47 protein-coding genes are annotated in these 57671 nt (G+C 29.5%); 24 read left to right on the top strand and 23 right to left on the bottom strand.

Annotation, left to right across the window (positions count from 1 at the left end):
* Positions 1-54 precede the first annotated feature (54 nt).
* The 14 genes from FIA58_RS18780 (at position 55) to FIA58_RS18715 (ending at position 16232) form a co-directional block, all read left to right on the top strand.
* The gene (locus tag FIA58_RS18780) at positions 55-471 is read left to right on the top strand and encodes a hypothetical protein (RefSeq protein ID WP_140964242.1); all 417 of its coding nucleotides are present in this window, start codon (positions 55-57) and stop codon (positions 469-471) included.
* A 229-nt stretch (positions 472-700) separates the two neighbouring features.
* On the top strand, positions 701-1879 hold the full coding sequence (locus FIA58_RS18775; protein WP_140964241.1) for an IPT/TIG domain-containing protein: 1179 nt from the start codon (positions 701-703) through the stop codon (positions 1877-1879).
* A 338-nt stretch (positions 1880-2217) separates the two neighbouring features.
* Complete coding sequence (locus tag FIA58_RS18770) at positions 2218-2505, top strand: hypothetical protein (RefSeq protein ID WP_140964240.1); 288 nt, start codon at positions 2218-2220, stop codon at positions 2503-2505.
* Positions 2506-3321: 816 nt separating this feature from the next.
* Positions 3322-3852, top strand: coding sequence for a DUF1003 domain-containing protein (locus FIA58_RS18765; RefSeq protein WP_140964239.1), 531 nt, complete (start codon positions 3322-3324; stop codon positions 3850-3852).
* A complete protein-coding gene (locus FIA58_RS18760) occupies positions 3849-4697 on the top strand; it encodes a mechanosensitive ion channel family protein (protein WP_140964238.1) in 849 nt (282 codons plus the stop codon). The genes FIA58_RS18765 and FIA58_RS18760 overlap by 4 nt, the downstream gene beginning before the upstream one ends.
* Before the next feature lie 689 nt (positions 4698-5386).
* Positions 5387-7162, top strand: coding sequence for a DUF6119 family protein (locus FIA58_RS18755; RefSeq protein WP_140964237.1), 1776 nt, complete (start codon positions 5387-5389; stop codon positions 7160-7162).
* A gap of 159 nt (positions 7163-7321) precedes the next feature.
* On the top strand, positions 7322-9349 hold the full coding sequence (locus tag FIA58_RS18750; RefSeq protein WP_140964236.1) for a hypothetical protein: 2028 nt from the start codon (positions 7322-7324) through the stop codon (positions 9347-9349).
* A gap of 523 nt (positions 9350-9872) precedes the next feature.
* Entirely contained in the window at positions 9873-10367 is a 495-nt protein-coding gene (locus FIA58_RS18745; RefSeq protein WP_140964235.1) for a hypothetical protein, read from the top strand.
* Between the two features lie 377 nt (positions 10368-10744).
* The gene (locus tag FIA58_RS18740) at positions 10745-11074 is read left to right on the top strand and encodes a hypothetical protein (RefSeq protein WP_140964234.1); all 330 of its coding nucleotides are present in this window, start codon (positions 10745-10747) and stop codon (positions 11072-11074) included.
* 214 nt (positions 11075-11288) lie between these two features.
* Positions 11289-11717 carry an META domain-containing protein gene (locus FIA58_RS18735; protein ID WP_140964233.1) on the top strand — a complete coding sequence of 143 codons (429 nt, stop codon included), beginning with the start codon at positions 11289-11291 and terminating at the stop codon, positions 11715-11717.
* Positions 11717-12529, top strand: coding sequence for an META domain-containing protein (locus FIA58_RS18730; RefSeq protein WP_140964232.1), 813 nt, complete (start codon positions 11717-11719; stop codon positions 12527-12529). The genes FIA58_RS18735 and FIA58_RS18730 overlap by 1 nt, the downstream gene beginning before the upstream one ends.
* 371 nt (positions 12530-12900) lie before the next feature.
* Positions 12901-14424 (top strand): hypothetical protein, encoded by a 1524-nt coding sequence (locus FIA58_RS18725; protein WP_140964231.1) that lies wholly within the window; start codon positions 12901-12903, stop codon positions 14422-14424.
* 192 nt (positions 14425-14616) lie between these two features.
* On the top strand, positions 14617-15396 hold the full coding sequence (locus FIA58_RS18720) for an ABC transporter ATP-binding protein (RefSeq protein WP_140964230.1): 780 nt from the start codon (positions 14617-14619) through the stop codon (positions 15394-15396).
* Positions 15397-15470: 74 nt separating this feature from the next.
* The gene (locus FIA58_RS18715) at positions 15471-16232 is read left to right on the top strand and encodes a dienelactone hydrolase family protein (RefSeq protein WP_140964229.1); all 762 of its coding nucleotides are present in this window, start codon (positions 15471-15473) and stop codon (positions 16230-16232) included.
* 76 nt (positions 16233-16308) lie between these two features.
* Here the strand turns inward: FIA58_RS18715 and FIA58_RS18710 are convergent, their stop codons facing one another.
* The 3 genes from FIA58_RS18710 to FIA58_RS18700 all read right to left on the bottom strand — a co-directional run bounded on the left by FIA58_RS18710 (position 16309) and on the right by FIA58_RS18700 (position 18828).
* Positions 16309-17553 (bottom strand): T9SS-dependent choice-of-anchor J family protein, encoded by a 1245-nt coding sequence (locus tag FIA58_RS18710; RefSeq protein ID WP_140964228.1) that lies wholly within the window; start codon positions 17551-17553, stop codon positions 16309-16311.
* 191 nt (positions 17554-17744) lie between these two features.
* Complete coding sequence (locus FIA58_RS18705; protein WP_140964227.1) at positions 17745-18191, bottom strand: hypothetical protein; 447 nt, start codon at positions 18189-18191, stop codon at positions 17745-17747.
* A 61-nt stretch (positions 18192-18252) separates the two neighbouring features.
* Entirely contained in the window at positions 18253-18828 is a 576-nt protein-coding gene (locus tag FIA58_RS18700) for a pseudouridine synthase (protein WP_140964226.1), read from the bottom strand.
* Between the two features lie 102 nt (positions 18829-18930).
* Between FIA58_RS18700 and rmuC the strand changes: the two genes are divergently transcribed.
* From rmuC to FIA58_RS18675, 5 genes are all read left to right on the top strand, one after another.
* Positions 18931-20310: a DNA recombination protein RmuC gene (gene rmuC, locus FIA58_RS18695; protein WP_140964225.1), complete on the top strand. Its 1380-nt coding sequence runs from the start codon at positions 18931-18933 to the stop codon at positions 20308-20310.
* 3 nt (positions 20311-20313) lie between these two features.
* On the top strand, positions 20314-20694 hold the full coding sequence (locus FIA58_RS18690) for a 6-phosphogluconate dehydrogenase (protein ID WP_243754705.1): 381 nt from the start codon (positions 20314-20316) through the stop codon (positions 20692-20694).
* A complete protein-coding gene (locus tag FIA58_RS18685; RefSeq protein WP_140964224.1) occupies positions 20694-21254 on the top strand; it encodes an acyl-CoA thioesterase in 561 nt (186 codons plus the stop codon). The genes FIA58_RS18690 and FIA58_RS18685 overlap by 1 nt, the downstream gene beginning before the upstream one ends.
* Before the next feature lie 60 nt (positions 21255-21314).
* A complete protein-coding gene (locus tag FIA58_RS18680; protein WP_140964223.1) occupies positions 21315-22454 on the top strand; it encodes a hypothetical protein in 1140 nt (379 codons plus the stop codon).
* Positions 22455-22542: 88 nt separating this feature from the next.
* Complete coding sequence (locus FIA58_RS18675) at positions 22543-24966, top strand: FG-GAP-like repeat-containing protein (RefSeq protein WP_165928955.1); 2424 nt, start codon at positions 22543-22545, stop codon at positions 24964-24966.
* On the opposite strand, the gene FIA58_RS18670 is transcribed toward FIA58_RS18675, so the two are convergent.
* From FIA58_RS18670 to FIA58_RS18630, 9 genes are all read right to left on the bottom strand, one after another.
* Entirely contained in the window at positions 24963-25628 is a 666-nt protein-coding gene (locus FIA58_RS18670) for a Crp/Fnr family transcriptional regulator (RefSeq protein WP_140964221.1), read from the bottom strand. The genes FIA58_RS18675 and FIA58_RS18670 overlap by 4 nt on opposite strands.
* Before the next feature lie 280 nt (positions 25629-25908).
* Entirely contained in the window at positions 25909-26349 is a 441-nt protein-coding gene (locus tag FIA58_RS18665; RefSeq protein ID WP_140964220.1) for a DUF1761 domain-containing protein, read from the bottom strand.
* A 108-nt stretch (positions 26350-26457) separates the two neighbouring features.
* Positions 26458-27432 carry a hypothetical protein gene (locus tag FIA58_RS18660; protein WP_140964219.1) on the bottom strand — a complete coding sequence of 325 codons (975 nt, stop codon included), beginning with the start codon at positions 27430-27432 and terminating at the stop codon, positions 26458-26460.
* A gap of 50 nt (positions 27433-27482) precedes the next feature.
* On the bottom strand, positions 27483-28178 hold the full coding sequence (locus tag FIA58_RS18655; RefSeq protein ID WP_140964218.1) for a cyclase family protein: 696 nt from the start codon (positions 28176-28178) through the stop codon (positions 27483-27485).
* 159 nt (positions 28179-28337) lie between these two features.
* Complete coding sequence (locus tag FIA58_RS18650) at positions 28338-29123, bottom strand: heparin lyase I family protein (RefSeq protein ID WP_140964217.1); 786 nt, start codon at positions 29121-29123, stop codon at positions 28338-28340.
* 535 nt (positions 29124-29658) lie between these two features.
* Positions 29659-32091, bottom strand: a complete 2433-nt coding sequence (locus FIA58_RS18645) for a glycoside hydrolase family 31 protein (protein WP_140964216.1) — start codon at positions 32089-32091, stop codon at positions 29659-29661.
* A gap of 47 nt (positions 32092-32138) precedes the next feature.
* A complete protein-coding gene (gene glgB, locus FIA58_RS18640) occupies positions 32139-34046 on the bottom strand; it encodes a 1,4-alpha-glucan branching protein GlgB (protein WP_140964215.1) in 1908 nt (635 codons plus the stop codon).
* Position 34047: 1 nt separating this feature from the next.
* Complete coding sequence (locus FIA58_RS18635; protein ID WP_140964214.1) at positions 34048-35310, bottom strand: glucose-1-phosphate adenylyltransferase; 1263 nt, start codon at positions 35308-35310, stop codon at positions 34048-34050.
* Between the two features lie 3 nt (positions 35311-35313).
* On the bottom strand, positions 35314-36720 hold the full coding sequence (locus tag FIA58_RS18630; RefSeq protein WP_140964213.1) for a glycogen synthase: 1407 nt from the start codon (positions 36718-36720) through the stop codon (positions 35314-35316).
* A gap of 279 nt (positions 36721-36999) precedes the next feature.
* Here FIA58_RS18630 and FIA58_RS18625 point away from each other — a divergent pair, with 279 nt between their 5' ends.
* A complete protein-coding gene (locus FIA58_RS18625) occupies positions 37000-37665 on the top strand; it encodes a C1q-like domain-containing protein (protein ID WP_140964212.1) in 666 nt (221 codons plus the stop codon).
* A 58-nt stretch (positions 37666-37723) separates the two neighbouring features.
* On the opposite strand, the gene FIA58_RS18620 is transcribed toward FIA58_RS18625, so the two are convergent.
* Positions 37724-39988, bottom strand: coding sequence for an aconitate hydratase (locus FIA58_RS18620; protein WP_140964211.1), 2265 nt, complete (start codon positions 39986-39988; stop codon positions 37724-37726).
* Positions 39989-40344: 356 nt separating this feature from the next.
* Complete coding sequence (locus tag FIA58_RS18615; protein WP_140964210.1) at positions 40345-41454, bottom strand: acyltransferase family protein; 1110 nt, start codon at positions 41452-41454, stop codon at positions 40345-40347.
* Between the two features lie 31 nt (positions 41455-41485).
* Here FIA58_RS18615 and FIA58_RS18610 point away from each other — a divergent pair, with 31 nt between their 5' ends.
* Positions 41486-42628: a hypothetical protein gene (locus FIA58_RS18610; protein WP_140964209.1), complete on the top strand. Its 1143-nt coding sequence runs from the start codon at positions 41486-41488 to the stop codon at positions 42626-42628.
* 171 nt (positions 42629-42799) lie between these two features.
* Here the strand turns inward: FIA58_RS18610 and FIA58_RS18605 are convergent, their stop codons facing one another.
* The 3 genes from FIA58_RS18605 to FIA58_RS18595 form a co-directional block, all read right to left on the bottom strand.
* Positions 42800-43150, bottom strand: coding sequence for a hypothetical protein (locus FIA58_RS18605; protein ID WP_140964208.1), 351 nt, complete (start codon positions 43148-43150; stop codon positions 42800-42802).
* Positions 43151-43168: 18 nt separating this feature from the next.
* On the bottom strand, positions 43169-44122 hold the full coding sequence (locus tag FIA58_RS18600; RefSeq protein ID WP_140964207.1) for an AAA family ATPase: 954 nt from the start codon (positions 44120-44122) through the stop codon (positions 43169-43171).
* A 179-nt stretch (positions 44123-44301) separates the two neighbouring features.
* The gene (locus FIA58_RS18595) at positions 44302-44520 is read right to left on the bottom strand and encodes a hypothetical protein (RefSeq protein WP_140964206.1); all 219 of its coding nucleotides are present in this window, start codon (positions 44518-44520) and stop codon (positions 44302-44304) included.
* Between the two features lie 67 nt (positions 44521-44587).
* Here FIA58_RS18595 and FIA58_RS18590 point away from each other — a divergent pair, with 67 nt between their 5' ends.
* The 3 genes from FIA58_RS18590 to FIA58_RS18580 are packed head-to-tail and all read left to right on the top strand — an operon-like array spanning position 44588 to position 48866.
* On the top strand, positions 44588-45793 hold the full coding sequence (locus tag FIA58_RS18590; RefSeq protein WP_140964205.1) for a lanthionine synthetase C family protein: 1206 nt from the start codon (positions 44588-44590) through the stop codon (positions 45791-45793).
* A gap of 6 nt (positions 45794-45799) precedes the next feature.
* Positions 45800-48001 carry a lantibiotic dehydratase family protein gene (locus FIA58_RS18585; RefSeq protein ID WP_140964204.1) on the top strand — a complete coding sequence of 734 codons (2202 nt, stop codon included), beginning with the start codon at positions 45800-45802 and terminating at the stop codon, positions 47999-48001.
* The gene (locus FIA58_RS18580) at positions 47982-48866 is read left to right on the top strand and encodes a thiopeptide-type bacteriocin biosynthesis protein (protein ID WP_140964203.1); all 885 of its coding nucleotides are present in this window, start codon (positions 47982-47984) and stop codon (positions 48864-48866) included. The genes FIA58_RS18585 and FIA58_RS18580 overlap by 20 nt, the downstream gene beginning before the upstream one ends.
* Before the next feature lie 85 nt (positions 48867-48951).
* On the opposite strand, the gene FIA58_RS18575 is transcribed toward FIA58_RS18580, so the two are convergent.
* The 6 genes from FIA58_RS18575 to FIA58_RS18550 all read right to left on the bottom strand — a co-directional run.
* Positions 48952-50307 carry a peptidylprolyl isomerase gene (locus FIA58_RS18575; protein ID WP_140964202.1) on the bottom strand — a complete coding sequence of 452 codons (1356 nt, stop codon included), beginning with the start codon at positions 50305-50307 and terminating at the stop codon, positions 48952-48954.
* Complete coding sequence (locus FIA58_RS18570; RefSeq protein WP_140964201.1) at positions 50291-51139, bottom strand: hypothetical protein; 849 nt, start codon at positions 51137-51139, stop codon at positions 50291-50293. The genes FIA58_RS18575 and FIA58_RS18570 overlap by 17 nt, the downstream gene beginning before the upstream one ends.
* Positions 51139-53103, bottom strand: coding sequence for a peptidylprolyl isomerase (locus FIA58_RS18565; RefSeq protein ID WP_140964200.1), 1965 nt, complete (start codon positions 53101-53103; stop codon positions 51139-51141). The genes FIA58_RS18570 and FIA58_RS18565 overlap by 1 nt, the downstream gene beginning before the upstream one ends.
* A gap of 144 nt (positions 53104-53247) precedes the next feature.
* On the bottom strand, positions 53248-55191 hold the full coding sequence (locus tag FIA58_RS18560) for an OmpA family protein (RefSeq protein WP_140964199.1): 1944 nt from the start codon (positions 55189-55191) through the stop codon (positions 53248-53250).
* A 106-nt stretch (positions 55192-55297) separates the two neighbouring features.
* The gene (locus tag FIA58_RS18555) at positions 55298-56218 is read right to left on the bottom strand and encodes a PorP/SprF family type IX secretion system membrane protein (protein ID WP_140964198.1); all 921 of its coding nucleotides are present in this window, start codon (positions 56216-56218) and stop codon (positions 55298-55300) included.
* 51 nt (positions 56219-56269) lie between these two features.
* Positions 56270-57671 (bottom strand): gliding motility-associated C-terminal domain-containing protein (locus FIA58_RS18550; protein WP_140964197.1); only part of this gene is annotated, 1402 nt, incomplete at its 5' end.

The following is a 57671-nucleotide window of genomic DNA, read 5'->3' as shown; positions in this document are numbered from 1 at the left end:
ATTTAGCAAGTATTCGCTTAGATTTGTAAATAAGTCGTGTATAAAAAATAATTAATGCTAAAAAATTTAATCCTTAAACTATTGTTTTGGAGAGCCTCTATTATGCATAAAGGTAAATTGCCTACAAAATCGGAAAACAGTGCTCCAAAAATGAAATATGATGTCATGTCTGGAGCCATATTTTGGGAAGATGAGGGATTATGGGAGATTAATCACCTTTTAGCCGATGCTTTTAAACATGTACTTCATCATAGAATGACATTAGTTGTGGGGTCAAAAAACGATGTTGGGGTTATGCGTTCCAAAGAATTTGACAAACAAATTTTTGAAATGGCTAAAAAATATTTCCCTAATTGGATTGGGTTTGATGCCTCAAGATGCTCCTACAACCCTGAGGTAGCTGACAGAATAATGAGAATTAGAAAAGTTGCCGATTGGAGGTTTCAAAAACTATTGAATGAGGAAAATTAAAAAAACTTTCTCTACTTACGGTTTCCTGTAAAAAAACAACAATAACTTCTTTTTACATTTACAAAATAACAACAAAAACAGGTAGAAATACCTGTATGGAGTTGTAGGTAATTATTTAGATTTGCATAAAAATGCAATAAAAAAATTGTAGATATACATCCAAATATGGTGAAATATGTGCACCTTTATGACACATATATACAAGTTGTAAAATATTAAAAACAAAAAAATGAGAAAAATTTTAGGACTATTACTTTTATTTAGTTTAGTTATTTCTTGTTCTGAAGACGGCTCTCCAACTGAACAAAATAATACGAAATTACCAACGAATATTACTCTTTCAACTCAATCAATTGAAAAAGGGAGCATATTAACAATTAACGGTAACGGATTTTTAGTTAATGAAAATTACATAGTTACGTTTTCTGAAAATGTAATCGGAAATATCACCGAAATAAATACAAATAATTTAAAGGTGGAAGTCCCACAAAATGCAGTAAGTGGAAATATTACTTTAACATTCAATAATGAAACAAGTATAATAGGGAATATTACAATAGAAGATAATGATTTTTCTACAACTTACATATACCATGAGAATGTAGGTAAATTGGCTACATTGAACACACAAACTGGCGAATTGAATTATATAGCAGATTTTATTTTTAATGGTACTACTGTTGGTGCTATTTATAACTCACAAAATAATGAGTACATAAGCTTTAGAAACAATACTGATCCTAATTTTGTTAAAGTAAATTTGTCAACAGGCAATGTCGATTATCAAGTAGCAACATCGACACTTTTAACTGGTAACGATACGTTTAGTGGGTTAACTATTGACCCAAACGGAGTAGTCTACATATACCATGAGAATGTCGGTAAATTGGCTACATTGAACACACAAACTGGCGAATTGAATTATATAGCAGATTTTATTTCTAATGGTACTACTGTTAGTGCTATTTATAGCTCACAAAATAATGAGTACATAAGCTTTAGAAACAATACTGATCCTAATTTTGTTAAAGTAAATTTGTCAACAGGCAATGTCGATTATCAAGTAGCAACATCGACACTTTTAACTGGTAACGATACGTTTAGTGGGTTAACTATTGATCCAAACGGAGTAGTCTACATATACCATGAGAATGTAGGTAAATTAGCTACATTGAACACACAAACTGGCGAATTGAATTATATAGCAGATTTTATTTCTAATGGTACTACTGTTGGTGCTATTTATAACTCACAAAATAATGAGTACATAAGCTTTAGAAACAATACTGATCCTAATTTTGTTAAAGTAAATTTGTCAACAAGCAATGTCGATTATCAAGTAGCAACATCGACACTTTTAACTGGTAACGATACGTTTAGTGGCTTAGTAGTAAATAATGAAAATTAACGTTTTTACAACATTGCATAAAAATAATAGCGGTTTAATTACTTAAACGAAAAATAGCCCGCTTTAATCCGCAACTATTATTATACGAGACAAGTTAAAATAACTAAAAAAAATGATATAGTAAGACTTATTCAGAGTCACAAAGCTTTAGAGCCTTTTGATTATAACTTGGCTATTGATTGAGCAGTCGAATTAATTAGAGAAGGAAAGGAAACTGACAATGTGCTGATGCTTGCCTCTTTTTCAGAACCAATTGAAAAATATGAAATCAGTCCATACGTAAAAATCTAAAATTATTAAGTCAAGTTTGCCTTAATAATGACTATGACAAACGAGTTATGGACTTTTATCTGCTTTATCACGGATGGTGGGAATTAGAAAATATTGGAGCGAATTATTATTATGAAGGTGCAAACTTGAATAATATTGAATCTGTATTAAAATTGGAAGCTAAAATATGGATTGACAAATACATATATGGAAAGGTAAATCTTGAGCTACAAGAAAAATTAAAAAGGAAAAAACATAAAATACTACCCACAACATTTTCTCAACGCTTGATAAGTGACTACCCTTTTAAAATAGTAAATCAACTAAAAGTTGTAGTTTTTAGACCTCAAAGTTAGGAGACTTTGAGGAGCGAAAGTTTTATGTGAGCCACTAATGCGATGCTTACAACATGACAACATTGTGGGGAGCCTATTTTGTGGATACTTTTTATAGCGTAATAAACAACCTTACACACCACACTCTCACACAAACTTGTCACTCTGTAAGGGTCGCATTTGCTTGGTTTTGCTGTTTTGAGTTTCTAGTTTATACATTCCCTGCTAAACCAAGTTTTATGTGAGCCACTAATGCGATGCTTACAGTATGACAACTTTGTGCAAAGAACCATTTTGTGGATAGCTCCTGCTAGCGCAAACATAACGCTCGTACCAACAAACAATAGCAAAAATTCTGCAAAATAAATAATAAAGATTAATCTAATTGCAGACACGAGCAAAATACTCTTGCTAGCTTTAGGAGTCTTGCTCCTACATTATGGTTTTACTGAAGCACTACAAAAAAACTACACCCAACAAATGGAGCAGATTTGGCATCACTACTTAAAACACAAAAGTATTTTTTACCAAGCGGAAACGAGGTGGAAAGAGCGTGTTTTTTGGAAGAGAAGGTTGTGATGGTAACTGTCACATTTTCTTTAGATTCGCAAAAAATAAAAAACATTTAAATTTGTTTTTATCTTTACCAAACAGCAATAAAAACAGATAGAAATACTTGTATGATTTATAGGTAATTGATTAGATTTGTGAGATATTTAAAATTTAAAAAAACACATCTATCTACCCAATAACGAATAACTTAGTGTAATTTTGCCACATTTACAAGTAAGTTTTGGTGTATTTAAAAGCTGGACATTCTAACAAAAAAAACAATATATGGACAAGGATTTAGACAATTTAATGAATGCTAAAACTGCTCAGATCAAGAAGCTTCAAGAAATAGTTAAAAAAGCAATAGAAGATGAAAATTTGATAACAAATAATCTTTTAAACCCACCAAAGGAACTACTTACCAGAGGGCAAAGTATATCTGATAAGGTAGCTAAATTTGGAGGCAGTTGGGCCTTCATTATCTCCTTCTTTATAATACTGGTTTTTTGGATACTTTTTAATACTTTGACACCTATAAAGGACAACTTTGATCCTTATCCTTTCATCTTAATGAATCTTATTCTTTCTTGTATTGCAGCATTGCAGGCACCTGTTATCATGATGAGTCAAAATAGGCAAGAAGAAAAAGACAGAAAACGCGGTGAGAATGATTATCTCATCAATCTAAAAGCTGAATTGGAAATAAATGCTTTAAACCAAAAAATTGACTTAATCATTGAAGAACAAATACAATCTTTATTTGAAAGTCAGGCAGCACAATTAGAAATCTTAAAAAAGCTGGAACAAAAATTATGATAAAAACAATTTTTACAGATTTTAGAACGGTACTCATTGTAGGCATTATAATGGTTATAACAATTGTTATCGCCTTTTCTTTCAAGCACTTGTCTGAAAAATACATAAAAAAACTTGTTCTAACTAAGCATATCGACCCAACTAGCTATGTTTTTGCCAAGAAAGTCTTTACAGCCATTATTTATTTAATTGGTATTTCCTTTTCATTGGTACAAATACCTGAAATGAAAATTATAGGTCATTCTTTATTGGCAGGTGCAGGTATTTTATCACTTGTTGCAGGGTTAGCTTCGCAACAAGCCCTAAGCAATATTATGAGTGGATTTTTAATTGTAATGTTCAAACCCTTTAAAATTAATGACAAAATAACGTTCAATCAAACCTACACTGGAATTGTAGAAGAAATTAACCTACGACAAGTAGTACTTAGAGACTTTGAAAACAATCGTGTTATTGTGCCCAACTCAGTAATAAGCACACAAGTAATTGTGAATGCAAATCTAATCGAAACTAAAATCTGTAAAATGATAGAAATTGGAGTTAGTTATGATTCCGATTTAGGTAAAGCCCTCAAAATAATGGAAGAGGAAATAATAAAACACCCTCTTCATATAGATAATAGAACAGCAGAAGACATACAAAACAATTTACCTGAAGTTGTTTCTAGAGTGGTGGCACTAAACAACTCTTCAGTAACATTAAAAGCTTGGGCTTATTCTGATACTTCCTCGAATGGATTTATTATGTATTGCGATTTATTGCGATCCATTAAAGAACGATTTGATGCAGAAAAAATAGAGATACCGTATAGTTATCAAAACGTCATTATAAAAAAGACAGAATAAAAGCCAGAGCTAAAAGCGAAAAATAAATAAAAATAATCGACATCAAAAGTTGGAACAGAAAAGAACATTTTGAATGCTTTTCTAAATTCACCAAAATTTATTAAAACAAATCTAAAGGAGTAACGCAGATTGTTTTTACTTATCCATACGCTGACGTGAATGGTGTAAAGAAAACCAAACCACCTCCTCACCGTCAGTTCGAGTGCTGTTTATAAAATGCTACAGCAATTTTACAAACAGTGTATCGAGAACTCGTCTATTGAAAACAAAACCTTCTCGATACTTTTTCAATTCCATTACATTCCATTGAAAAGACTCGAAGTGACGTGGTTTGTGTAAAGAACATGCTTCTAACTAGCACTTTGGCAGTTATAATGGTGATTATAAAATGCGAACAACGATTTTAACTACCTTGTAACGAGAACCTTTTGTACAAAAAACAAAAAAACGTTTCTTAGTTATGGTTTCCCGTAAAAAACAAAAAAAGGTTCTTTATATCTTTACAAAAAGGAATCAAAAACAGGTAGAAATACCTGTGAGGGGTTGTAGGTAATTATTTAGTTTTGTGAGATATAGAAAATAAAAAACATATATATACCCACAAAAGTAAAACTTTATGTGGCTTTAGTAAACTTATAAAAAAGTAGCTGTTATTTCAACTCAGAATCAACAACATAATCAATTTCAAAATGTCAGATAAAATTCAAAACAACTTCTATTTGCTAAAAGAATCAGTTAAAGTCCTCAAGAAGTCGAAAGTTATAGAAGAAGAAATTAATTTTAAATTTCTTAAAAATTTGCTTAAAAACAAAGGATTTAAAGAACAGTCTGTTCTACCAAATCTAAGTTCAAAATATGAAATACAAGTATATTATAAAAAGACTCGTAACCCAATAAAATGGAAAGGGTTTATAAGTACAATTGTAGAGCAAAATGAAGAAATTATCAAAAATATTGATTCAACATCAGAAAGTTATGTGATTATTTTGTTTAACCTTTCAACTAAAAAATATTTTGCTTCAACTGGTGGTTATGCTCATGTTACAATCCAAGAAATCGCAACAAATGATTTTGGACTCGAAATTCTTTCTCGTATAATTAAATTTGACGATAAAGCATTAAGATCTTCAAAAGAAAGAAATCTTACTGGTGGAGTTCAAGGAGCAATAAAATTTTTTAGAAATGATTATAATTTATTTGAAAATGAAAGTTTTGGAAATATATATAACGAATTAAATGCATCAATTAGTAAAGACCAATTAATCAATTTTTTTGGATTTGCTAAAAATGATTTAAAGTTAGGTAGTTTATGCATAGCCAAAAATTCATTTTCACTTAAAAAGTCAATTTCATTTATAGAGCTACTTACTTTAATTGATAAATGTGAAAAGCTAATTAAAAAAGCTCCTATAGTTGAAATCAATAGCATAGAAAAGATAAGTAAATCAAATGTTGTTTTATTAAATGATTTATGGGAAGGAGTGCAAAATAGAATCTTTGATAATTACCTTAATTCTAACAATTTTTTTAGTGTTGAAATTGCAAATAAAGATTTTGAAAAATATTATTATGCAAATTCAACTGTTCTAACATTAACTATTAATAGAAGAAAACAAGAAATAAAATTTGATTATGCAATTAGAAATATTCAGACTGTCTTAGATGAAATTAAAAATATAGATAGCAATCTTTCTGACTTAAAATTCCAAACATGTATAACAACTGCAACTATTGAAACATTTGATGAAAATGGAAATGTTTTAACAAGTGATAATTTAAAAAATCATTTTTGCACTGAAGTTTCACATGCTAATAAGAGCTACTTTTTAATTGAAAGAGATTGGTTCGAAATACGTAAGACTTTCATCGATAAAATAAATGAACAAGCAGACCATTTCATAAATTCAAATAAATATAATGGTCCACAAATGGACAAATGGATTACTGGCAGTGAAAATGATTATAATTCTTCATATTTCACAAAACCTGACTCTCTAGTATTCGACAAATTCACACCTGAAAACATTGAAGTTTGTGATATAATGAGATGGGATGCTAATAATATATATTTCTACCACGTTAAAAAAGGATTTGACAATTCAATGAGAGATTTATGTAGTCAAATACTAATTGCAGGAAGAAAAGTAATTGAAGATTCAAAAAATAGTTATAAATTTTTAGAAAAATTATATGATACTGTCACAAAAAATAATGGTAAAAGTCAATATTCAATAGACGCAAAAAAACACTTATTAAAAGTAAAAAAAACTGACTTCATTACTTTCATACAAAATCGAAAAATTGTTTTTGTTCTAGCAGTATTAGATACTTCAACATCTGTTCGTAGTTTAGAAAATGATATAGAGAAATTTGATTCTAATATTGCAAAATTTTCTTTAAATGAATTATCAAAGAATATGAGAAATCTAGAAATTGATTTTAAAATTTTACAGGTAGAAAAGTAAAAATACTAATAAAACATTTCTTTTGCAATTTGTGAATTTGTTATAATTACCGTTTTAATTCGTATTTTCGTTTAGCTGAAAATACTCGTCTTCGTAAGTAGCAAATAGCTATAGGAACTTAAACGTTTGTTAGAATGCTATATAAACTATATTAAAAAAATGATTGTACCAGTTAAAAATATTGTAGAACAAGTTGATTTAACTTCTGATGATGTATTGCTTCCATTATTAGAATGTATCATAAATTCAATTATAAGCCTACAACAATCAAATATTCCTTTTGGAGAAAGAAAAATTCAAATACAAATTGAAAGAGGTGATTATCCAAATAACCCTAGTTTTGAAAACCAAAAAACTATATCAACTATTAAAATAATAGATAATGGAATTGGTTTTAATCAAAATAATTACAAATCATTCGAAACTCCGTTCTCACAAGTTAATAAAAATTTTGGTTGCAAGGGAGTCGGAAGATTTACAGTTTTAGCAGCTTATGAAGAATATTTAGTTAATAGTAATTTCAGTGAAAACGACAAATGGTATAATCGAGTTTTTAGATTTACAACTGAAAAAGAAATAGAGACTATTTCTTTTGAAGAAAGTAATATGAAAGAGCCAAAAACAATTATTGAAATTAAGAATTGTAATAATTCAATAGTTAAAGAAAAATCTGCACTTTCTATAGATCAAATATCTGAATTAATAATGCAACACTGCTTAATTTACTATTTAAATAATGCTTTACCAATAATTGAAATAATTGATAAAGAATATGATAGAGGTGAAGTTATAAATCAATTATTTGAAAAAGTTTCTAAAGACAAAGAGCGTGAGTTTAAAATCTATGGTGAAAATTTTAAAATATACATTACTAAAACATTAAAAGAAGGGAATAGAAAGAACAATTATTTATATTATTGTGCAAATTCAAGAACAGTTGGTAATGGTAAAAATCTTAAAAATATAAATAGTATTTTTTCATATCCAGTTTTATTAAATGGAAATAATTACTTTTTTGATATTTATTTAGTTTCAGATTTTTTAAACACAAAAGTTTTCAAAACTAGAAATGGATTTAACATTCAAAAAGAAAGAGAAAATCTTTTATTCAATTCATCTGAGACAATTACTATTCAAGACATTGAAGAGAAAGTTTCAGAAATAATAGAAAAAGAATATGAAACTTTTGTAAAAGAAGCAAAAGAAAAAAGTTTAAATGAAGTCGTTACTTATATTACGGAAAAAGCACCAAGATATAATAGTTTTTTAAGAAACCCAAGTATTCTAAAATCAATTCCTCCAAACTTAACAGAAGATAAATTAGAAGAACATTTATATAAAGTTTCATTTAATGCAAGGAAAAACGTTGAACAAAGCATTGAAAAATTTATTAAAAATAAAACAGTAAGTGAAGATGCAATCAATCAAATTATTGAAGATATAAAAGAAAAAACAGCTTATGATGTTGACAGTCTTGCAGATTATATGACAAGAAGAAAAGCTATTATTGACTTATTTGACAAATTTCTTGATGCAGATGAAAATGGAGATTATAAACTTGAGGAAGATGTTCATAATTTAATTTTCCCATTAGGACTAACTAACAATGATTTAGACTATGAAAATCATAATTTATGGTTATTAGATGAACGATTTATAACTTATAAATTTATTGCCTCAGATAAATCAATAACTTCTTACTCACAGGTTAAAAGTAGAAAAGAGTTAGACTTAATAATGGTTGAAAGTCCACAAATGTTTGACAATCCAATTAGTTTTGGTGATAAAAGTAGTGGTGAAGTCAATTCTATGGTAATATTTGAATTTAAAAGACCTGGTGATACAGCACATCAAAAAAGATTAACTGATTATCGCTGGGAATTTTCAGAACTTATCGAACCATATTTTGATGAATTTTTATATACACCAATTAAAAAAAATTATAAAGGAAATCAAGTAATTATTAAAGAAACAACTCCAAAATTTGGTTTTGTAATTTTAGATTTTATTCCAGAGCCATTGGCTAAATACAATAAAAACAAAGGTTGGAAAATGACACCATTTGGCACATTTTTTAAAATTGAAGCAGAAACAAATCTACATATAGAAGTTATGACATTTAGAAAATTGTTAGAGTTTTCTAAAAATAGACACAATCCTTTTTTTGACAAATTATTTGTAAAATAAAGTACTAATTCCTGCCAATTCAAACATCGCTCTTACCAACAAGCTATAAGAAAAGTCATGAGCAAAAATTAATACAATTGTGCAAACCAATAATAAGCTACTTCCAGCATGACAACTTTGTGGTGATCCCTTTTGTGGAGAGCTTTTTTTTGTGAATCCCCCTTTTCAAAATACAACAAACAACCTCACCCAAACTTGTCACCCCACAAAAAAAACCATCACCATTCTTTATTTGTTTTATAAATACTCTCTCCTACTTTCCCAAAACACTGTCTACCACTACAAAACCCCAATCATAGCCCCGATAGGAACGGCATCCTTTTCTTTTTTCTCAAAAAAAGAAAAGATACAGTGGATAGCGGGACCAGATTGCTACCGAAGGACAATTTTTGTGCTTCGTATACCAAAAAACAATATTCACTATACAATAAACTAAAAAAAATGTTAAAATGGACTCAAATACATATTTCAAATAAAAAAAATAATAGTAAAATTGCCGCATAAATCTTAAAACTATAAATTTATGTCAAACCTGTCTGAAAACAGAATTAATCTAGTGCTTACACCTGCAGATGTAGCCACTATTAAACAAAACATCGATGCTATTGTAGCACTAATGCCTGAAAACACTACGCTTACTGATACCCAGCGTGCTAGCTATATGGCTATCAATGTGAACAACAAGGTGTATGCAGAAAATGTGCTTACGGAGGCTCGCTCTACTGGAGCTGGGATTTTGGCTCCTTATGTTAATTTGGATTTCCTAGAGAATGACCTGACTGTTTTCAAACAATTAGACGAAATCGAATCGAAAGTGAACAATTTACTACAACGTGTAAAAGATGCAAAACGCATTGCGGGTCATGAAGCGTATGGTATGGCAAACAAAGCGTACAAGAATTATCAGGATGCTTCGGATGCTGGAGTTGCCAATGCAAAATCGAGCTACGACAAGTTGAAAGTGCGTTTTGATTCTAACGGAAATTCGGGGAGAATACCAGCTGCTGACTTACAGTAAAAACATTTCATGGAGCTGTTAACTTTTAGGGTTAACAGTTTTTTTATGCCTATATCCTATACAATTACCAAACTAAATAGCACAAATACTAAATTAAATAGTGCAAATACTAAATAAAATAGTACAAATACTAAATAAAATAGCATATTGGCTAAACTAAATAATACAAAGACTAAATAAAATAGCATATTCGCTAAACTAAATAATACAAAGACTAAATAAAATAGTGTATTTGCTAAACTAAATAATACAAAGACTAAATAAAATAGCGCATTCGCTAAACTAAATAGTACAAAGACTAAATAAAATAGTGTATTGACCAAATTTAAGTACTGAAGCATTATTATTTAAAAATATATTGACTAAAAAAGACCACTATGGAAACCCTTCATGTAGGAAAGTTACTAAAAGACTATATCGATAGCAAAAAGATAGCGAAGAGTGCTTTGGCAAGAAAAATAAACAAAGACGATTCGACTATTGCCTATTATCAAAAAAAGGCTTCTTTGCCAGTGAGTGTTCTTCTTACGCTCTGCCATGCTCTTAAACATAACTTTTTTCAGGACCTTGCGAATACTTTACCCAGCTCCTACTCTGGCAGTGTTTCAGAAAGTGATACAAAAGACACTACTATAAAACAATTACAAGAGGAAATTAAAATTTTAAAGGCCGAAAAAGAGGTGTTGTTGCAGGTTTTGAAGAAATAAGTTTGTATAAAAAACTAGTAAGTAATGTAGATAAGATTACTAATTCAAATTTATAAAAAAACAATCATACTCTATTTTGACTATTCTAGAAATTGGAATCGGAAAAATTCTACTTAAATGCTTCCTTTTTTATGGGTATTATTATTTATTATGGCTATTTTAGTTGCTCTAAAAATAGACTTACAAAAAACACATAACGCTTAAATTTGCAATCATGAAAACAATAAAAATCGTTTCACTATTAATTTTAACAATGAGTATAGGTTCTTGTTCTTCTACAAAAAAAATGACGAATGACGGTCTTTATAATACGCTATGGGAGCTTGATTATCTTTCTGGACCTAGAATTGCATTTGATGGTCTCTATCCTGATAAAAAACCAAAAATTACATTCAATAAAACTACTAATAAAGTAGAAGGTAATAATAGTTGTAATGGCTATTCTGCTGACTATATTTTGAACGGTAATGAGATTTCTTTTGGAGAACCTGGACCAACAACAATGATGTTCTGCGGTGAAGGTGAAAAATTCTTTTTAACTACTATAAAGAAAGTAAATACGTATACAATTGATAGTGATGGTAAACTCAATTTAATGATTGGTGATGTTCCTATGATGCGTTTTAAAAAAATTACCCAATAATGAAAGTTACATTAAGAATTCTATTGTTTTTTATAGCTATCCTAATACTATCTTGTACTAATAAAATAAGTAAAAATAAAGACACATTAAAGACGCGTTTACCTGATTCTGTAAATACTGAAACAAACGTAATCACAAAAAAAGATAATCAAATTAAACGTGATACCTATTTTAAAGCTACTGGAAATGAGCCTTTTTGGAGTTTGGAAATGTCGGATAGTCTTGTAAAACTGACCACTATTGAAGATTCTATAATAACTCCTCATACTGCTCCAATTCGTGCTATGGATGCCAATATTAAACTATACAAAATACAAACAGAGACTTGTGAAATGACTATTAAAATTACACAATCTGAATGTACTAATAGTATGTCGGGAGAAGTATCGTTATATTCGGTTGCTGTAAATTACAAAAAAAATAGCGATAAAAAATCAATACAATTACAAGGGTGCGGATTTTATATAACTGACTACAGATTGCACGATATTTGGGTTTTGGAAAAAATGAATGGTTCCAAAATAACAAAAATAGATTTTAGTAACGGATTCCCTACTATGGAGATCAATAGTACAACCCATAAATTTTTAGGATTTGCAGGTTGTAATCGTATGAATGGTTCTTTGTTCTTTGAAAAAGGATTGCTTCGGTTTACAAAAATTGTTACTACAGAAATGATGTGTGAACCTTCTAATAAAGAACCCGATTTTTTAAACACATTACAAAACAGTACCTCTTTTAAAATTGAAAACAACCGTTTAATACTTTCTAATCCTGATGGTGAATTATTAACTTTCAAAAAAATTGATTAACTAAAGTTCAAAAAGTAATAAATCAACTAAAAGTTGTAGTACTTAGACCTCATAGTTAGGAATTCGAATCTTCTGTGACTTTGAGGAGTCAAATTCTGATTGTGTTCCCTCAGTTCAACGTTGTTTTTCCCACAAACTTATCAAGCCTCAAGTGAAGCACTAGTGAGATGCTTATAGCATGACAACTTTGGGCAGAGAGCCATTTGTGGGTAATTTTTTAAAACATAATTAGCCCTTTTAAAAGCAATGCACTCAAAATACTAGGAGTTATTATAAATCATCACTGTAAATCATTCTCTAATAAAAATCACCCTTTTCGGGTGAAAACCCTCGTCTCTTTAAAATCTACATTTGCCGTAAAATATAAGATAATGAAAAAATTAATTGTAATAGTATTGTGCTTTTACGGAATACAAATGCAAGCACAAAAAACGCTACCACAAGGTTCAGTTTGGTATTCATATGGAGTAAGTGATCCTTCTAAAATCATCGAAATTACCATAACACATCAAGACGAAACGTATATGAAAGTACAACGTAAGTTAGTTACTACCAATTCTGATGCTACTAAGGAAAAAAAGAAAAAAGGTGGTTTTTTAAAGAATATAAAAAATGCTCTAGAAGATAAACCTAATTCTAGTACTACTAACATTTCTCCGTTAGAAGGTGAGTTTAACTATAAATTAGTTGCTGACAATACTGACGACGGTATTTACACAGAAGGCTATAAATATGATGAATCTGTTTATGGATTTGTATATCCAATAGGTAATGGTCTCTATAAAGAAGTTGTTTTTACAAAAGATACCTCAGTTCCTAATTTCTTAAAAAATGAAGATCCAGCAACTGCTAGTATTTATATTATGGGAGCAGATAAAGAAGCTGTAAAGGCAAAAGCTGCTAGTCTTACTGCTACAGAAGAACTTAAAAAATATTATACTCCAGATTACAGTACTGGGAGATTAAAAGATCCAGCAGTAAGCTTCGATTCTTATAATGGTGCTAATTTTAGTTTAGATCCTGAAAATGGTACTATCAGTCTACTACAAACTACTTTGTATTACCTTCCTAGTAAGACCATTGAAGGTAGAAATATTCAATACAATTGGTCTGCATTTAAACTTAAAGTACTTAAAGAAGGAAAACTTGTACATGCCGTTGAAGGACAAAAGGGACATAGAAATGGACGCTGGTTAGAAAAGGTAAAAAATACTTTCGACATGTATGGTCTTTTTGAAAGACTATTGCCTGGAAAATATCAATTGGCTTATTCTATCTATGATAATGATCCGTTTTTTGTTTCAGATTTTGAAATCTATACCCATCAAAATCCAGATATAAATCATGAAATCGGTACTATATACAATATGAAAGGTCCTTGGGATGAAACAATGCAGCTAAATTTAAGACCAGACGATCAAGGGAACCCAACAACATTTGCAGTAGAATTTCCTTTATATCGTTTATTAACTGTAGGAAATGAGAAAAACCAAGTCCATCTTCAAGGACGTTTATATAAAGATGGAAAATTAATTGGTCTTACTGACTCGGAAGAACATCCAGATGGAAGTGCTAATTTAACGCAAGCACTTGAACGCAGAGGAAACACATTAGATTTATTATATCGTAAGAAATTCAAGGATAATATAAATACGCAATTTCATAGTATTAACAACACTACTAAACCTTCTCGATGGGATCTTATAGAGTCTTTTCAAGATGGAAAATACAAAATCGAATATTTAGTTAATGGAAAACCTTTTGCTTATGGAGAATTTATTGTAAAAGGAAAAAAAATTCAATTACAAGGGAAACAAGTAAAGGAAAGTACAAATCCAAAAACTTATATTATGGATGAAAATCTTATTCATGTTCCTATTACATACAAACAATAATATAAACCAACTCTATTACATACTTTTTTACAAAGTTTAGAAGAGAACAAAAGAAGTATTTCATACAACCCGATTTAAAACACCGCTTTTCAGTGGTGTTTTTTTTGCGTAAATTAAAAAAAAAAGACCTATTAAATCAGTTCCTATTTCTAAATATTCTAGCTTTGCTAAAAGTGTTTAAGAACATTTAAAATGACAAAAAAAGTAATCCATACCGAAAACCTTTCCATAGGATATACCAGTAAAAAAAGCAAAAGAACTATTATCGAAAATTGCGATATTAGTTTAGAATCGGGTAAACTGATAGCACTTGTGGGTGCAAATGGTATTGGTAAATCTACTTTGTTAAAAACGATAACAGGAATCATTCCTCCTGTGAAAGGGAAAATATTCCTTCAAGGAAAACTCCTTCAAGAATACCAACAAAGCGAATTGGCACAAGAGTTAAGTATTGTGTTAACCGAAAGCCTTCCTCCAAGTAACTTAACGGTTTATGAAATAGTAGCTTTGGGCAGACAACCTTATACCAATTGGCTAGGAAAACTAACAAATGATGATAAAAACAAAGTCACTGAAGCTATTACATTAACTGGAATTACTGATTTTATGCATAAAAAGCATTATGAAATTAGTGATGGCCAATTACAAAAAACTTTAATAGCAAGAGCTTTGGCACAAGACACTGCTATCATTATTTTAGACGAACCAACCACGCATTTAGATTTGGTACACAAAGTATCCTTAATTAAATTATTGCAAAAACTAACTCATGAAACTGGAAAAACTATCTTATACTCCACTCATGATATTGATTTAGCTATTCAATTATGTGACGAAATGATTGTTTTAACCGAAAATAAATTGGTAAAAGACCAACCTTGTAATTTAATTGAACAAAACATTTTTAATGAATTGTTTCAAAATGAGTCGGTTATTTTTGATAAAATGATAGGTAAATTTAAAGTGGTTTAAAAATTAAAATTATTTTGCCTATTGTTTAACCAAAGTACATTACTATTTCACTAATTTTATACAAAATTTATAAAATGAAAAAGATTTTAATATTCATTACTCTTATTAGTTTTTCTATGAATGCCCAATTAAAAACAGTTACTTATACTGATGGAACTCAAAAACTGGAAGGTTTCTTTGCTAAAGCAACAGCACAAAATCCAAAAAATATTGGAATTATAGTATTACCTGCTTGGATGGGAATTGATGACCATTCCAAAGAATCAGCAGAAGCATTAGCTGCTTTAGGCTATCATGCTTTTGTGGCTGATATTTATGGTGTAGGTAATAAACCAAACAATACTACCGAAGCGGGAAAACTATCCGGTTATTTTAAAAATAGTTACAAAGATTACCAAAGAAGAATACAGTTGGCTATTGACCAATTGGTTAAACAAGGTGCCAATCCAGATGAAATTGCAGTTATTGGCTATTGTTTTGGAGGAACTGGTGCTATTGAAACCGCTAGAGGTAATATGAAAGTAAAAGGTGTAGTTTCTTTTCATGGAGGTTTAGGAAAAGATCCTATGCGTCAAACAGATGTTATTACTTCAAAAGTTTTAGTACTTCATGGTGCAGATGATCCTTATGTACCTCAAAAAGAAGTATTGGCTTTTCAAGATGAGATGAAAATTGGAAAAGCCGTTTGGCAAATGAATTTTTATTCGAATGCTGTACATGCTTTTACTCACAAAGAATTAGATACCGATACTAGTAAAGGAGCTGCCTATAATGAATTAGCAGACAAAAGAAGTTGGCAAGCTATGAAAGATTTCTTTATTGAGATTTTTAATTAGTAACTCTTTTTGAATAGCATAAAAAAAGCAGTATCGAAATTTCGATACTGCTTTTTTTATTAAAATTATTATTCGATTATTGCTTAACAAATTTCTGAACCGTTGCACCATTATCAGATTCAATAGTAATCATATAAATTCCAGCATTTAAGTCTGACACGTTAATTTTAGTATTTGTATCATTACCTGCTACTTGTTTAACAGTTCTACCATTAATATCAGCTATTTTTACTGTATTTATTACAGCTGAATCCGAAGAAACAGTTAAAACATCCAATACTGGATTTGGAAAAATAGTCAACTCATTTGTAGCAAAACTTGTTGCACTCAAAGCTGTAGTAACGGCTACATCATCAATATTTAGTTCGTATTCATCATAAGAATTATAATGTCTAAAAGCTACATAAATTGTTTGTCCATAAAAAGAAGAAATATCTAGTGTTCTAGGTACAAATACACCATCTCCACCATTTTGACCTATTATTTCTGTAAATGAAGTAGGAGAAGCTAGTAAATCTGTAGTAGTATTTGAAGTAGCTACATAAACAGAATAATTTTCATCTGCATAATCAGCATCAATACCTCTAGCTAACCATGATAACTCTATTGCAGTACCACTTGAAATTGCAGTTAAATCTATTGGATAAGAAATAATCCAATTGTCAGGATTTAAAGCATTACTAGAATCATTATCATAAGATGCTGATTTTATACAAGGGTTACCGTCAGGAATATTATCATCATCAAGATCATAATCAGCTTCTTCCCAATTATAACCATCACCGTCTTCATCTAATGATTCCCAACAAACATAAGCAATCCCTGTAGTAGTAAAATCTTCTGTAAAAGGAGGTGTTACTGTTCCAGGACAGGTTACAGGTGTTTCAATTATTTCAAAATCAAAACCTAAATCATAATACTCATTTGTCCATTCTATATAATAGGTTTCTCCAGGCTGCACAACAAAAGTTAGGGATGATAAATAATTAGAACTTATATCATCATTATAAGCTACACATGTTAAAGCTCCACAAGTACCCGTATATAAGTTTATCCAAGTATCATCATTATTTGTAATACCATCATTTTGAGGTAAATTAGAAGTTATTGTTACAAGTCCAGATATAGTTGGGCTGTAAACATACCATTCAGCTGCATCGGAATCAGATGTATCTCCACAAACATCTACTAAAGTTCCATTAATAGTTCCAACGGTAGTTATACCTGCTGATGCAGTAAGTGCAGACGCACAATCATTTTGAGAATTTGCTAAAAATAAATTTCCAAAAGCTAAGGCAATAAGTAGTAATTTTTTATTCATTATGTAAGTTTTTTAATTCGTTTAAAAATAACAAACATTGTTAATAACATCATTATTTTAGCTGCATTTAACAGAATTTTAATACAAAAATGATTTTAAACGAGTTTTTCTACATTTTTACAAAAAAAACACAATGATTTTATGAATTTATTTTATAGTGTATGTTTTTTATTTCACTAGCTTTCTTATTATTAACAATCATTAGCATAATAATACTCTAAATCTAATTTTTCTTCTAATTTTTCAATCTCATTCGTAGTTATTTTAACTTTGATTAGATTTACTTCAAATTGTTTTTTACCATCTGGTGATATCCAAATTCCTTGAAATGTTTCTTCTTTTCTAGTAAGAATCAAAATCCCTGTATTAAAATGCTCCACCATAGTGAACTGATTTTTAGTTTCCGAAAAAACTATTTCAAGTAGCAACCAATTATTAGTTTTGTTCTGTTTGTATTTATACATTCCAGTAGCATAAACTGTTGGACAGCCATCTTCTGCAATTTTTAAATACAATGAGATACTTTTATCTCCTAATTTACCTTCATATAATTCTTGTGAAAGAATAGTGTCTTGACCAAAACTTACTGAAGTAATTAACAGTAAAAAAGCAATTAAATTTGTTTTAATAGTTGTCATATATGCTGTTGCCTTTTTTATTTGTGTTTGTATAAGTAAACATTATCCGTGGTAATTTATTTTATTCATTTGTAATAATTCTTTCAATTTCTTTAACTTCTCCTGTATTCAAACCTTCTAATTGCATCTCACCTACTCTTACACGAACCAATCGCAATGTAGGAAACCCGACAGCAGCAGTCATTTTTCTAACTTGACGAAATTTACCTTCGGTAACAGTAATGGAAACCCATGAAGTAGGTCCGTGACGTTCATCTCGAATTCTCTTTCCAGGACCAATGTAGTCTGGTAAAACAGAAATTAATTTAGAAGTACAATTTCTAGTTAAGTACTTGGTTCCATTTACACCTATCTCTACTCCTTTTTGTAATTGATCCACAGCTTCTTGTGTAATAATTCCATCTACTTGAGCGTAATACTCTTTTTCTACAGTTTTTCTTCTTACTTGTTCGCTTACTTTTCCATCAGTAGTAAGCAACAATAAACCTTCTGAATCTTCGTCCAAACGACCAATTGCCATAGTGCCTTCTGGAAAAGGATATAATTCTCCTAGTAGTTTTTTCTTTCGCTTTAATTCATACACAAACTGACTCAAATAGCCATGTGGTTTGTGGAGCATAAAATGACGGTGATTCATTATTTTTAATTTATTACAAAAATACATTTTTCAAATTATAGAAATTCCTATTTTTAAGTTGAATTAATTCCTTAAATTTACATTTGAAATCCATTATTCTTTATGTCACAGATAATTTTAGTATTAGCCGCATTTATCATCGCTCTTGCCATTGGTTTTTACCTTGGTAAATTACTTTCTAAAACACAATCACAAGCTGAAAAATCAGGTTTAGAAGAACGTGTTACTGGTTTGGTTGCCCAAATAGACCAATTAAAAAATCAATTTCAGGAAGATAAAGTACAATTTGAAAAAAATCTTGCACAACTTGCTTTCGAAAAAGAAAACGTTCAGAAAGAGAAAGAAGCTTTAGCCATTCATTTAGCCAAAAAAGAAAACGATTTTGATAATTTATTGGAACGCAATAAAGAACAAAAACAAGAGGTTAATGAATTGCAAGAAAAATTTACCAAAGAGTTTGAAAATTTGGCTAACAAAATACTAGAAGAAAAAACAACCAAATTTACAGAGCAAAATAAAGAAAACATGAAGATTATCTTGAATCCTTTGCAAGAGAAAATTCAGTTGTTTGAAAAGAAAGTAGAAGATACGCATAAAGAAAGTATTGATTATCATGCCGCGTTACGTCAGCAAATTCTTGGACTTCGTGAAATGAATGATAAGATGAGTAAGGAAACTATTAACCTTACTAAAGCTTTGAAAGGGGATAGTAAAATGCAAGGAAATTGGGGGGAATTAGTTTTAGAACGTGTTTTAGAAAAATCAGGATTAGAAAAAGGTCGTGAATATGAAGTCCAACAAAGTTTCGCAACTGAAGAAGGTGGTCGTGTAATGCCTGATGTTATAATTAACCTTCCAGACGGCAAGAAAATGGTTGTCGACTCGAAAGTATCTTTGACTGCTTATGAACGATTTGTCAATGAAGAAGATGATACAGTAAAAGCCATTATTTTAAAAGAACATGTTACTTCGGTAAAACGTCATGTAGATCAATTGAGTGATAAAAACTATCAAGACATTTATCAAATGGAAAGTCCAGATTTTGTCTTACTTTTTATTCCAATAGAACCCGCATTCGCCTTGGCACTAAATGAAGATAGTACTTTATACAACAAAGCTTTTGAAAAAAACATTGTAATTGTGACTCCTTCTACGCTATTAGCTACCTTACGAACGATAGATAGTATGTGGACCAATCAAAAGCAACAAGAAAATGCCATTGAAATAGCGAGACAAGCTGGAGCATTGTATGATAAATTTGAAGGTTTTGTTACCGATTTGATTAAAATTGGTAAAAAAATGGATGAAGCTAAAGGAGAATATGGTAATGCTATGAATAAACTAGTTGAAGGAAAAGGAAATTTGGTTACTAGTGTGGAAAAATTAAAAAAAATGGGTGCCAAAGCAAAAAAAGCACTTCCTGAAAACGTTTTAAAAAGAGCTGTGGAAAACGAAATAAATGCAACCCTTGAAAATGAATAAATTATGACAGTCTTTAAAAAAATAGTGTTTTTTGGTACCTTACTAACGATATTAGTTATTACAGGGTATATGGCTTATGTCTTTTATGTTCCTTATAGTACTGGTACACGATCTGGTGAACTAATCAAGATTAGTTATAAAGGTTATTTTGCAAAAACATGGGAAGGAGAAATAAGTCAAGGTATTTCGGGAGCTCAAATTTTTGAATTTTCTGTTCTAGATAAGGATACAGAAGTTATAGATAGTTTAAAAAGTTTACAAGGCAAATTTGTAAAAGTAGAATATGTGGAAAGGCTTCGTACTTTCTTTTGGTGGGGAGATACTCGTTATTTCATAACCAAAGTAGAAAAAGAAACATCACCTTATTTTAATAATGGCGAATAATGAATAAAAAAGAATCCAATACAGTAGAAGCTTCCAAAATCACTCTAACTGAACTTATGCTTCCATCGCATTCTAATTTTAGCGGTAAAATTCATGGTGGCTACTTATTACAATTAATGGATCAAATTGCTTTTGCTAGTGCTTCAAAATATTCTGGATGCTATTGTGTAACTGCTTCTGTTGATACGGTTGATTTTTTAAACCCAATAGAGATTGGTGAATTAGTGACTTTAAAAGCATCGGTAAATTATATAGGTAACACCTCAATGGTTGTTGGCATACGAGTAGTAGCTGAAAATATTCAAACTGGTAAAATTAAACATTGTAACTCTAGTTATTTCACAATGGTAGCCAAAGATGATAATGGAAATTCTACAAAGGTTCCTAAATTAATTTTATCTAATCCAGAAGAAGTGAGACGTTTTTTTGATTCTTTAAGAAGAATTAATCAAAAGAAAAAGTTAGTTTCCTTAGAAGAAAAATTTGATCATCAATCTAGAGAATCATTGGAACTTTTAAAAAAATACAACGTTATAGTAAACTACAGCTTAGGTATTTAAGTTAAAAAATTATCGAAAATTAGTAAAAAAAGTTATATTTGCTAAATAACAGCAATAAATATGACTAAAAACTACATTTTACTTACCTTAAGCTTAATTTCTCTGTCATTCTTATTTTTTTCTTGTAATGATGATGACAGCTATGAAGAAATTCCTACTACGACTGAAGTTGTAACAGTAGATTTATCTCAAGTTCCTTATTCCAAATTATCCGATTATCATTTTTTTGAAGGACAGTTAAAAGATTTAACTCCATCGGTAAATGTCCTACCTTACGCTCCTGCAAGTCCTTTATTTTCAGATTATGCACATAAAAAGAGATTCGTTTGGATGCCTTCAAATAAAAAAGCAACTTATAATGAAGATTATAATATTTTAGAACTACCCGTTGGAGCTGTTTTAATCAAAAGTTTTTACTATGATAACGTTCAACCAAGCAACAATACAAAACTCATTGAAACTAGATTAATGATTCGAAAAGAATCGGGATGGATTTTTGCTGATTATATATGGAATGAAGAGCAAACAGAAGCTTTTCATGATTTAAATGGAAGTTATAAAAATATTCAATGGAAAGACGAAAACAACAATCTTAAATCTGTAAATTATAGGGTTCCAAACGAAGTGCAATGCATCACTTGTCATAAATCTAGAGAGACTATCAATGGACAATCTGTAGATATTCCTAAACCTATAGGGATCAAACCACAAAACCTTAATTTTGAATATTCTTATGGCAATACAACTAAAAATCAACTTTCAAAATGGATTGAACAAGGGTATTTAGAAAATAATTTCAGCCTTCCTTCTCAAGACAAAACCACAATTGATTATAATGATACTTCTAAACCAATAGATTTAAGAGCTAGATCTTATGTTGATATAAACTGTGCACATTGCCATCGAAACAACAGTCATTGCGACTATAGACCCATGCGATTTGCTTTTCATGAAACTGGAGATGTTACAAACGGTTTAACCAATATGGGAGTTTGTGTTAATACAAGTGACATGCAAAATTTTCCAAATGAATTAAACAAGGTTGTCACACCAGAAAATATTGATGCGTCTATGCTTTATTACCGAATTAACACCACTGATGAAAGCTACAGAATGCCTTTACATGGAAGAACATTGATACATACTGAGGGTGTTTTACTCATGAAGGACTGGATAAATACTTTACGTGAATGCAATTAAAAAAAACCAAACTAAACAAATAAATATGAAATCTAAAATTACTAATTTCAAAAAAAAACACAATAATAGTCTGTTAAAAATCAGTCTGATGTGTGCAATACTAAGTTGGCAAATCAACTTTTCTCAAAATACTTGTGCAACTGCTGCTCCAGTTACGGCAGGATTAATAACTGTTGACGCTATTGATGGTACTAATATTTCAACTAACTGTTCGCAAACACCTACATTAGCAGAATGGTATGCTTATACACCTACACAAAACTACAGCGTTACCATTACTTCTGACTTATCTCAAAACATTTGCAAAGACACTGATTTCGAGGTTTATACTGGAAGTTGTGGAAATTTATTCTGTTTCAGTGGTGACGATGATGGTGGAATTATTTCTTGTAATGCAGGAAATACAAATTCCTATTTATCTATAAAAACATTTAATGTCACAGCAGGAACAACGTACTACATTTGCTGGACAAATAGATATAACACAAATGGGTTTGATTTTCAATTAATTGAAACCCCAATTGGCTCTAACCCATGTCTTTCATCAACCCCTATAACTGCTGGAATCACAACTGTTAATGCTATTGATGAAGCGAATATTACAACTGCATGCTCTACAGCACCTATGGCAAAATGGTATTCGTATACACCTACACAAGATTATGAAGTTACTATTACTTCTGATCTAATAGAAAATATATGTAAAGACACCAATTTTAGTGTATACACAGGTAACTGTTCTTCATTAACTTGTTTTACTAGTGACGATAATGCCGGAATTATTCAATGTAACTCTGGAAACACAAACTCTAATCTTTCTACAAGAACTTTTATTGCAACTGCTGGAACCACTTATTACATTGCTTGGGACAATAGATGGAGTGCAACTGGCTTTAATTTTGAATTAACTGAAGTAGTAATACCACCACCTCCTGTATCCTATACTACACAAACAATAAACACAATAAATAGTAGTTATAACATTTGTGTTGTAGATATGAATGGTGATTATAAAGATGACATTGTAGGTGTAAGTACTAACAATTTAAAAATCCACTATCAAGGCGTTTCTGGAGCATTTTCTATCACTGATTTCCCAGTTACTGGAATAAGTAAAATGCCTAATTGGAGCTTAGCTGCTGGAGATTATAACAGAGATAACTATAATGATTTAATTTTAGGAAGCGGATATGGTCTTTCAGTATGGACTTCTAATAGTACTGGCACAGCATACTCTAGCTATACTCCGGGTGAGGATATATTTTGTCAAAGAACTAATTTTGCCGACTTAAATAATGACGGAAATCTTGATGTCTTTTCTTGTCATGATATTGCTCCAAATGTTTATTATTTAAATGATGGTAATGGAAATTTAACTTACTATCAAACTAGCGTTACACCAGGAGCTATGAATTTAGGAAGCATTAGAGGTAATTATGCTACCCTTTTTACTGATTTTGATAACGATGGTGATACAGATTTATTCGTCTCAAAATGTTCAGGACCTACATGTGAACTTCACAGAAATGATGGCAATGGTGTTTACACTGATATTTCTGCTATAGCGCAAATAAATATAACTCCAATACAATCATGGTCTTCAGCAATTGCAGATTTTGATAATGATGGTGATATGGACATATTAATAGGTTCAAATGGTAATACTGGTCATGTTTTTTTTAGAAACAATCTTGATACATCTAATAATGTAGAAGAAGCATACACAAATATAACAGACGGATCGGGTTGGGATAACGATAATTCTATAAACAGAGATTATGTAGCCTATGATTTTGACAATGACGGTTATGTTGATGTTTTGGGTAGTGGGAATAAAATAATGTTTAATCAAGGTAATAATACTTTTTCACCTGTGAGTTATAATCAAGGAATAAGTGTTGGTGCAATTGGTGATTTAAATGATGATGGATTTTTAGATATTTTAAATGGTAACACTGTTAGATATGCTATTCCAAATGGCAACAACTGGATTAAAGTTACACTAAAAGGTGTTCAAAGTAATAGTAATGGAATTGGAGCAAGAGTTGAGATATATGGAGCTTGGGGGAAACAAATTAGAGATATTAGAAGTGGTGAAGGTTTTGAATACATGAGTTCTCTAAATGCTCACTTTGGAATTGGACAAGAAACAGAAATTTCTCAAGTTGTTATTAATTGGCCTTCAGGAACAGTAGATGTAATTGACAATCCTTTGTCTAACCAAGTGTTACATGTAATTGAAGGATCTTTTCCTTTAAGCTCAGACAATTTTGCTTCAAATAAAGTTACTATTTATCCAAATCCTAGCAATCATTTTCTAACCATTAGGAATATTGATAAAATTGAAGTAGCTGGAATAGATATCTTTACTACTACTGGACAACTAGTTAAAACCATCAAAGATGATTATTCAACGATTTCAATATCTGACTTAACTAATGGAGTATATATATTAACTATTAAAACTTTAAATGGAGAGAAGTTTTCTAAAAGTTTTATTAAAAAGGATTAACTATTTTTTAATATTATTTCTTTACGATCAAAATTAAGATAACCTTCTTCTTGCAACTCATTAATTAAAATATTAAGAGTAGGTCTTGATGTTCCAATCAAAGAAGCAATTTCTTTTTGGGTAAAAGGATGTCTAATAACAGTATCTCCTGAAATAGTATTTTTATAACCATAATCTAATGCTAACTCGTTTAAATATTCTTTTAAACGAGTTTTTGTATCTTTAAACAACAGTAGTTTTAATCTTCTTTCTAATCGTTTTAATCTAAAACCAATAAACTTGTATATTTTTAAACTTAACTCCCTATTTCCTCTAATTAATTCAAGCATTTGATCTGCTGCTATAGGGCAAATTGAAGTATTGTTCTCTAAAACCACAGCAAATTCATTTCTTTTTTCTTCTCCTAAAATGGCTTTTTCTCCAAATATTTCTCCTTTAGACAAAATAGCTGAAATAACCTCATCTCCTTCATCATTTACATAACCAATTTTTATTTTACCTGAATTGATTAAATAAATTTTATCTGCAGCAGCATCTTCAGAGTAAATAAAATCATTTTTCTTATAATTTTTAAAATGATCGTCGTATCCAGCATCTTTAAATTTATGTGGGCACATTATATTGAATAGATCTACATCCTCAAAATACCAAATTGAATTCATTTGCATTATATATTTCACCAAAGTTAATCATATTATCAAAATAAAAAAATACTCTATAATATCTAGGGTATTTTTATCATTTAATTAACTTTCTTTAGGTTTTTAAATCTATCTCACGCTATTTATTGAAAATCCTTTATTACTGTTACTTCTTTTTGTTGTAGTGACTAGAATACTTGTTGTAGTGTGTCGTTTTCCCTGACAACTATGGTATTGAATGCCTTTTTAATAGCTTAAATTCTTAGAAATATTTATTGATCAGTTGTATTGATTAATAACCTTAAGGAATCATAACATTTTCCCAATGATTCATTGCATCCAAAATTCCACCCATTAGTGCTAGAGTAATAATCCAATATAATATATTAATCAGCATATTTTTCCATGACTTTCTGCTAAACAATCCGTTCATTACAATCACAGGAGAAACAACGGTAATAGCAATAAATGTTCCATGCCAAGCTCCATGTTGGAAAGTGTCATAACCACCTTCTTGATCAATTCCACTATTATTAAAATTCAATAAGAAAAATGATAAGAAAAAAGAGAGTATAATTGATACTCCAATAATGATAATCATATTCGTCTTTTTTTTCTTTTTATAAACTATACCTATTGAATCTAGCCAGATATTCCCAAATATTATTTTGTAGTATATAAATCCAAATGATACTGGAATAATTGTAGCTATTACCATTGAGAACCAGTTAATGCTATCCATAATAAAAATAATTAGTTGAGTTATTGACTATTTAATTTTCTTAATATACACAAATTAATGTTTTAATGTCTCGTACTGGTTTTAGTTTACAGTTTTGGATTAATACTGTTATTTTTTATTTTCAAATAGATTTATAATCCAATTCATACAGTCTTGGTTATCCATAATTGACCAAGAATGTGGGTGTCTTCTACCGTCAAGTCGAACGCCTTTACCCATTGTAATAATTACATTGGCATCTTGATTTCCCATTAACTTAAGGTCGTTTATCATTGCAACAATGTCTGTTCCATTCCAATCATACAAATCCCTTCTGCGCTGATTGATTAACCATTCAACATCTAAGTCTGTATACATTCTGATTGGAATATCTTTTAAATATTGTGCATTTCCGCCCTTTTCTGCTCCATTTGAGTAAATAGAAGCTTCTATATACCGTTCGGGAAATTCTTTTGGTGAACCACCATATGTTTGATTGTAATTATTCATTATCCAACGAGCTTCATTAACCCCAACTTCCGAGAAATTCCTGTTAATTTCCCTTATACAATATTGATACATATGAGCCTTATCTAAGGGTATATCTAAGCCGAAAACTCCTTTTGGTATCATGAAAGTACTCCCTTTCTCTTTTTTAGAAATTTCTGCGTAAGTCAATGAAATCATCCCGCCATTTGACAACCCACCAAGTACAAAATTTTCCTCTGGAATGTTATGTGCCTTTACAACCTCTTTAATTATTTTGTCAAGCACCTCTATTTCTACCTCTCTGGTTTCTGTTCCCCAATTTATTGAAGGAATGATAGTCAAAATGTTATTGTCGTATGCTAAATGCGGTATTTCTATTTGTTTTAAAAGATCTTGAACCGTCTCGCCACCGGAAGGGAGAACCATAACCACTCCAATCGGTTTTAATTTAGGTACAAGTTTCAAATAGTATAATTCAGTACTATCGTTGTCATTGACGTATAAATTTGAAGTATCTTGTTCACTTATAATTACTTTCTCAAATTCTTGTCCTGAGCAACAGATATTTGAAAAGATTGATATTATAATTAGAAATGTTTTGTTCATATCGTTCATTTTTTTGAAGCACAACGTTCTGGAACTACAGCGTGTGTTGCACATAGTTTTTATTTTTCAAATATTGCGACTGCTCTAACTGGTGAACCTGTTCCTCCTTTAATTTTTAGGGGAAATCCAATAAATCGAAATCTTCCTCTCCCAACTAGTAAATGAAGGTTTATCATATTCTCGTAATGTGTAAAATTCAATTCTCCACAAATGTGATGTACTTCTTTATTTGAGATTCCAGGAATTCCAGGTGACATAGTTTCAACCCCAAATGCTGATATCCTTTTTTCTCCTAACCAACGAGCTGCTTGTGCCGAAATTCCTGGTCCATTCGCCCAGTCTTCTCCGTTAAAGTTTTTTCGATAATGGTCAGTATAAATCAATACAGTATCTCCTTTTTCTATTTTCAAATCAGCCTTTTTACAGGCATTTTCGATTTCGTGAGGCTCAATTAATTCTTTTAGTCCTTTATGAGAAAAGTCTAAACAAACTCCTTGGGTATAGAACATTGATAAAGGCATTTTGTCAATTGATTTTCCTTTATATTCGATTGCCATATGATTTATAGCATCAACGTGTGTTCCAGTATGTTCTCCTAATTCCAGTTTATGAACGGCAGGTGTTTTAATTTTCGGATTTTTTATTCCATTCCATTCTTCGTGGGAATTATGAACTGTCATTTTAACTTGTGGAAGATCTTTATAAACAGGCATTCCTTCATAAATTTCTTGACTTAAATCAATAATTTCTATCATTCAGTTATCTTGGTTTAAATTGTGAGCAACGTTTAATATATAAAATGTAGCGTGTAAAAAGATACTACATTTTCGGTTTGGTGGTTCTTGCAAATAAACACTAACCTTTGAGTTTAGCACTTATTAACTGTGTTTTATACACCGCTTGTTGGTAGTAGTTTATTCTTCATTGACTTCTTTAATTAATAAATCATCATTAAATACAACTCCTGTTGACAATTGTGGTGAACAGTAGAGCCCAAAATGGGCTTGAGACAACTTATTAGTTATGTTACCTATTTCCGAATGAGAAACTAATTCACCATTTTGCCAGACTTTTGCGTATCCATTATCTCGAAAATCTAGATATATTTTTAATTCAACCCATTCTTTCTTTGGAAATTCTATTTCTGTTGTCTGAAAAAGGCTCGTTTGTTCTCCTTGATTAGTAGTATGTTGTAAATGTACAAACCCATCAGCATTCAAGTTAACAAGTACTGTTCTATCCCAATTATCAGATTCATCATCTGTAAAGGTTGCGAAGCTAAACCAATCGTCTTCACCTGTTGGGTTATTATCTAATTCCATATCTAACCAAACTCTTAGTGAAATATAACAAGGCGTTTTAAAAGAACCTTCTGTTGTGTTTTGAAATTGTACTGTTGGGTATCCTCTATGATTTTTGTCATTAGCAGAGGATTGAAGGTTATCTCCATCTATCCAAGCTCTATGAGAATACATACCTCTATACACATTAGATTCTGTAAGTTCGTGAAAAGTAGTACCAAGATGATTTTGTGGCGTTATATAAAATCCATCAAAATCATTCACACTTTCAAATGAGCTTATGAACTCTCTTTTTTGAATATTAGAAGAGTCGTCAACAGAGTCAGCGGTATTTGAAGCTTTATCACAAGAATAGAACGATAAACTTATTAATAGACTTAATATATTTATTCCAATCATTTTTTTCATATTAGGTTTTTCAGATTACTGCAAACTTGTATATATGTGTAATAAGGAGGTATATATTTCACAAAATTTGGACAGATATGTGTAGCTTAGACTATACTTTGTTTCATTCAAATATAAAAAATAATTACTACATGTAAGCAAATGGGTTTTTTATTTGTTGTATATTCTTTGTGCTTACATGTGAATACATTTTGGAGATTTTACTGCCGTTATGTCCTAATAATTCGGATGTATCATAAATTGGGTTGTGAAAATTTTAAAAATTTTATTTTTTTGTTCGCAGAAACTGAATACTTAATGTCAAGAAAATGCTTTTATCACCTAATTTGTGCTAAACGGTTTATAAAAAATGTACTGAAAAGAAAATGTGCTTTTGTAGCCCCGATAGGAACGGCATCCTTTTTTACTATTGTATTTTGACTCCACTCATTTTGACAATAGTAAAAAAGATATAGTGGATAGCGGGATTACTTTTCAACCGAAGGATGATTTTTGTGCTCCAAATAAAAATTGAACTCCGTTTTACTTAATTTATTTTTTCAGATTTCAAATCGATTTCACAATATTTATTAAAAATTCTGATCTCAGTAAAATCTTTTCTTGCTCTTACTATATTAGATTGAATTGCTGAATAATCAATAATCTCTTTATCTACTTCAACAATTCCTTTTTCGAAAGGTAATCCTATAATATTCAATTCAATAAATTCATAAGGTGTAGTAAACTTCCCTGATTTAAATTGCTGAATAACCAACGTATCTTCTTTCCCTATTAAATTAAAATTTCGAATGCTATAACGCCCTTTCATATAATCATAACCATCTTGACTATCTTCATAAACCATTGAAGATTCTTTTCCTTCTTTATAATAAACATCTAATTTTAATTCAGTAATTTCAATTTCACCAACATATTGCTGTATAGGATATTTGGGGATAATGGCTCCTTCTTTTACATAAATAGGAAGTGTATCTATATCTGCTTCTACCCAACATTCTTCACCACCTTCTATTAATTCATTGTCAAAGAAATTATACCATCTTCCTTTAGGAAAATACATTCTTCTACCTTTTGAATTTGGTTCTACAATTGGGCAAACCAAAATACTATCTCCATAAATAAACTCATCATTTCTAAAATAGGTTTGTTGGTCTTCCTGATCATAAACCACAAGTGATTTTATAATAGGAGTACCTTCTTCTATGTATTTCCAGAAGGCAGTATATAGATATGGTAATAATTGGTATCGAATTTCTATAAACTTACGAACGATATCTGTTATGTTTGTTCCAAAAGCGTAAGGTTCTTGATCTCCATGATCTCCAGAAGAATGTGTTCTACAAAAAGGATGAAAAACGCCTAACTGTATCCATCTTGCATATAATTCTCCATTAGGTTGTTCTGCAAATCCACCAATATCTGATCCTACAAATGAGAATCCTGAAAGGCTCATTCTTTGTGCTTGTGCATTTGCAATCTGTAAATGTTCCCAAGTTGCCACATTATCTCCTGTCCAAGTAGATGTATAACGTTGTGTTCCTGAATACGCTGCTCTGGTAATTACAAAAGGCCTTTTTGGATACGAAAACTTTTTCAACCCATGATAAGTAGCTCTAGCCATTTGCATTCCATAAACATTGTGTGCTTTTCTATGGCTACAATTTGAACCATCATAATTATGTCTTACATCATCTGGAAAAGATTTACCTGGGACATCCATTACGGCAGGTTCATTCATATCGTTCCAAACTCCTTTTACTCCTATTTCTTCAATTAATTCTTTAAATAGTCCAGCCCACCATTCTCTAACTTTTGGGTTAGTAAAATCTGGAAAATAGCATTCTCCTGGCCAAACTTTTCCTTTTACATAAGGTCCGTCTGCTCTTTTACAAAAATATTTATTTTCTAATCCTTCATTAAAAACCCAATAATCTGGATCAATTTTTATTCCTGGATCTATAATTACTATTGTTTTAAATCCATCTTCTGCTAAATCTGCAACCATTTGTTTTGGATTTGGAAAATGTTCTTTATTCCATGTAAAACATCTAAACCCTTCCATATAATCAATATCTAAATAAATAGCATCACAGGGAATTTTTAATTCTCTAAATTTATTAGTTACCTCTTTCACTTTTGCTTCTGGGAAATAACTCCATTTACATTGATGATACCCTAGAGCCCATAAAGGTGGTAAATGCTTTGGTCGACCCGTTAAGTCGGTGTAATTTGCAATTACATCATTCATTTCTGGTCCGTAAATAAAGTAATAATTCATTTCTCCACCCATTGCCCAAAAGCTCGTTACACTTCTACGTTCTTGACAAAAATCGAAATACGTTTTAAAGGTATTGTCAAAGAAAATTCCATAGGATTTCTTAGAATGTAATCCTATATAAAAAGGAATTGCCTTATAAATAGGATCTGTATCTTTTCCAAAAGCATAAGAATCGGTTACCCAATTTTCAAATCGTTTTCCTTTTAAGTTATTCTGACATGGTTTGTCTCCTAAACCATAGAAGCTTTCACTAATTTCTGAGTGTTTAGACATTTTTACGATATCACCACCTAACTCATAGCTCTCTTCCCAGTGGAAACCTAATTCATCCTGGCAAATTAATGTTTTATCAACCGCATCATAAAGTACTGTTTTTAAATCTCTTTTAGAAATAACACAGATTATTTTTGAAGTAATTATTTCATAACTTTCTGTTGTTTCATTAATCTCTAGCAAATTATATCCACGACTTGCACTTTGTGAAATAGCATAAGAAAAATCTCTACTAAATGAACCAACTGTCGTAAATCTAAAACGTAATACACTATCTCTTAACACAGTAACTTGCAAAACGACATTATTTTCTGTGTAAAAGTAAATTTTATCAACATCCTTCTTAAAGGATACTATTTTATTTGGAAAAATATTCCCTTTATGTTCTAATTCTGTATTTAAAATCATGGCTTACATTTTTAACAATCAATATTAATTCACTCTAAAATAATAAATTATTGGTACTTATAAACAGAAATTCCTAGAGGAGGCAAAGAAGTTATGAACGAAAACGTTTGATTGTGAAATAAAACCTGTTCTGTTTCAATTGGATCTTCATTTACAACATTACTTCCTCCATATTTTGAAGCATCACTATTGAATATTTCTTCTAAAATCCCTTCTTTATAAACACCTATTCTATAATTTATGAGCGCATTTGTAGAAAAATTACAAATGACTATTAATTTATCTTTTTCATTATCTCCTTTTCTATAATAAGACATAACACTGTTTTCATTATCATCGTAACTAATCCATTCAAAACCTTCTTGAGAAAAAGGAATTTCATGTAAGGCTTTATTTTCTTTATAGAGAAGGTTTAGATCTGAAATATAATTTTGAAAATTAATATGCGGAAAAAACTCTAGCAAATTCCAATCTAAACTAGATTGAAAATCCCATTCTTCATATTGTGCAATTTCATTTCCCATAAATAGTAGTTTTGTTCCTGGATGAGTAAACATATAACCATAAAGTACTCTCAAATTTGCAAAGCGTTGCCACTCATCTCCTGGCATTCGACCTATAATAGAATTTTTACCATACACAACTTCATCATGAGATAAAGGAAGCATAAAATTCTCAGTAAACACGTAAGCTAAACTAAATGTAATTTCGTTTTGATGGAATTTTCTATAAATAGTATCTTTACTAAAGTAATCTAATGTATCGTGCATCCAACCCATCATCCATTTCATTCCAAAGCCTAAACCTCCTATTGATGTAGGTTTTGAAACCATAGGAAAAGCTGTTGATTCTTCAGCAATGGTTTGCACATCTGGATAATTTAAATACACCGTTTCATTTAATTCTTTAACAAAACTGATGGCTTCTAAATTTTCATTTCCACCAAAAACATTTGGGTCCCATTCTCCTTCATCTCTAGAATAATCTAAATAAATCATGGAAGCCACCGCATCTACACGAAGACCATCGATATGATATTGGTCCAACCAAAATAAAGCATTACTAATTAAAAAAGCCCTTACTTCATTTCGTTCATAATTAAAAATTAAACTTTTCCAGTCGGGATGATATCCTTTTTTTAAATCAGTATGTTCATACAAACAAGAACCGTCAAATTTACCCAAACCATGAGCGTCTTCAGGAAAATGAGAAGGCACCCAGTCTAAAATTACTCCTATTCCATTTTCATGAAATTTATCTACTAAATATTTAAATTCTTCTGGATAACCTAATCGAGAAGTTGGTGCAAAATAACCCGTAATTTGATATCCCCATGAAGGATCGTAAGGAAATTCCATTATAGGCATAAATTCTACATGAGTAAAATTCATTTTTTTTACATATTGTACTAAATCTTCTGCTAATTCAAAATAAGATAAAGATCGATTTTCTTCTACTTTCTTTTTCCAAGAAGTTAAATGAACTTCATAAACTGAGTATGGTGCTTTTAAATTATTCTTTTCTCCTCTATTTTTTAACCATTCTTCATCATCCCAATGGTAATCATCTTCCCAAACAATAGAAGCTGTTTTGGGAGGATGCTCACATCTTCTTGCAAAAGGATCTGCTTTTTCAATATTTTCAGGAGTTATTTTTGAATTAATTTTATACTTGTAAGTACTTCCTTTTCCTACATAAGGGATAAATCCTTCCCAAATTCCAGAAGAATCCCATCTTACATTTAATTGATGTTCTTCTTCATTCCAATAATTAAAATCACCTATTACTGAAACACTTTCCGCACTTGGTGCCCAAACAGCAAAATAAGTTCCATTTTGCCCATCTAAAACTACACAATGTGAACCTAATTTTTCGTAAAGACGATAATGCTTTCCTGATTTAAATAAATTAATGTCAAAATCTGTAAAAAGGCTATATGCAATTACATTTCCCATATTATATAGTAAAGTTTGATGGAATTACCGCTCCTTTTTTAACGATTACAATTCCATCCCTTACTGTATAGGTTTCTGTATCCACTTCTTCTAAATGAGGTCCTCCTTCAATTTTTACGTTGTCACCAATGCAACAATTTTTATCTAAAATGGCATTTTTTATATAACAATTTTTACCAATTCCCATATTTACTATTGATTCATCTAATATATCTTCTAAAGCTTGATAAAAATCGCTTCCCATCATGTAAGTATTAATAACTGTTGAACCATTTTCAATTTTAGAACGAATTCCAATAACAGAGTATTCAATTTTCTCTGCATTAATAATACAACCTGATGCTACAACTGCTTTATACATTTGGGTTCCCGACACTTTTGAAGTAGGCAACATTCGTGCATTTGTATAAATTGTTTTCGATTTATTATATAAATCAAATTTTGGAAAATCATCTGCTAAACCTAAGTTGGCTTTAAAGAAAGATTCAATTGTTCCAATATCTGTCCAATAACCTTCAAACTGATAACTAAAAACTCTATTTCTGTCAATCGACTGAGGAAGTATTTCCTTACCAAAATCTACAGTATCCGGATTAGCTAATAGTTCAATTAACAAACTTCTATTAAAAATATAAATTCCCATTGAAGCTAAATACTCTCTACCTTCTTCTTCCATTTCTGGACTAACAGCAGATTCCCAACCAACTAATAACTCCTTGCTTGGTTTTTCGATAAAAGAAGTAATTTGGTTATTCTCATTGGCTTTCAAAATCCCAAAAGAAGTTGCTTCTTTTGCATTTACAGGAATCGTTGCTATTGAGATTTCGGCATTACTTTCAATGTGATTGTCTAGCATTAATTGAAGATCCATTTGATATAATTGATCTCCAGACAAGATCAAGAAGTATTCAAAATCATGTTTCAAAAAATGATGCATACTTTGTCTAACAGCATCAGCTGTTCCTTGAAACCATGTTTGACTCATTGGAGTTTGTTCAGCAGCCAATACATCTACAAAAGCTGAACTAAAAAAACTAAAATGGTAAGTATTTTTAATATGTCTATTTAAAGAAGCCGAATTAAATTGGGTTAAAACAAAAATTCTTTTAAAATTAGAATTAATACAATTAGAAATTGGTACATCTACTAATCGATATTCACCCGCTATTGGGACGGCAGGTTTTGATCTATTATCAGTTAATGGATATAATCGAGAACCTTGTCCTCCTCCTAAAATAATCGATAAGACTTTTTCTGAAAACATAGTTTACTTTTTTAATTTTTGATATAGTTTTTGATATTCCTTAGCAGAAGCCAACCAAGAATGGTCAATCTTCATAATTTGATTTTTGATTTTCTTAAGCAGTAATTGATTATTATATAGTTGAACAGCTTCCTCGATAGCTGTTTTAATTTCTGTCACAGTAACTTCATGTATTACAATACCAAAACCGTTTACTTCTTTGTAATCCAAAATAGTATCTTTCAAACCTCCTACATTATTTACTATAGGAACAGTTCCATAACGAAGTGCGTACATTTGGTTTAATCCACAAGGTTCAACTCTTGAAGGCATTAGCAAAAAATCTGCACCAGCATAAATGACATGAGATAATGCCTCATTGTATCCTGAAACATATTTATAATCGCCTTCAAAAACATCATTTAAGTTTGTTAAATCTTCCTGAACTTTGGGATCACCTGAACCTAAAATTAATATAGAAACTTCTAATTCATTCAGATAATTTGTAAAAACTTCTGCAAACAAATCACAACCTTTATCGTGAACAAATCTTCCAATAAAAGCAATTAAAGGCTTGTTTCTATTAAAACCATATTGGTCACACAACCAGTTCTTATTTGCCTTTTTACCTGAAACAGCAGTAGTTTTTTTATAATTTCTTTTAAGGTATTCATCTGTTTCTGGATTCCATACTTCTGTATCGATTCCATTTAAAATTCCTACACATTTACCTGATTCATATTTTAGTAAATCTTCTAATCCGTTTGCTTTACTTTTCAATTCTTCCATATAAGAAGGAGAAACGGTTGTAACAGCCCAAGCGCATTTAATTGCGGCAGCCATTGGGTTTATTTCTCCACTCCAATCTAACAAGCCAACTTTTGAAAAATCAAATTTTGGAATTAGACCTACTTTTTCATGTGAAAACCAACCTTGATATTGTGCATTATGAATAGTAAAAACAGTTGGTATTAATTTTAAATCATCAAATTGATACGATTGCGTCATCATAAAAGGAATTAAGCCTGTATGATGATCGTGTACATGAATAATTTCTGGTTTATTTTCCCAACTAGAAATCCATTTTAGTACTGCAATTTGAAAAGCTAAAAAACGAATTGTATCATCATAAGAATACACATAATCTGTGTACAACAATTCTGGAATATCAATAAAATTAATAGTAAAATCTGATTCTTTTAAAAGCGTTACCACTCTGAAAGTATAATTTACCCCATTTAAAGGAACTTCCCCTTTATAGATTTCTTTGAATTTGTTTTTCTGTGTAAAAGGCAAATTATAAAAAGGCATTATTACTTCTGCCTTTTCCTTATTTTTATTTTGAAATTTAGGTAATGCTCCTACAACATCTGCAAGACCACCTACTTTTGCTACAGGAAAACATTCAGCCGCCACATGAATTATTGTCATTTTTTTTGTTAAATTACAATTTTTTACATTAAAATTGATTAAGAAAAAGAAAATAAAAAAGCTGTTTTATCTAAAAATAACTGCTTTTTGAATGATTTTTTTATCAATTTATTAATATTCTATTTACTCATAGTTAATGTTAAAATAAATACCAATAAATAACTCAAATTACAATTAGTCATAAATAAACAATAAATTAACATTTTATACAATAAAAATATAACAAATTAACATTTTTGATTTTTAAATTTGACACTATAGGAATTTAAAATTAAGAATATGAAAAAAAATACTCTTTATTTACTACTATTAACTACAACCTTTTTATTCTCTCAAGTAGGAATAGAAACCTCAAATCCAACAAAAACATTAGATATCAATGGTGATTTAAGAATAAGAACAACAGAAATTACAACTAATGAGTCTGCAGCAAAAGATTCTATACTGGTGGTTGATAATTTAGGGAATTCAAAAAGAGTAACATCAAAAACAGTTGTTAACAGTTATCTTAAAACAGCCGTTAAAGGTCGATTCTCAAGTAGCTCAACTGTCAATTTAAGTTTAACATCTAATAAGGCAAAAATAACTTTTGATTTTGTTGATTTTGACACTAACTCAGAATTTAACACAACAACAAACACTTTTACTGCAAAACAAGATGGTATTTATTCTATAAAAGCCCAGATTAAAGCAAATAGTACAGTAGGTATCACAACTGATTTCGGAATAGCTATCTCAAAAAACGGTACTGTTATAAACAGGAATAGTTTTGCAAACATTAGTGTACTTACTACTAACGTTACACCTCCAGTTAGACAGGTAGAAACTTTAGTTCAACTAACCACTGGTGACACAATAATTTTTGAAATTGTTAGTAATTTAGCAAGTGTTTCTATTTTAGGAACCAGTGAAGATTGTTTTTTTATTATTCAACAAGTTAGATAAAAAATAAAGGCTCCAAAAATAATTGGAGCCTTTTCTTTATTTATGGTTTTGCCTTCAACTAAGCTTTTCCAGCAGCAATTAAATTAAGTGCTGAACCAGCTTTAAACCATTCAATTTGGCCTTCATTATAAGTGTGATTTGCTAAAATAACATCTTTAGAACCATCTTCATGAACAAATTCTATAGCTAATGGTTTTCCTGGAGCAAATTCTGTTAAATCTAAGAAATTGATTGTGTCATTTTCTTGAATTTTATCATAATCTGCTTCGTTAGCAAATGTTAAGCCTAACATTCCTTGTTTCTTAAGGTTGGTTTCATGAATACGAGCAAATGATTTTACTAAAACCGCTTCAACCCCTAAAAAACGTGGTTCCATTGCAGCATGCTCACGTGAAGAACCTTCACCATAGTTGTGATCTCCTACAACAATTGAAGGAACACCAGCTGCTTTATAAGCTCTTGCTACAGCAGGAACGGCATCATAAGCACCAGTTAATTGATTTTTAACTTTATTTGTTTCTTGATTATATGCGTTTACAGCACCAATCAACATATTATTTGAGATATTATCTAAATGTCCACGGAATCGTAACCATGGTCCTGCCATAGAAATATGATCAGTAGTACATTTACCAAAAGCTTTAATTAACAATTTGGCATTAGTAATATTTTTTCCATCCCAAGGCTCAAAAGGAGCTAATAATTGTAGTCTATCTGAGCTTTCAGAAACTACAACGTCAACTGAAGAACCATCAGCAGCTGGAGCTTGAAAACCTGCATCTTCTACATCAAAACCTTTGCTTGGCAATTCTTCTCCTTTAGGTGGATTCAATTTCACTTCTTCTCCTTTATCGTTTAACAATGAATCTGTTAAAGGATTAAAATCTAATCTTCCTGAGATAGCTAATGCAGCAACCATTTCTGGTGAAGTTACAAAAGCATGCGTATTTGGGTTACCATCTGCACGCTTAGAAAAGTTTCTATTAAACGAGTGAACGATAGTATTTTTTTCTTCTTTTTCTGCACCTGCTCTATCCCATTGTCCAATACAAGGTCCACAAGCATTTGTAAATACTTTAGTTCCCATTTTTTCAAAAGTAGAGATAATACCATCTCTTTCGATAGTATAACGAATTTGTTCTGAACCAGGATTGATCCCAAATTCTGCTTTTGGAGAAATACCATGAGCTACGGCTTGTTCTACAATAGAAGCAGCACGAGACATATCTTCATACGAAGAATTAGTACATGAACCAATTAATCCCCATTCGATTTTTACTGGCCATCCATTTGCTGCAGCTTCTTCTTTCATTTTAGAAACTGGTGTACCTCTATCTGGTGTAAAAGGACCATTAATATGTGGCTCTAATTCTGATAAGTTGATTTCGATTAATTGATCAAAATATTGCTCTGGATCAGCGTATACTGCTGCATCTGCTGTCAAATAATCAGCTACTTTATCAGCTGCTTTTACTACATCTTGACGATCAGTAGCATTTAAATACCTACGCATTGAATCATCGTATCCAAAAGTTGAAGTTGTCGCTCCAATTTCAGCACCCATATTACAAATAGTACCTTTACCAGTACAAGACATAGATTCTGCACCTTCACCAAAATATTCTACAATAGCACCTGTTCCACCTTTTACAGTTAGAATATCAGCTACTTTAAGAATAACATCTTTTGGAGCTGTCCATCCATTTAATTTACCTGTTAATTTAACTCCAATTAGTTTTGGAAATTTTAACTCCCAACCCATTCCTGACATTACATCTACTGCATCTGCACCACCAACTCCAATTGCTAACATACCTAATCCACCAGCATTTACTGTATGAGAATCAGTACCAATCATCATTCCACCAGGAAATGCATAATTTTCTAAAACGATTTGGTGAATAATTCCTGAACCTGGTTTCCAAAAACCAATTCCATATTTATTAGAAACGGATGATAAAAAATCAAAAACTTCACTAGATTGTGATTTTGCACGAGACAAATCAGCATCTGCACCCACTTTTGCTTGGATTAAGTGATCACAGTGAACTGTTGTAGGAACAGCAACTGTTTTTTTACCAGCATGCATGAATTGTAACAAAGCCATTTGTGCTGTTGCATCTTGACAAGCAACTCTATCAGGAGCAAAGTCAACATAGTCTTTTCCTCTTGTAAATGCTTGTGTAGGCATTTTTTCCCACAAATGCGAATATAAAATTTTCTCAGATAAAGTAAGTGGACGACCAACTAATTCTCGTGCTTTGTCAACACGTTCTGCCATAGTTGCATACACTTTTTCAATCATTTCAATATCAAATGCCATACTATTATAAATTATTTTTTGTTAGTTTTAAAAGTGATACAAATTTAATGAATCTTAATGAGATTTAAAAATTTTTAATAAAACCTTAATTTTGAAGTAATATTATACCAAAAGACACCTTTTTAGTGCTGAAAATTCAAAAAAATCATTTTAAAATAGTATTTTTTATTGTATTCTTAATTTAAGTTTTAAAAATTATTAAATTCTCAAAAGCACTAAAACGTTATAGTACTCTCTTTTTATAAAAAACAGAAAATATACGTAAAAAGTATTTTTATTTTACCCTAAAGTCTATCTAAAACTTACTTTTTATCATTCCAGAAACTCTTAAACAGATGTGAAAAACATTTCTTAAACTATCTATCTCTCAGTTTCATGATTGGTTTTTCATAAAAATGATACAGTAAATAAGAAAGGAATACTGTAACAAAAAAATAAATAAAAATAATTAAGCCAGACGAAATCACAAGTTGTAGCTCATTTATTGTTTTTTTTATTAAAACTGTAATAATACTATAATGAAGTAAGTACATACTATATGAAATTTTACTTACAAACTCAACAACAACAGTTATTTTAGAATTAGCTTTGTTCCAATACACAAAAGCTGGTAAACCTAAAGCCAATGTAAAAGCTGAAAATGTAAAATAAAACACCCTAAAATAAAGTGGTTTCGTATTAATATCGAACCCAAAAACGTTAAAAACTACAAACTGTAGAAAAAACAAATGCGCTGCAATAATAAAGAAATATATACTGTATTTTTTTAAAAATGATTGATAATAATAATGCAACCAAGCCACAACAAAACCTACAACTATTGCATCTACTCTATAAATAACAATTAATTTAATATTCAGATTCCAAGCATCCATATCAGTTATTGCGCTATTTAGATAATAGATATATCTTATTATATTGAATAGTAGTATTAACAGGATACTTAAAAACAGAAAAATATTTTTCTTATTATTTTTAAACATTTTTCTAGTAAAAAACAAAAGTAATGGAGCTAGAATATAAGTAAACTCTTCAACAGACAAACTCCATGATTCGGAAAAAAAAGAAATATGATAACTCGAAAAATTCTGCATGAAGAAAAAATATCTCCATAATCCTTCCATAGAGTAATTCATATAAATGGCAACCAAAATATTAAAAAATAAAACCAAATAATAAGCAGGTAAGGTACGAAACCATCTTCTTTTAAGAAAAACAAATACTTTCTTATTAGAAAAACTACCTGTCACATACATCTTAAGCAAAATAGAACCGATGAGAAAACCACTTAATACAAAGAATAATTCTACACCTGCAAAACCGAACAGACCACTAATGGCTACTAGAAATGGATTAGTACTATCTATTAGATAATAGACATGAGATAACAAAACTAATATAATAGCGATAGCTCTTACAACATCCAAACCAAAGATTCTTTGATTATTTTGCAGTTCTTTATTCATTTCGCTTATTTTTGTTCTTATTGTTTTTAGGATGATTAGAAAATCAAAGATATATAAATATTTAGCCTTTACTTTTATAATTTCAAGTGTTTTTGGAATTAGCGTTTATTCTTTTTTATCAAACAGACATAAAGCTATTGTAAAAACCAAGTTATTATATACCTTAGGTTTAGTAGATAATCATTGGGAAATTGGTAAACAAAACCTAGAGTATAAAATGCTTTCTCCTACTTTTCTTATTGATGGAATTTATAAATCTATGGAAGGTCCAAAATCTTCAAGATACATTCAATTAAGTCAAGATGATGCATTACTTTGGATCACTGGTTTTGAAGTAAAGGCAGTTGATGCGAAAACCAACGAGAAAATTTCAAAAGATTTCATTTGCCATATGAATGTAGACATCAATGACGTAAATTATTATACTAATTGGGATTTAAATGAACGCATTGGCAAACAATATCCTCGATTAACTTCTTTATCTAATGGTTTTGAAAGCTATACATATCCAGAAGGTTATGGTATTCCAATAAAAGGAAATGACTATTTATACATTACTTCACAAGCTTTAAATCACAATTTTAAATCTATTTTAAAAAAAATAAAACATCAAATTACTATTACACATGAAAAATATGATGGTTCACAAAAACCTTTAATGAGTAAAACAGTTTTTATTCAATTACCTTATAATAAAAATAATCCTTTTGAAGAACCTTTATCACCTGGAAGCAATCAATGTATTCCTGTAGAAACCAAAAACCATAGTTATATGGATAAAGAAGGTAATATGCTTTCAGGACATTGGATTGTACCTAAAGGTAAAAATATTTACCATAGTTCTATTGACGAGCAATTGGATTTACAAGACAGTCTTCGTTTGCATTTTTCGGCTATTCACGTACACCCTTTTGCTACTTCTATTGCTTTGCATGATAAAACCACTAATCAAAATATTTTTAAAAGTGCGATTTCTAATTATAAAGACAAAATTGGTTTAATTAAAGTTACTCCTTTTAGTTCGAAAGAAGGTATTTGGTTGTATGCCAATCATGAGTACGAATTGATTTTAGAAGTAAACAACACTTCTACAGTAGACCAAGATATGATGGGAAGCATGTTTTTGTTTTTTTATGATAAAGAGTTGGATAGTAAAATAAAGAATAGTTTTTGATAAAACATAAAATGATTTTTATTGATAATACGTTTATTGAGTTATTAATTTATTTTTTAAAAACGAATCAAATAACATATTCAAAATCTTAAAAAATAAAAATCTAAATTTTAGTTAAGCGACACTTGTTTAAAGATTAATTCAGTTTTAGATATTATTTTTTTTTAAAATTTATTTAACTCTTTTTCTTTTAAACACAAAAATGATAGTTACAGCTAAATATGCAATTGTAATTACTCCCCAAAGAATATATCTTTCATTTTGCTGATAATGACTTATAAAAATCATTCCCGAAGCTAAAAAACTTAAAGCATTAACAAGAATACCAAATACTTTTAGGTTTTTATCCTGAATTTTCAAAATAAACAAATTCAAAATACCAATAACACCTATACCTATTGAAATGAAATAATTCTGTTTAACAAAGAAATCTAATGAAATTATTATATATAAAAATGAACTAATTAAAATAGAGAATCTATTAAGTTTTTTCTTTAGTAAATTCTTATTTAATTCCATCATTACATCAAAAAAATATGATTAAAACAATTTCTTAATAATCTCTTCATCAGAAATCCCTTCTGCATCAGCTTTGTAATTTTTCACAATACGATGACGAAGAATTCCTGTTGCTACAGATTGAACATCTATTATGTCTGGTGAAAATTTACCATTTAAAGCTGCTTGTGTTTTTGCTGCTAAGATTAAATTTTGTGAAGCTCTTGGACCTGCTCCCCAATCGATATAAGTTTTTACAAAATCTGTTGCTAATGGATTATCTGGTCTTGTTTTACTTACTAATGTTACTGCATATTCAATTACATTATCTGGAACTGGAATTTTACGAATGACGTTTTGAAAATGAATAATTTCCTCTGCTGTAAATAATGGGTTGACTTGTGGTTTAAAATCGGAAGTAGTTGCTTTTACTACATTTACTTCTTCTTGAAAGCTTGGATATTCTAATTTTATTGCAAACATAAAACGGTCTAATTGAGCTTCTGGTAAAGGATAAGTTCCTTCTTGCTCAATTGGGTTTTGCGTTGCTAAAACAAAATATGGTAAATTTAATTTGTAATTATGACCTGCAACTGTAACTGCTCTTTCTTGCATGGCTTCTAATAAAGCTGCTTGAGTTTTTGGAGGTGTACGGTTGATCTCGTCTGCTAGAATTATATTTGAAAAGACAGGACCTTTTATAAATTTAAACTGACGGTTTTCATCTAAAATTTCACTACCTAATATATCAGAAGGCATTAAATCGGGTGTAAACTGTATGCGTTTAAAATCTAATCCTAAAGCTTGAGAAATGGTGTTTACCATTAGTGTTTTTGCTAGTCCTGGTACACCTATTAATAAAGCATGTCCTCCTGCAAAAATACTTAATACAATTTGATTAATGACTTCGTCTTGCCCAACAATTACTTTTGCTATTTCTTGTTTTAATGCTTTTTGTTTTTCTACCAATTGTTGAATGGTTGCTACATCTGACATATATATGGTGGTATTTTTAACGTTATTTTTTATAAGTTACTAATGTAAGAAAAAATACTTACAAATCTATTTCTTTACATTTTTGATCTTGAATAGCTATCAATAAAAAAAACTTGATAATTATCAAGTTTTTTTTATTGATTTATAATTATGAAATAATTATAATATTGTTTTAAAATTTAACAAATATCTACCGATTCCACACAACCAGTCTCAGCAGAAGTATCACAAGGTTGGGGAACTTTAGGACATTGTCCATTACAAGAAGTCATTGGACTGTTTGCACATGTGTAAGTATCTCCATTAGCTAAATCTCTAAGTCCTCCATTAATATTTGCTTTAGCAAATTTTGAAATAACATTTTTTGAAAACTTTAAATCTTTAATTGATTTTTTCATGATTATTAAATTTTTATTATAACAAACATAAAAATTAAAATTTAAAAAAACTATTTTTGTGATAAAAATGTTGGATACTAAAATTGATTCAATCTTTAAATTTATTAAAGAAAATCAAATGATTTCTAAAAATGTAGGAATTTTGAATGGCAATTCTGGAATAGCCTTATTTTTATTTTACTACTCAAAGTATAAAAAAAATGATGAAGCGAAAGAATTAGGTTATCAATATCTTGATGAATGTTTTAAAATGATTAATGAGGAAGACTATGATTTTCCAACCTATTGCTCTGGTATTTGTGGACTTTTATGGTGTCTAGAAAAGCTAAAAGAAGAATCCCTTATAGACATTGATTTAGATTCGATGTTAAATGAAATGGATGATTTTTTTATCCATAAGATGCATTATGACTTTTCAAAAAATAACTTTGATTTTTTACATGGAGGATTAGGTTATGCTTTTTATTTCTTAAAAAGGTATGAAAACACTTCCTCTAAAGAATTGAAAGAAAAATATAAGGAATCTTTAATAAGTGTTATTGATAAAATTGATCAAAACTCAATTAAAAAAAAAGATGAGATATTTTGGGAATCCACATTGTCTGATGATTTAAAAGTTTACAACTTAAGTCTTTCACATGGGATAAGTAGTATCTTAAATTTTTTAACTAGATTTCCAGACTTTCAAGAAACTACAACTAAAAGAACTAATTTAATAAAAGGTAGTGCCCAATTTTTAATAAATCAATATATAGAAGACAACAACACTTCGCCTTGTTTTCCAGACTATATAGCTATTGATAAAAACCACCCTAAAGCCACAAATTACAAAAGTAGATTAGCATGGTGCTATGGAGATTTAGGTATCGGTTTAAGTCTTTTTTTGGCAGGAAAAAAACTATTAAATGAAGAAATAATTTTAAAAGCAATACAAGTTTTACAAAAAAGCACTTATAGAAAGTCTTTCGAAGCCACTAAAGTTAAGGATTCAGGGGTTTGTCATGGAGCTTTTGGAGTAGCTTTAATTTATAAAAAAATTTATAAAGAAACAAGCAATAATTTATTTAAAGACTCCTTTGATTTTTGGACAAACGAAGGGTTAAAAATGGATTTTCATACCGATGGATTTTGTGGATACAAAAAATGGGTTGGAGGAAAAGAAATTTGGGAAAATGAAATTTCAATTTTAGAAGGAATAACAGGAATTGGCCTAACATTATTAAGCATAAAAGAATTTGATAATGATTGGGACGAGTGCTTATTAATTAATTAAAAAAGAATGAATTACAAAAATTTCAATAAATATATAGTAAGATCGCCACTTTTTCCTTTAAATACTTTTTTTCATTTATTTGGTTCTGAGGAAACCGATTATAATAAAATAATTGAATTTATAAAAAAAACAGAAATTCAAGAAGCATTTTTTATTGCCTCTCCTGATCTTTTTTATGAAATCCAAAAACTATTAAATGAAAGCAATGAGATAAAAGAGAAGGATAAAGATAAATTAATAAAAACGATAATAAAATACATTTCAAGACTCAGCTGTAGATCTACTCCTTTTGGTTTATTTGCAGGATGTGGAATTGGAACTTTTAACAAATCAAACCAAATAGTTTTAGACGAAAGTAAAAAAAGAAGAACAACGAGATTAGACATGAATTTTTTGGTTAATCTTGTTACCAAAGTTGCAAAATCAGATAAAATTAAAGTTCAATTAAAATATTATCCAAATACAACTCTTTTTGAACTAGATAAAAATTACAGATATATTGAATATTTTTTAGAAAAAAATAAAAGAACTCATCAAACTGTTTCTACAGAGATTAATTATTATTTAAAAAAGACAATAAAATTAGCTAAAGATGGAGCCCCATATAAAAAACTTATTGAAAATTTAAAAAAATTTGATATAGCTGATGAAATTGCTGTTAATTACATAAATGATTTGATTGAAAATCAAATTTTAATAAGTGAATTAGAACCTACGGTATCTAGCTTCGACTATTTAAATGATATAATAAATATCCTAAAAGAAAAGAAAAATGTAGATTTTATATTAGATTCTTTAATTACTATTAAAAATAAACTATTACAATTAGATTCAAATTATAACAATTTAATTAAGGATTATAATCAAATTATTGAAATTATAGACACTCTTGATGTTTCTTATAATATAAACACATTATTTCAAGTAGATGTAAATTTAGGTTTTAATAAAAATACTTTAGATGAAAATATTATTAAAAAATTAAATAACAGTTTCTCCTTTTTAGAAATTATAGATAATGAAAAAACAAATGATAAAAATATTAATGAATTTAAAACTAAATTCATTAATCGTTATGGTGATGAAGAAATCCCTCTCAATTTAGCACTTGACAATGAACTTGGTATTGAATATGGTATTAAACCACAAATAGTAAACGATTTAATAAGTGATATTGTAATCGAACAAAAGACAGAAAAATTACATATTTTAGAAAACAGCACCTATTCTCCATTTTTAAATAAAAAAATATTAGATGCTATAGAAAACAAAGCTACAAGAATTGAAATCACTGATAGCGATTTAATACATTTTAATAAAATCCAAAAAAAACTACCACACACTATTTCTGGTTTTATTCAAATCATTCCCGTCGATAAAAAAATAAAAATAAAACTGAATAGTCTTGGTGGGTCAAGCGCTGCCAATCTTTTAGCTAGGTTCTGTACAAGTAATACAGATATATATAAATATGTCCAAGAAATTATTGACAAAGAAAACTATTTGGAAAATAAAACAATTGCAGAAGTAGTCCATTTACCAGAATCTAGAGTCGGAAATATACTGATGAGACCAAATCTTAGAAAATATGAAATTCCATATTTGGCTAAATCCAATTTGAATCAAGAAAATCAAATTTTAACCAGTGACATTTACATAAAAATTAAAAACAATAAAATAGTACTTTTTTCAAAAAAATTAAAAAAAGAAATTATTCCTCGATTAACTAATGCACATAATTTTCATAACACTTTATTACCAGTATACAAATTTTTATGCGACATGCAAAATTATGAAAGAAAAAACCACCTCTCTTTTAATCTTGGAAATATAATTAAGAATTACAAATATATTCCTCGTATTGAATATAAAGATATCATTTTTTCTGAAGCAACTTGGATATTAAACAAAGAAGAATTCACATTTTTAAACGAATCTGATGATGAAAAAATTAAACTATTCAAAATTTTAAAAAAAACAAGAAAAATTCCCGATTTTGTTTTATTAATTGAAGGAGATAATAAGTTATTACTAAATTTAAAAAACAAAGATTTCATATTTATTTTATTGGAAAAAATTAAGAAATATGAAATCACAATATTAACAGAATTTTTATTTGAAAAAGATTGTTTTATAGAAGACAAAAAAAACAATCTTTATACAAATGAATTTATAATAAGTTTCTTTAATGATGAACAAAAAAATTAAATCTGAATTTATTATAGGTGATGAATGGGTCTATTTTAAAATATACACAGGACAATCAAGTAGTGATCTAATTATTACAAGTTTTATTAAAGCTTTTATTAAGAAGCTAAAAAAAGAAAAAATAATTGACAAATGGTTTTTTATTAGGTATTCAGATCCAGAAAATCATTTAAGACTAAGATTTCATCTTACTGATAATGATAAAATTGGAAATCTTATTTTAGATTTCAATAAGAGAATCAAAAAATTTTGTTCTTCAAAAATTGTTTGGAATATTCAAATGGAATCCTACAAAAGAGAAACTCAAAGGTATGGTATCAAAACTATGGAAATTAGTGAAGATTTATTCCATTATGATAGTGAATTGATAATAAACTTTCTTACATACTTTAAAAACACAAATCATAAAAGTTTGAGATGGATTTTTGGAATGGTATCAATTGATCACTTTTTAAACAATTTTAATTATACTTTAAATGAAAAAATAAATCTATTTGGAAATTTAAAAGATGCGTATAGTTCAGAATTTAATATTAATAGAGACACAAAAAATAAAATAAACCAAAAATACAAAGCACATTTAAATCATATAATTCAATTCTTTAATACTTATACTTTACTAGATGAAGATCATTATGAAATAAGCAGAATAATAAATAAACGAAATAAAAAAATAAATAAAAAAATTGAACAAATAATAATATACAATGAAAAGGGAGAATTAGATGTTTCTTTAGAAAGTTTCATACGAAGTCATATACATATGCAAACAAATCGTTTATTTAATTCAGAAGCAAGATTAAGTGAATTAATATTATATGACTTTTTGTATAAATTTTACAACTATTTAAAAGCTAAAAAATAATATTTATAAATTACAAAAGCGAATAGCAGGAAATACCAATGATTTACCTTTACTATTCGCTTTAATTATTAAAAAAATAATGGTTTTATTTCTTTAACCAGTTATTAGTAAACTCACACGTTTTGTAATCTTGACTAATTTTTATATAGGTTTCTTCTATTTTTTCTTCTGCCCATTTTCCAATGGTTTTAATTTGCTTATCTCGTAAAGCTAATTCTTTAATTTTCAAATAATCTTGAGCAAAATCAGCTTTATGCTCTTCCATTCTATTATTTACAGTAATGATTTTATAAAACTTACCTATACCTTTTTCTTCAGATAGAATAGGTTGCGATATTTCATTATCTTTTAAAGAAGATATCTGACCATATAAAACAGGATCCATTTTCGTTAATTCAAAACGAGGTTCTAAAGTTCTTGGATTTAAAAGAACACCTCCATTGTTTCTGGTTTCTTTTTCATCTGACGAAGCTTTTGCTGCTTCTGAGAAAGAAATTTCATTGCTAATAATTTTTGAACGAATCAATTCAATTTTTTCTTTCGCTTCTTTTAAAGCTTCATTGGTATACTTTGGTGCAATTAAAATATGTCTCAATTCTACTTCTTGACCTTTTATTTTTTCTACCATTATAATATGATACCCATATATAGTTTCAAAAGGTTCAGAGATTTCTCCTTCATCTAACGAAAAGGCTACATCTTTAAATTCTTTTACAAAAGGAGTTTTACGATTCATTTTATAGAATCCTCCATTTCCAATAGATGCCTCATCTTCTGAAAAAAGAACTGCTTTACTAAAAAAACTTGATCCTTCTAGTACTTCTTTTCGTATTTGTAGTAATTTATCTATTACTTTTTGCTTTTCTTCTTCTGAAACTACTGGTTTAACAACTATTTGAGCTACTTCTACCTCTGCTCCAAAAGTTGGCATTTCCTCTTCAGGAATACCTTTAAAAAAATTACGAACTTCTTCAGGTGTAATTTCTACTTCATCTACAATTTTCTTTTGCATTTGAGACGTAAGCTTATTATTCTTTATAATATCGAAAAAATAAGTACGAAACTCATCTATATTTTTTTTACGATAAAAAGCAATTACCTTATCTAACGAACCTACTTGTTCTACCATAGCATCAATTTGTTGATCCATATAAGAATTAACTTCATCATCTGTAACAATGATACTATCTTGAATGGCTTGGTGTGCATACAACTTATCTTCTAATTGCTTTCCAAACAACTCGCAACGTGTTATGTCTTTAGTATCTACTCCTTGTGCTTTTAATTGAATGTATTCCAAATCAATATCTGAATCTAAAATTACATAATCTCCTACTACACCAACAACTCCATCTACTTTTTCTTTAGTCGCTTGAGCAAAAATAGTAGTTGCCGAAACCAAAAAAAGTGCAAGAATTGATCCTCTATTTATAAATTTCATATTTTTTATTTTTGATAGCATCATTTGTAATTTCCTTTTCTATTGTATTTATTAATTCTAATTTCCTGTTGTTTATTATTACTTGTTTGATAGTTGGCCTTAAAAACTGTAAAGGTGTTGCGCTATCTTTTGGTAATACTTTGTTAACTTTCACTAACCAAACTGTTGTTGAATCTGGATATTGATAATTGATTCCGTCAACTATATATTTTTCTTTATTCTCTAAATTTATAAATGGTAGCTTTTCAAACACTTGATTTACATCTACCCAAATAGAATCGTTAAACGCATAACTTTTGAACTGTATTGATAATTCTTCAAGATATTTTATATCCTTTTTAGCAAAGGAAGTAAACTTTGCTTTAATATTTTCAAACTTTGGATTTTCTTTAACTAAATTAATGTAGCGCATTTTAACTAATTCAGTCGGGTTTTTAAAGAATTGTTTGTTTTTTTCGTAGTATTCTTTTATTTCAACTTCTGTTACTATTGTATCTATTTTTTTAAAAACTAACTGTTCAATATAAGCTTTGGTATACAAATCAATTTTATATTGATTAATTAATGCTTCGTATTCTTCAATTTTTTCTTCTGAAAGATTAAGTTCTGCTCCATTAAATAATAACTTTTGAGTAGCCCAACGGTCAAGATACGTTTTCATAATAGCTAAGCTATCTAATTTCGAAGTTCCTTTTGGCACTAAATTCTGAATGTCCTTTTTGTACAAATAATCATCTCCAACTCTAGCAACAGCCAAAGGTTCCTTAGGTTTTCTAAAATACTCACATGATGTTGTTAAGGCAATTAGTATGATTATTTGAAAAAACTTCATTATTTATTTAGTTGTTTTTTAATTTTATTAAATACATCTTGATCCACTTTAATAGTGAATTCTTTTTTAAGTTCGTTTACCCAATTATTTTCTAAAAATTGTTGATAATCGTTTATTAATTTTCCTTTACATTCAGCAATTGTTTTTGGTTCTGAAGGTTTTACTTCTTTAACTAATGCTGTAAAATAATAATTCCCTTTTGAGATTACAGGAGTTACTCCTTCTGAATCTATTTTAAATTCTGGCAATACATCATAATCTTCTTCATAAAGACCCGATTTGACCATAACGTTAACTTTGTCCTCTTTATTTAGTTTTTCTTTGATATATTCTAAAGATTTTCCTTTTTTAAGATAAGATTTAGCCGCTTTAATTGTTTTACTATCTGTGGAAGACAAAATATCAACATCTAATCTTTTTTTCCATAGATACTCATTTTTATGATTTTCATAGAATTTTTTTAGTCCTATAGTATCTGTCTTTGCTTTTACCCAAATTTCTTTTTCCATTAAATCGAACAATAACAATCCATCTCGATATTCATCCATTACGTATTTAAATTCTGGGAATTCATTTTCTAAATTGTTATCATAATATTCAATTAATTTTTCATCTAACCATTTTTCAAAAAGTTCATCTACTAAACTTGAAATAGGTTTTGTTTTTACATTTCCTTTTTGTTGTGCTACCAAATAATTTAAAAAGTCTTTTGTATTAATTTTCTTTTCGCTATTAATAATAACAATATCTCCATCAAATCCGTTAAGATTTTCCGGTATAGACCAATTTTGATTGTAATACTCATTAGTAACTATCGTTTTTACTTTTGATAACGTTTTGTTTTCTACAGATACTGGATACTTACTTCTTGCTTTTTTAGCAAGTGTATTAGTAATAATTAAAGAACGTTCGTCTCTTCTTATTTTATTTTCCAGTTCATAGCGCATTTCGTCTAAACTTTGAAGAGGATGTCTGTCTATAAGCTTTACAATATGCCAGCCAAATTTTGATTCAAAAGGTTCAGATTTTTGATCTTTATCTTTTAAAGAGAAAGCCACATTTTCAAATTCTGGAGAAGTTAATTGTCCCGCGCCAAAACGTTGTAGAACACCTCCATTTACTGCACTTGATTTGTCTTCTGAAAATTGTTTTGCTAATGTTTCAAAATTTTCACCTTGCTGTATTTTTTTATAAATATCTTCAATGGTTTGTTTTGCTTTAAGTTCTGCTACAGCATCTTTATTATTTGGTTTTAAAATCATAATATGAGCTACTGTAATTTCACCTTTATTTTCTCTCTTATCAGTTACTTTTATAATATGATAACCAAAACGAGTTCTAAAAGGATTAGAGATACTACCAATAGGTGTATTATAAGCAGCATTTTCAAAAGGATAAACCATTTTAAAAGCAGAAAAATAACCTAGGTCTCCTTTGTTATCTTTTGCGGAAGGATCTTCAGAATATTTAGCCGCTACTGCATCAAAACCTTCACTTCCTTCTGCACGTGCTTTTAAATTCATTATATTGTTATATGCTTTTAAAGTATCTGCTGGAGTGGCACTTTCGTCTACAAGCACTAATATATGAGAAGCTCTTACTTCATTTTTAGTTCTTTCATAGGCTTCTTCAATTAATGAATTGGTTACTTTGGAATCATTCAAATAGTTTTTTGCTAATTGCGTTCTGTAAGAATTTAATTCATTTTGGTATTTAGCTTCATTTTGCAAACCTAATTTATTTGCTTTTTGAACTTTTAACTTGTATCCTAAAAAAAGTTCTAAATATTTATCTAAATCCTTTTGTGAGTCATCTTTTACTAAATCTAAATTTTTATTATAAACTCTTACAAATTCATCTGTATAAAAAGGACTATCATTTATTGTAAACAATGTTTCTTTTTCTTGTGCAGATAAAAAGAATGATGAATAAAAGCAAATTAAAACAAATACGATGTTTCTCATAAGATTTTTAGTTTTTTATTTCCAACCCACAAAAATAATAATTCAAACGTATAAACCAACTATATGTTGTGCTATTAACAAAAAATTAAATAAATAAAAAAGCATCAATTTCTTGATGCTTTTATGACTTAAATAGAGATAGTTTTACATTTCTATAATAATAAACTCACTGCGTCTATTTGCTTGATGTTCTTCTTCTGAACATTCAACACCATCCGCGCATTTATTAATTAATTTAGATTCTCCAAATCCTTTAGCTGTTAAGCGATTAGCATCTATTCCATTATTAATCATCCACATCTTAGTGGACTGTGCTCTTTTTTCAGATAATTTTTCGTTATACATATTAGTTTGACGACTATCTGTATGAGAACGAATATCTATTTTCATACTTGGATTTTGTTGCATCACTTCTACAATTTTGGCTAAATCAACTGCTGCATCTTTACGAATATTAGCTTTATCTAAATCAAAATAAATTATTTTAATTCCAAAAACTTTAGCTAGATCATCACCAACACGGATTGTTCTTACTTTTTTATTAACTTGTAAACTCGTTTGCGTTTCTCCAGTTTTTTTATCCGTTGTAACTAATTTTTCTTCTGTTTCATATTCTGGTGAAGTTCCTCTTACATAATATACTTTATTACATTCTAAATTCTCAAAGCGATATTTCCCTTCTTCATCAACCGGCATTTCAGATACTGTATTCATTTCACTGTCTAGCAAAGTAATATTTGCCTTTTTTATAATATCACCAGATTCAGAATCAGTAATAAAACCTGCTATTACTTGTTTGCATTCAAATTCTATTGGTTCTAATTCTTTCAAAGTATAAATATCATCGTAACCTTTTCCTTCATCACGATTTGAAGAAAAGAATCCTAATTTTGAATTTGAATCGATTAAAAAAGCAAAATCGTCATAAGGACCATTGATTGGAGAACCAAGGTTTACAACTTTAGAAATAGAACCATCTTCATACAATTTAACAGCAAAAACATCTAAACCTCCAAGTCCTAATTGACCGTCAGAAGCAAAGTATAGGACATTATCTCCAGACACAAATGGAAAAGTTTCTCTAGCTTCAGTATTTACTTTCAATCCTAAGTTTTCGGGTTTACCATAAGATCCATCATCATTAATTGAAACTTTAAAAATATCTGATTGCCCTATAGTTCCTGACATATTTGAGGCAAAATATAAAGTTTTATTATCTGGACTTAGTGCAGGGTGAGCTACGCTATATTCATCACTATTAAAAGGAAGTTCTACTACATCTGTCCATTTTTCACCATCAAAAGTTGCTTTATATAATTTTAATAAAATTGTTTTTTCACTGTCCGTTCTTTTCTTTCCCTTATTAAAGTTATTTCTTGTAAAGTACATCGTTTTACCATCTTTTGCAAACACTGGTGTAGACTCATTAAACTTAGAATTTACTTTTTTTGATAAGGGTTTTGGAGTATCTAAAGATCCGTCAGCATTCATTTTTGAAGAATACAAATTAGTGAAAGATTGATTCGTCCATTTACTCTTAATATTTGAAACGCTACCAGTATCTCTTGCTGAGGCAAAAACTAATTGTTCATTATAAATAGCTGCCCCATAATCTGAATATTTGGAGTTTATTCCTGCATTTTCAATAGTATACCTACTAGATATCTTTTTTATGTCAGATAAATAGTTTACATTTTCACTATACAATTTTGAACGATTATCGTTAGAAGAAGTTTTTTGAGTAAATTTTTTTAAATATTCATTCGCTTTTTCATAATCTTCAACTGCTTTCAAACACTGTGCATATCTATAGTAATATTCTGGATCAACTTCTTGCTTCAAATTAAAAAGTCTTTCGTACCATTTTCCTGCTTCTTTTAATTCTGCATTAAAATAGTAGGAGTTTCCTAATTTCTGAAATAACTCTATAGATTCATATCCTTTTTCAGCTACTTTTTGATAAATTTTAATAGCATCAATATAAGCTAAAGAGTTGTATTTATTATCAGCTGATTCGAGTTTAGCTTTTTGAGCAGAAAGTGATAAAAAACTAAATAAGCATGTAAATAATATGTATTTTATTTTCATATGTTTAAATTTTATTTTTATTGGTAACATATGGTATCGCCTTTTAATAATTTGTTTTTACTTATACAAACTTCTTTTTAATAGCGATTTCATAATCATTAATTTATTAGAAGAATCTAGGTGATGCCACTTTATCATAATTTTTAAACAGTTCGTATCTCAAAAATATTTCATGAGAACCTGAATTGTATTTTGCTAATCTAGTAGTTTCCATATCATAAGCATAACCTATCATCCACGAATCAGATACCTGAAAACCTAGCATACCACTAACGGCTGCATCCCATCTATAAGCTGCGCCTAAAGTGAATTTCTCATTAAATAGAAAATTAGCAGAAATATCTACTTGTAAAGGTGCTCCTTGCACCAATTTTCCTAAAACTGCTGGCTTCATTTTAATATTGCCAGTTAAATCAAAAACATGACCTGCAATTAAATGATAATGCATTCTTTCTGAAGCTACCGAAGCAGTAGAATTCTCTTTATCAAAATGTTCTGTCTCTAAAAAATTTGGAACCGAAAAACCGATATAAGTTCTATCTGAATGTAAATAAACTCCAGCACCTATATTAGGTGAAAACTTATTATCAATATTCCTTTGTGCCAATATATCTCCTGGATCGTATTGATTTAACTTATTAAAATCGATATTTAATAAATTTGCAGTCCCTTTAACTCCAAAAGATAACTTAAAACTCTCTGAAGTAGGTATAGAATAGGAAACGTCAACTGAAATTGTATTCTCATCCGATGGACCAATTTTATCATTAATAAAAGACAGACCTAAACCTATTCTTGATTCGGAAATAGGAGTATTTAAAGAAAATGTATTAGTAACAGGTGCTCCATCTAATCCTATCCATTGATTTCTATGTAAACCAAATATACTTAAGACACCTCTTGAACCCGCATAAGCTGGATTTATATTAACAGTGTTATACATATATTGAGTGAACTGTGAGTCTTGCTGTGAATATGAAGATATACTCACTAAAACAAAAGCTATAAATAATATTCTTTTTTTCATTTTTTTCACTTTTTATAATTACTAATAGGGGCTTTCACCCCTATTAGGTTTTTATCTATTAATATATAAGTATCCTGAACGTTCTTTTCCTTGACCATTATCCTTCACATATTTAACTATATAAAAATAAGTTCCTACTGGTAGTTCTGATGACTGGCTTATTGTAACTCTTCCTTCAGAAACTCCTTTGAAATATTTACCATTTTGACCATATCCTGTTGTTTCATAAACTAATACTCCCCAACGATTATATATTTCAACTGAATTATTTGGATACAACTCTATGTTTCTAATAACAAATACGTCATTATCATTATCTCCGTTAGGAGTTACTAGATTATAAATTTCTAAATCATCTTCAGATGGAGAAATGTTATTATCATCTAAGAAATCATATTCACCGTCTCCATCACTATCAAAAGGGTCATTAGGATCTGGTCCATATTCATCTCCATTAGAAATTCCATCTGCATCACAATCTGCATCTAAAAATTCTTGAGACTGAGGTAATGTTACATTTGCTGCAACAAAATCACAAAAATCATTTGGATCTGTTCCATCAGCAATTTCATCTACATTTGTCACACCATCTCCATCTGCATCTGTAATTATAATATATGTAGCTGTTGCTGTATCACAATTAGTAGGATTAGCACCCGTTTCACAAATTTGATAAGTTATAGTGTATGTTCCTGCTGGAGTATTTGGAGCGATTGTTACATTTCCATCCACATCAATACTCAAAGGACCATCTGCAGTTAGTGTAACATCTGTATTAGTTATCGTCACTGGAACACCATTTAAGGTGTCATTTCCTAAAACAGAACCTCCAGAAATAGGACCTGTTGTGTCAACTGTAATTGTTGTTGGTCCATCATCATTTGCTATTATCTCATTTAATACTACTACTGTTGCAGTTGTAGTATCACAGTTAGTTGGATTTAATATTTCACAAATAGTATATGTTATAGTATATATACCTGATGGTACATTTACTCCTGATACAATAAGATTTCCTGTAACATCTATGCTAACTCCTGTTAAGCCTCCATCATCATCCAAAGTAATCGTGATTTCTGTATCGTTTACCAATACTCCGTTTAAAGTATCATTTGAAGTCACATCGCCTACAGAAACTACTGATCCATCAATTGGTGTGTTTATAAAATCATCTATTATCGCATCGATAACAGCTGCATCAACTACTATTGTAGCGATTGCTGTATCGCAATTAGTTGAGTTTAAGTTCTCACAGATTTGGTAAGTAACATTGTAAGTGCCTGCTGGTGTACCTGCTGGAACACTAATAGTCCCATTTGATGCAATACTTACGCCAGTTAGGCCTCCATCTGCAATTACACTTATTGTGATTTCGGTGTCAACTACGGCAACTCCGTTTAAAGTATCGTTTGTAGTAACATCTCCTGCAACTCCTCCTGTATATCCATTTACA

The sequence above is a fragment of the Flavobacterium jejuense genome (assembly GCF_006491595.2).
Lineage (GTDB): Bacteria > Bacteroidota > Bacteroidia > Flavobacteriales > Flavobacteriaceae > Flavobacterium > Flavobacterium jejuense.
Note: the sequence above shows the minus strand (reverse complement) of the source record. Positions and strands in the feature narration are given on the sequence as shown.

What these genes read in the sequence shown, in the direction of transcription:
- FIA58_RS18645 (WP_140964216.1), bottom strand. Translation starts at nt 32,091, where the DNA reads ATGATTTTAAATACAGAATTAGAACATAAAGGGAATATTTTTCCAAAT.
- FIA58_RS18775 (WP_140964241.1), top strand. Translation starts at nt 701, where the DNA reads ATGAGAAAAATTTTAGGACTATTACTTTTATTTAGTTTAGTTATTTCT.
- rmuC (WP_140964225.1), top strand. Translation starts at nt 18,931, where the DNA reads ATGTCACAGATAATTTTAGTATTAGCCGCATTTATCATCGCTCTTGCC.
- FIA58_RS18725 (WP_140964231.1), top strand. Translation starts at nt 12,901, where the DNA reads ATGAAAAAATTAATTGTAATAGTATTGTGCTTTTACGGAATACAAATG.
- glgB (WP_140964215.1), bottom strand. Translation starts at nt 34,046, where the DNA reads ATGGGAAATGTAATTGCATATAGCCTTTTTACAGATTTTGACATTAAT.
- FIA58_RS18585 (WP_140964204.1), top strand. Translation starts at nt 45,800, where the DNA reads ATGAATTACAAAAATTTCAATAAATATATAGTAAGATCGCCACTTTTT.
- FIA58_RS18660 (WP_140964219.1), bottom strand. Translation starts at nt 27,432, where the DNA reads ATGAACGATATGAACAAAACATTTCTAATTATAATATCAATCTTTTCA.
- FIA58_RS18630 (WP_140964213.1), bottom strand. Translation starts at nt 36,720, where the DNA reads ATGACAATAATTCATGTGGCGGCTGAATGTTTTCCTGTAGCAAAAGTA.
- FIA58_RS18620 (WP_140964211.1), bottom strand. Translation starts at nt 39,988, where the DNA reads ATGGCATTTGATATTGAAATGATTGAAAAAGTGTATGCAACTATGGCA.
- FIA58_RS18600 (WP_140964207.1), bottom strand. Translation starts at nt 44,122, where the DNA reads ATGTCAGATGTAGCAACCATTCAACAATTGGTAGAAAAACAAAAAGCA.
- FIA58_RS18745 (WP_140964235.1), top strand. Translation starts at nt 9,873, where the DNA reads ATGTCAAACCTGTCTGAAAACAGAATTAATCTAGTGCTTACACCTGCA.
- FIA58_RS18765 (WP_140964239.1), top strand. Translation starts at nt 3,322, where the DNA reads ATGGACAAGGATTTAGACAATTTAATGAATGCTAAAACTGCTCAGATC.
- FIA58_RS18625 (WP_140964212.1), top strand. Translation starts at nt 37,000, where the DNA reads ATGAAAAAAAATACTCTTTATTTACTACTATTAACTACAACCTTTTTA.
- FIA58_RS18690 (WP_243754705.1), top strand. Translation starts at nt 20,314, where the DNA reads ATGACAGTCTTTAAAAAAATAGTGTTTTTTGGTACCTTACTAACGATA.
- FIA58_RS18595 (WP_140964206.1), bottom strand. Translation starts at nt 44,520, where the DNA reads ATGAAAAAATCAATTAAAGATTTAAAGTTTTCAAAAAATGTTATTTCA.
- FIA58_RS18700 (WP_140964226.1), bottom strand. Translation starts at nt 18,828, where the DNA reads ATGAATCACCGTCATTTTATGCTCCACAAACCACATGGCTATTTGAGT.
- FIA58_RS18730 (WP_140964232.1), top strand. Translation starts at nt 11,717, where the DNA reads ATGAAAGTTACATTAAGAATTCTATTGTTTTTTATAGCTATCCTAATA.
- FIA58_RS18580 (WP_140964203.1), top strand. Translation starts at nt 47,982, where the DNA reads ATGATGAACAAAAAAATTAAATCTGAATTTATTATAGGTGATGAATGG.
- FIA58_RS18565 (WP_140964200.1), bottom strand. Translation starts at nt 53,103, where the DNA reads ATGAGAAACATCGTATTTGTTTTAATTTGCTTTTATTCATCATTCTTT.
- FIA58_RS18610 (WP_140964209.1), top strand. Translation starts at nt 41,486, where the DNA reads ATGATTAGAAAATCAAAGATATATAAATATTTAGCCTTTACTTTTATA.
- FIA58_RS18605 (WP_140964208.1), bottom strand. Translation starts at nt 43,150, where the DNA reads ATGATGGAATTAAATAAGAATTTACTAAAGAAAAAACTTAATAGATTC.
- FIA58_RS18720 (WP_140964230.1), top strand. Translation starts at nt 14,617, where the DNA reads ATGACAAAAAAAGTAATCCATACCGAAAACCTTTCCATAGGATATACC.
- FIA58_RS18710 (WP_140964228.1), bottom strand. Translation starts at nt 17,553, where the DNA reads ATGAATAAAAAATTACTACTTATTGCCTTAGCTTTTGGAAATTTATTT.
- FIA58_RS18680 (WP_140964223.1), top strand. Translation starts at nt 21,315, where the DNA reads ATGACTAAAAACTACATTTTACTTACCTTAAGCTTAATTTCTCTGTCA.
- FIA58_RS18760 (WP_140964238.1), top strand. Translation starts at nt 3,849, where the DNA reads ATGATAAAAACAATTTTTACAGATTTTAGAACGGTACTCATTGTAGGC.
- FIA58_RS18715 (WP_140964229.1), top strand. Translation starts at nt 15,471, where the DNA reads ATGAAAAAGATTTTAATATTCATTACTCTTATTAGTTTTTCTATGAAT.
- FIA58_RS18755 (WP_140964237.1), top strand. Translation starts at nt 5,387, where the DNA reads ATGTCAGATAAAATTCAAAACAACTTCTATTTGCTAAAAGAATCAGTT.
- FIA58_RS18770 (WP_140964240.1), top strand. Translation starts at nt 2,218, where the DNA reads ATGGACTTTTATCTGCTTTATCACGGATGGTGGGAATTAGAAAATATT.
- FIA58_RS18650 (WP_140964217.1), bottom strand. Translation starts at nt 29,123, where the DNA reads ATGATTGGAATAAATATATTAAGTCTATTAATAAGTTTATCGTTCTAT.
- FIA58_RS18705 (WP_140964227.1), bottom strand. Translation starts at nt 18,191, where the DNA reads ATGACAACTATTAAAACAAATTTAATTGCTTTTTTACTGTTAATTACT.
- FIA58_RS18670 (WP_140964221.1), bottom strand. Translation starts at nt 25,628, where the DNA reads ATGAATTCAATTTGGTATTTTGAGGATGTAGATCTATTCAATATAATG.
- FIA58_RS18635 (WP_140964214.1), bottom strand. Translation starts at nt 35,310, where the DNA reads ATGTTTTCAGAAAAAGTCTTATCGATTATTTTAGGAGGAGGACAAGGT.
- FIA58_RS18740 (WP_140964234.1), top strand. Translation starts at nt 10,745, where the DNA reads ATGGAAACCCTTCATGTAGGAAAGTTACTAAAAGACTATATCGATAGC.
- FIA58_RS18780 (WP_140964242.1), top strand. Translation starts at nt 55, where the DNA reads ATGCTAAAAAATTTAATCCTTAAACTATTGTTTTGGAGAGCCTCTATT.
- FIA58_RS18555 (WP_140964198.1), bottom strand. Translation starts at nt 56,218, where the DNA reads ATGAAAAAAAGAATATTATTTATAGCTTTTGTTTTAGTGAGTATATCT.
- FIA58_RS18560 (WP_140964199.1), bottom strand. Translation starts at nt 55,191, where the DNA reads ATGAAAATAAAATACATATTATTTACATGCTTATTTAGTTTTTTATCA.
- FIA58_RS18675 (WP_165928955.1), top strand. Translation starts at nt 22,543, where the DNA reads ATGTGTGCAATACTAAGTTGGCAAATCAACTTTTCTCAAAATACTTGT.
- FIA58_RS18735 (WP_140964233.1), top strand. Translation starts at nt 11,289, where the DNA reads ATGAAAACAATAAAAATCGTTTCACTATTAATTTTAACAATGAGTATA.
- FIA58_RS18615 (WP_140964210.1), bottom strand. Translation starts at nt 41,454, where the DNA reads ATGAATAAAGAACTGCAAAATAATCAAAGAATCTTTGGTTTGGATGTT.
- FIA58_RS18590 (WP_140964205.1), top strand. Translation starts at nt 44,588, where the DNA reads ATGTTGGATACTAAAATTGATTCAATCTTTAAATTTATTAAAGAAAAT.
- FIA58_RS18570 (WP_140964201.1), bottom strand. Translation starts at nt 51,139, where the DNA reads ATGAAGTTTTTTCAAATAATCATACTAATTGCCTTAACAACATCATGT.
- FIA58_RS18575 (WP_140964202.1), bottom strand. Translation starts at nt 50,307, where the DNA reads ATGAAATTTATAAATAGAGGATCAATTCTTGCACTTTTTTTGGTTTCG.
- FIA58_RS18685 (WP_140964224.1), top strand. Translation starts at nt 20,694, where the DNA reads ATGAATAAAAAAGAATCCAATACAGTAGAAGCTTCCAAAATCACTCTA.
- FIA58_RS18750 (WP_140964236.1), top strand. Translation starts at nt 7,322, where the DNA reads ATGATTGTACCAGTTAAAAATATTGTAGAACAAGTTGATTTAACTTCT.
- FIA58_RS18655 (WP_140964218.1), bottom strand. Translation starts at nt 28,178, where the DNA reads ATGATAGAAATTATTGATTTAAGTCAAGAAATTTATGAAGGAATGCCT.
- FIA58_RS18665 (WP_140964220.1), bottom strand. Translation starts at nt 26,349, where the DNA reads ATGGATAGCATTAACTGGTTCTCAATGGTAATAGCTACAATTATTCCA.